The 43240-nt window shown below is 67.2% G+C and carries 37 protein-coding genes, 1 tRNA gene and 2 pseudogenes (1 of these 40 only partly in view); 14 read left to right on the forward strand and 26 right to left on the reverse strand.

Annotated elements, in window-relative coordinates:
• A pseudogene (locus ACZ7IB_RS10355) lies at positions 1–13 on the reverse strand (hypothetical protein) (its annotated part extends 390 nt beyond the left edge of the window); the annotation flags it as partial.
• A 704-nt stretch (positions 14–717) separates the two neighbouring features.
• On the opposite strand from ACZ7IB_RS10355, the gene ACZ7IB_RS10360 reads away from it, so the two are divergent.
• On the forward strand, positions 718–3033 hold the full coding sequence (locus tag ACZ7IB_RS10360; RefSeq protein WP_470911071.1) for a type I restriction-modification system subunit M/S: 2316 nt from the start codon (positions 718–720) through the stop codon (positions 3031–3033).
• Between the two features lie 73 nt (positions 3034–3106).
• Positions 3107–3328, forward strand: a complete 222-nt coding sequence (locus tag ACZ7IB_RS10365; RefSeq protein WP_470911073.1) for a hypothetical protein — start codon at positions 3107–3109, stop codon at positions 3326–3328.
• A gap of 531 nt (positions 3329–3859) precedes the next feature.
• Here the strand turns inward: ACZ7IB_RS10365 and ACZ7IB_RS10370 are convergent.
• Together ACZ7IB_RS10370 and ACZ7IB_RS10375 are read right to left on the reverse strand one after the other, a co-directional pair.
• On the reverse strand, positions 3860–4075 hold the full coding sequence (locus ACZ7IB_RS10370) for a DUF6243 family protein (protein WP_266360141.1): 216 nt from the start codon (positions 4073–4075) through the stop codon (positions 3860–3862).
• A gap of 99 nt (positions 4076–4174) precedes the next feature.
• Positions 4175–4348, reverse strand: a complete 174-nt coding sequence (locus ACZ7IB_RS10375; RefSeq protein ID WP_470911077.1) for a hypothetical protein — start codon at positions 4346–4348, stop codon at positions 4175–4177.
• A 225-nt stretch (positions 4349–4573) separates the two neighbouring features.
• Between ACZ7IB_RS10375 and ACZ7IB_RS10380 the strand changes: the two genes are divergently transcribed.
• Both ACZ7IB_RS10380 and ACZ7IB_RS10385 read left to right on the forward strand, forming a co-directional pair.
• Positions 4574–5023 (forward strand): helix-turn-helix domain-containing protein, encoded by a 450-nt coding sequence (locus ACZ7IB_RS10380; RefSeq protein ID WP_470911079.1) that lies wholly within the window; start codon positions 4574–4576, stop codon positions 5021–5023.
• Between the two features lie 39 nt (positions 5024–5062).
• Positions 5063–6055, forward strand: coding sequence for a VapC50 family PIN domain-containing toxin (locus tag ACZ7IB_RS10385; RefSeq protein WP_470911081.1), 993 nt, complete (start codon positions 5063–5065; stop codon positions 6053–6055).
• Between the two features lie 980 nt (positions 6056–7035).
• Here the strand turns inward: ACZ7IB_RS10385 and ACZ7IB_RS10390 are convergent.
• From ACZ7IB_RS10390 to ACZ7IB_RS10415, 6 genes and pseudogenes are all read right to left on the reverse strand, one after another.
• Positions 7036–7281, reverse strand: a complete 246-nt coding sequence (locus ACZ7IB_RS10390; RefSeq protein ID WP_402005206.1) for a DUF6193 family natural product biosynthesis protein — start codon at positions 7279–7281, stop codon at positions 7036–7038.
• A gap of 157 nt (positions 7282–7438) precedes the next feature.
• On the reverse strand, positions 7439–7822 hold the full coding sequence (locus tag ACZ7IB_RS10395) for a DUF6193 family natural product biosynthesis protein (RefSeq protein ID WP_399432417.1): 384 nt from the start codon (positions 7820–7822) through the stop codon (positions 7439–7441).
• Positions 7812–12622: pseudogene (locus ACZ7IB_RS10400) on the reverse strand (RHS repeat-associated core domain-containing protein). The gene ACZ7IB_RS10395 and the pseudogene ACZ7IB_RS10400 overlap by 11 nt, the downstream one beginning before the upstream one ends.
• Before the next feature lie 712 nt (positions 12623–13334).
• On the reverse strand, positions 13335–14192 hold the full coding sequence (locus ACZ7IB_RS10405; RefSeq protein ID WP_470911085.1) for a hypothetical protein: 858 nt from the start codon (positions 14190–14192) through the stop codon (positions 13335–13337).
• A gap of 172 nt (positions 14193–14364) precedes the next feature.
• On the reverse strand, positions 14365–17181 hold the full coding sequence (locus tag ACZ7IB_RS10410) for a hypothetical protein (RefSeq protein WP_470911087.1): 2817 nt from the start codon (positions 17179–17181) through the stop codon (positions 14365–14367).
• Positions 17182–17583: 402 nt separating this feature from the next.
• Positions 17584–17910, reverse strand: coding sequence for a trypco2 family protein (locus ACZ7IB_RS10415; RefSeq protein ID WP_470911091.1), 327 nt, complete (start codon positions 17908–17910; stop codon positions 17584–17586).
• A gap of 186 nt (positions 17911–18096) precedes the next feature.
• Between ACZ7IB_RS10415 and ACZ7IB_RS10420 the strand changes: the two genes are divergently transcribed.
• The 3 genes from ACZ7IB_RS10420 (at position 18097) to ACZ7IB_RS10430 (ending at position 19489) form a co-directional block, all read left to right on the forward strand.
• Complete coding sequence (locus ACZ7IB_RS10420) at positions 18097–18303, forward strand: transposase (RefSeq protein WP_470911093.1); 207 nt, start codon at positions 18097–18099, stop codon at positions 18301–18303.
• A gap of 26 nt (positions 18304–18329) precedes the next feature.
• The gene (locus ACZ7IB_RS10425) at positions 18330–18581 is read left to right on the forward strand and encodes a hypothetical protein (protein ID WP_470911094.1); all 252 of its coding nucleotides are present in this window, start codon (positions 18330–18332) and stop codon (positions 18579–18581) included.
• 71 nt (positions 18582–18652) lie between these two features.
• Positions 18653–19489: a phosphotransferase family protein gene (locus tag ACZ7IB_RS10430; RefSeq protein ID WP_470911096.1), complete on the forward strand. Its 837-nt coding sequence runs from the start codon at positions 18653–18655 to the stop codon at positions 19487–19489.
• 47 nt (positions 19490–19536) lie between these two features.
• Here ACZ7IB_RS10430 and ACZ7IB_RS10435 read toward each other — a convergent pair whose 3' ends face one another.
• The 10 genes from ACZ7IB_RS10435 to ACZ7IB_RS10480 form a co-directional block, all read right to left on the reverse strand.
• Entirely contained in the window at positions 19537–19791 is a 255-nt protein-coding gene (locus tag ACZ7IB_RS10435; RefSeq protein ID WP_046497749.1) for a PTS glucose/sucrose transporter subunit IIB, read from the reverse strand.
• A gap of 26 nt (positions 19792–19817) precedes the next feature.
• Positions 19818–20216, reverse strand: a complete 399-nt coding sequence (locus tag ACZ7IB_RS10440; RefSeq protein WP_470911098.1) for a hypothetical protein — start codon at positions 20214–20216, stop codon at positions 19818–19820.
• Entirely contained in the window at positions 20213–20851 is a 639-nt protein-coding gene (locus ACZ7IB_RS10445) for a nucleoside/nucleotide kinase family protein (protein WP_470911100.1), read from the reverse strand. Before ACZ7IB_RS10445 ends, ACZ7IB_RS10440 begins: the two co-directional genes overlap by 4 nt.
• On the reverse strand, positions 20848–22977 hold the full coding sequence (locus ACZ7IB_RS10450; protein WP_470911103.1) for a phosphotransferase: 2130 nt from the start codon (positions 22975–22977) through the stop codon (positions 20848–20850). Before ACZ7IB_RS10450 ends, ACZ7IB_RS10445 begins: the two co-directional genes overlap by 4 nt.
• Positions 22970–24595, reverse strand: coding sequence for a carbamoyltransferase family protein (locus ACZ7IB_RS10455; RefSeq protein WP_470911105.1), 1626 nt, complete (start codon positions 24593–24595; stop codon positions 22970–22972). Before ACZ7IB_RS10455 ends, ACZ7IB_RS10450 begins: the two co-directional genes overlap by 8 nt.
• Positions 24588–25514, reverse strand: coding sequence for a glycosyltransferase family 2 protein (locus tag ACZ7IB_RS10460; RefSeq protein ID WP_470911108.1), 927 nt, complete (start codon positions 25512–25514; stop codon positions 24588–24590). The genes ACZ7IB_RS10455 and ACZ7IB_RS10460 overlap by 8 nt, the downstream gene beginning before the upstream one ends.
• Positions 25511–26020 (reverse strand): hypothetical protein, encoded by a 510-nt coding sequence (locus ACZ7IB_RS10465; RefSeq protein WP_470911111.1) that lies wholly within the window; start codon positions 26018–26020, stop codon positions 25511–25513. Before ACZ7IB_RS10465 ends, ACZ7IB_RS10460 begins: the two co-directional genes overlap by 4 nt.
• The gene (locus tag ACZ7IB_RS10470) at positions 26017–26469 is read right to left on the reverse strand and encodes an ATP-binding protein (RefSeq protein ID WP_470911113.1); all 453 of its coding nucleotides are present in this window, start codon (positions 26467–26469) and stop codon (positions 26017–26019) included. Before ACZ7IB_RS10470 ends, ACZ7IB_RS10465 begins: the two co-directional genes overlap by 4 nt.
• A gap of 205 nt (positions 26470–26674) precedes the next feature.
• Positions 26675–27214, reverse strand: a complete 540-nt coding sequence (locus ACZ7IB_RS10475) for a flavoprotein (protein ID WP_470911116.1) — start codon at positions 27212–27214, stop codon at positions 26675–26677.
• 29 nt (positions 27215–27243) lie between these two features.
• Complete coding sequence (locus ACZ7IB_RS10480; RefSeq protein WP_470911119.1) at positions 27244–28479, reverse strand: helix-turn-helix domain-containing protein; 1236 nt, start codon at positions 28477–28479, stop codon at positions 27244–27246.
• Positions 28480–28743: 264 nt separating this feature from the next.
• Between ACZ7IB_RS10480 and ACZ7IB_RS10485 the strand changes: the two genes are divergently transcribed.
• Both ACZ7IB_RS10485 and ACZ7IB_RS10490 read left to right on the forward strand, forming a co-directional pair.
• The gene (locus tag ACZ7IB_RS10485; protein ID WP_470911122.1) at positions 28744–28983 is read left to right on the forward strand and encodes a hypothetical protein; all 240 of its coding nucleotides are present in this window, start codon (positions 28744–28746) and stop codon (positions 28981–28983) included.
• A complete protein-coding gene (locus ACZ7IB_RS10490; protein WP_470911124.1) occupies positions 28980–29228 on the forward strand; it encodes a hypothetical protein in 249 nt (82 codons plus the stop codon). Before ACZ7IB_RS10485 ends, ACZ7IB_RS10490 begins: the two co-directional genes overlap by 4 nt.
• 216 nt (positions 29229–29444) lie before the next feature.
• Here ACZ7IB_RS10490 and ACZ7IB_RS10495 read toward each other — a convergent pair whose 3' ends face one another.
• The 3 genes from ACZ7IB_RS10495 to ACZ7IB_RS10505 all read right to left on the reverse strand — a co-directional run bounded on the left by ACZ7IB_RS10495 (position 29445) and on the right by ACZ7IB_RS10505 (position 33180).
• Positions 29445–31154: a mobilization protein gene (locus ACZ7IB_RS10495; RefSeq protein ID WP_470911127.1), complete on the reverse strand. Its 1710-nt coding sequence runs from the start codon at positions 31152–31154 to the stop codon at positions 29445–29447.
• Positions 31155–31670 (reverse strand): plasmid mobilization relaxosome protein MobC, encoded by a 516-nt coding sequence (gene mobC / locus ACZ7IB_RS10500; RefSeq protein WP_470911129.1) that lies wholly within the window; start codon positions 31668–31670, stop codon positions 31155–31157.
• Positions 31671–32355: 685 nt separating this feature from the next.
• Positions 32356–33180, reverse strand: coding sequence for a helix-turn-helix domain-containing protein (locus ACZ7IB_RS10505; RefSeq protein ID WP_470911131.1), 825 nt, complete (start codon positions 33178–33180; stop codon positions 32356–32358).
• Positions 33181–33792: 612 nt separating this feature from the next.
• Here ACZ7IB_RS10505 and ACZ7IB_RS10510 point away from each other — a divergent pair.
• Both ACZ7IB_RS10510 and ACZ7IB_RS10515 read left to right on the forward strand, forming a co-directional pair.
• Positions 33793–34005, forward strand: coding sequence for an excisionase family DNA-binding protein (locus ACZ7IB_RS10510; RefSeq protein ID WP_094212726.1), 213 nt, complete (start codon positions 33793–33795; stop codon positions 34003–34005).
• Positions 34005–35213, forward strand: coding sequence for a tyrosine-type recombinase/integrase (locus tag ACZ7IB_RS10515; RefSeq protein WP_470911135.1), 1209 nt, complete (start codon positions 34005–34007; stop codon positions 35211–35213). The genes ACZ7IB_RS10510 and ACZ7IB_RS10515 overlap by 1 nt, the downstream gene beginning before the upstream one ends.
• 217 nt (positions 35214–35430) lie before the next feature.
• Here ACZ7IB_RS10515 and ACZ7IB_RS10520 read toward each other — a convergent pair.
• Positions 35431–35504: transfer RNA gene (locus ACZ7IB_RS10520), tRNA-Gly, on the reverse strand.
• A gap of 468 nt (positions 35505–35972) precedes the next feature.
• On the opposite strand from ACZ7IB_RS10520, the gene dcd reads away from it, so the two are divergent.
• Together dcd and ACZ7IB_RS10530 are read left to right on the forward strand one after the other, a co-directional pair.
• Complete coding sequence (gene dcd / locus ACZ7IB_RS10525; RefSeq protein WP_072487843.1) at positions 35973–36548, forward strand: dCTP deaminase; 576 nt, start codon at positions 35973–35975, stop codon at positions 36546–36548.
• 7 nt (positions 36549–36555) lie between these two features.
• Entirely contained in the window at positions 36556–37056 is a 501-nt protein-coding gene (locus tag ACZ7IB_RS10530) for a phosphoribosyltransferase (protein ID WP_327274342.1), read from the forward strand.
• 450 nt (positions 37057–37506) lie between these two features.
• Here the strand turns inward: ACZ7IB_RS10530 and ACZ7IB_RS10535 are convergent, their stop codons facing one another.
• From ACZ7IB_RS10535 to ACZ7IB_RS10545, 3 genes are all read right to left on the reverse strand, one after another.
• Positions 37507–38463: a Yip1 family protein gene (locus ACZ7IB_RS10535; RefSeq protein WP_470911141.1), complete on the reverse strand. Its 957-nt coding sequence runs from the start codon at positions 38461–38463 to the stop codon at positions 37507–37509.
• A 321-nt stretch (positions 38464–38784) separates the two neighbouring features.
• The gene (locus ACZ7IB_RS10540) at positions 38785–41067 is read right to left on the reverse strand and encodes a (Fe-S)-binding protein (protein ID WP_470911143.1); all 2283 of its coding nucleotides are present in this window, start codon (positions 41065–41067) and stop codon (positions 38785–38787) included.
• Positions 41068–41169: 102 nt separating this feature from the next.
• Positions 41170–41835, reverse strand: coding sequence for a sugar transferase (locus ACZ7IB_RS10545; RefSeq protein WP_470911146.1), 666 nt, complete (start codon positions 41833–41835; stop codon positions 41170–41172).
• A gap of 313 nt (positions 41836–42148) precedes the next feature.
• On the opposite strand from ACZ7IB_RS10545, the gene ACZ7IB_RS10550 reads away from it, so the two are divergent.
• On the forward strand, positions 42149–43240 hold a 1092-nt coding region (locus tag ACZ7IB_RS10550; protein WP_470911148.1), incomplete at its 3' end, for an Hsp70 family protein.

A 43240-nucleotide genomic window follows, 5' to 3' on the forward strand; every position in this document is an offset into this window, starting at 1 on the left:
CTTCGCGCTCGGGGACCGGCGGTAGAACTCGGCCCCCAGCACCAGCGCGATGCCCACCAGACCGCCGACGCAGATCGAGAGCGTCTGGCCACCGGTCTGGCTGATGGAGTGCGCGACGATACCGGCCACCGCACCGACCAGACCTGCGAGCGTCGCCCGCGCTGAGATCCGGGCGCCTGGCCCCCCTGCGCGATTGCGGCGTGTTGTCACAAGAATCTCCCCTGACTCCCTGTCGGCCCCCGGCAGTGCTGAGTTACCGCCGATGCCTTCAACACCCTGCGCCCCGAGGGGTATACGGAACAAGAAGGAACCAGCCACGCAGCCGTCTCCACCTCTCGCTACCGCGATGCGCGGTACGGAGGAATCACCTGTACCCGGCCATCGAAAGTGGCCTCGAAGGTGTCCTGCTCGATACCGAAGTAGCTGTAGCCCTCCTCGGTAACCCTGCACGCAACTGACGTGTGAGGAGGCCGACCCGAGAATTCTGTTAACCCATGTAATCGATGAGCCTGGATGGAGGCTCCGGTCGCAGGAACGTTGTTGGGCCCGTATTCACGTGCTTTTTCGTCTCTGCCGTGGTCGTGGCGGGGTGGGTTGCCTGCCACTCAGTCAGGGCAGACAGAGTGAGCACTGTGAATGCGCGCTTGGCTCGTGTGTCTTCTTCCTCGTACGGTCCTCACATCGGAAACCCAACCGGCCCAACCGTCGGGAGACACCATGCAGTTGGCACACGATGAACAAACCGGTCTTGTCACCCGAACCCAGATCGCGGAGCGCGCGGGCGTGAGGCGCCCGGCGGTGTCGAACTGGGCCCGGCGGCACAAAGACTTTCCCACCCCTGTGCGCTCCGGCGATACGGAGCTCTTCCACGAGGCCGAAATCACGCGGTGGCTGATGAACCGCACCATTCCTCAATCACAGTTGCTCGACGGGGAGCAGGCGGGAACCACCTACGCCGACCGATTCCGCCGGACCAGCGGTGACCGACCGTCCGCGGAACCGAAAGCCGTGGGGAGCGGAGCTCAGCGCATCGGGACCGAGGACAAGAAGGCCGTCGATCAGCTGATGGGCCGACTCGCGGACCGGGTCCGAGGCCCGGCGACGATGGCGGACTTCGTGAATCTCTGTCTCATCGTGATGTACGTACGACATGCGGAACCGGAGCAGTGGCGCCGGATCGAGGACGCCATGTCGGCAGGTCAAGGGGCCAGGGACGTGCAATCGCTGCTCCGTTGCCTCGGCGACATGGCCCAGGACACGCTGCGCCGGAACGGCGACCGCACCGACATGCGCAGCAGCTTGCTGCAACTGGAACCGCGGAGCTGGGACGACCTCACCACGGCAGTACGGACGGCGGCAGGCACAGGCGTTGGCGCGTTCCAGCTCGTGTGGGAGTCGTTCAGCGCCCGGGAAGGGCTGCAGAGCTCGGAGTTCTGCAGCCCGGTGGGCCTGGCCTCGCTGTCCGCGGCACTCGTACTGACTCCAGGACAGAAGGCCACAGTGCTGGACCCTTACACGAGGGGCGGAGAGATGCTGGCGGCTGCGTACCGGCACATCGGAGGCGCGCGGGGGACCGTGTACGGCGAGACCCTCGACAGCCGGCTGCAAGCGGTCGCGAGTCTGTACCTTCTCCACCTCGGCGTACGACCGAAACTGACCAGCACCCGGTCCGACCGATGGCCACCGAACGGCGAACACGGCGCCGACGTGGTGCTGACGAACCCTCCGTTCAACATGAGCGACGCACCCGGCCCCGGGCGCCGGACGGGGAACTGGCCGTACGGACCACCACCACAGGGCAATGACAATTTCGCCTGGGTGCAGTACGTCCTCGGTGCGTTGGTACTCGGCGGCCGAGCCGTGGTGGTCATGCCGGTGAAGGCAGGCAACTCGGTGAACGTTGCCGAGCGCGAGATTCGCCGCGCCCTTGTCCGCAGTGGGGCTGTGGAGTGCGTCATCACGCTGCCGTCCCATCTGTTCTCCGCGACGCCCGTGCCGGTTTCCCTGTGGTTGCTGCGACGTGTGGAGCATCCGGTGAGAGAAGACGTCTTGTTCGTCGATGCCCAGGAGCTGGGGACAAAGGTCCGGCGCCGACGAGTGCTGCGCGACGCAGATCGCGATGTGATCACGGCCGTGGTCCGCCCATGGCTCGACGGAGAGCAGTGCCCGGACGGTGAGGAGTACGCGGCGCACGCTGCCGACCGGGGCTTGTCGGCTGTCGTCGTGGCCCGCGCGGTCATCGCCGACGAGGAGTGTTCGCTGCGCCCCGCCGATTACTTGGGGGGCGGAAATTACGGCGCTGCTCCCGTTGCGGCCCAGCTGCGCGAAGCCGGTGAGGAGGCGGCAGGGCATACGGACGTGCTCCGCCTGCTGGAGCAGCGATGGGTGGAAACGGGCAACGGCTACCGCACGGGCTCGGGACCCGGCGGCTGGAACGAGGCAGTTCTCAAGGACCTGTGCGAGATCCGGCCCGGTCCGTCATACACCCGCCTTCCAGCGGAGGCACGCACGGCGGACGCCGGTATTCCTCTTGTCTTCCCGCAGGATCTCGTCGGAGGGAAGATCGCGGAGGAACCACAGAACCGCGTGCCGTGGCAGACGGCCGAGCGCTTCAAGAAGTTCGAGTTGCTCCCGAACGACATCGTCTGCGTGCGTACGGGGGCGCAGCAACAACCCGCGCTGGTCTCCGGCCCGCAGGCCGGATGGCTGCTCAGCTCGAACGTGATGCGTCTGCGCGTATGCCCGAATGCCGAGATCGACCCCCTGTACCTCCACGCCTACCTGGGCCTCCGGTACGCGCGCGAGTGGATGTCCCACCGCGCCGCGGCCACGGCAGCCCCCTCGCTGAGCTCTGTGGCTCTGGGCCACCTTCCCGTGCGCTTTCCGCCGATCGGGCAGCAGCGGCGGAGCGTGGATCTTCTCGGTGAGCTCGGCCGACGCGCCGATGCGTACGCCTCGTACGTCTCGGCACTTGGTCGGCTGCGGGCCGAACTCGCCGAACACCTGCTGCATGGTTCGGCCGAGCCGCTGTGACGTCCTGCCACCGCTGATCTCCCCTACCCGTCCTTCCTCCTTCTCGCCCGTGATCCTCGAAAGGATTGAGTCCATGCCCGAATCGACAGCCCGTTCCGGACGTACGTGGCAGCTGTGGCTGGCGCTGTACGTTGCCTGCTCCATGGTGGTCGGCCTCGTCGTGAGCCTGTTGGTACTCCGGTCAGGCGTTGGCAGCACCGATGTCGTTCTGGCAGGGGGAGGCGGCTTCGCGACCTCCTTCGCCCTGTGTCTCGCGCTGCCCGCGGCCGTGCGCGAACTCAAACGACAGAGCTGACCCGGACCGGCCGTCCGCGCAGCTGAGCCCGGTCGACGGGGATCCTCAGGCCACGGATGCGGCGAAGTCGGCGATGGCCTTCCGTAACGGCTCCGCCGCCGCCCCCGTACCGCCTCAGGTGCTCCTGCAGGTTCTGGGCAACAGGAAAGCCCCAGGTTGCTGACCTGGGGCTTTCGCATGAAATGCATGGAGCGGGTGACGAGAATCGAACTCGCGCTCTGATGCTTGGGAAGCACCCGGTACTGCGTAGGCTTACCTACCTCTGAGCTGGGGAAACGCGCCCCTGGGGGCGTGCCGCAGCGGCTTCGTTCGGGCCTCTGCTGACCGCTGTTCACCGCCCTGACTGGCACGTAGTGGCACGCCCACCCCCGGGTGGTCGGCTGAGACGCGGGTGGTGGGCCGAGAGCTGAGCGGGACTGGCCGCGCCCGGTACGGCCGCAGAGCCCCGGTACGGCAGGCAGCAGGGGCCCGGACCGTGCGTCGCGGTCCGGGCCCCTGCCCCGTGCGGTGCCGCCCTGCGGCGGCGGTGCGTCAGCTCTGTGAGGTGTCGTCGCCCGTCTGTCCTGCGCCCTCGGCTGCGCCTGCCTTCTCGCGCATCTTGCGCACCAGCTCCGCCTTCCGGTCGGCGGCACCCTTGCGGTCGAGGTTGCGGTGCGGACCATTATTCTGCCGTTCGGCGCGGGACAGCCTCTTGCGCTGGCCGCCGCCCATGCCCACGGGGTTGTTGATGTTCTTGCTCACGGTCATGGGTTCTCCCGGAATGATGTGAAGTGATCTACGGATTTATCGGTGGGGGGGGGCGGGCACGGCGACGTCGAAAGACGTCAGCAGGGGCCCATCACACTCTCACTCGTAAATCGGCGTCTGGAAGAACATGACAAAGACGTTACCCGGTTCTGTCGGCCCCGCACGCCAAGCCTTTCGCCGCCCCGGCGCCGGCCGGGGCCAGCTGTTTCCTTCCGAGAATCTCAGCACCGCCAGCACCGCCAGCACCGCCAGCACCGCCAGCACCGCCAGCACCCGCCGGTGGTCGCCGAGCGCCCGGGGCAGTCAGCTTTGCCTGTGCTGCTCATGTATCCGTTCGGAGGGCCTCCACGGGTCGATGGCCCGCAGATCGGTGAGCAGGGCAAGTCGCTCCGGCGGGACGCGGCAGACCCGTCTCCATTGGGGTTGCCCGCGCCGAACCCTCCCGGTTACAGTTATTTCAGATGAATCGTTCGGTGGGGTCAGTGATTGGAGGCGACCATGGCTCGTTCCAGCGTTCTTGCCCGTGCCGAGAGGGTGGAGCCGGATCCCTCGCACCAGGGCGCGCTCGCGGCGACTGCTCGGATGGCGCCGGAGGCGGTCGAGGTGTTGGTGCGCACCCGGGATGGCAGCGAACTCGTGCTGCCTGGGGAGCTGGTCCGCCTGCTTCTGGCCTCGGCCGGTGAGCTTGCCCGTGGGCATGCGGTGACGGTCTTGGCGTCCGAGGTGCAGCTGTCGCCCGCTGAGACCGCTGAGCTTCTGGGTCTGTCTCGGCCGTTCGTCGCACGCTTGCTTGATGCCGGCGACATCCCCTCGACGAACCTGCCGGGCAGCAGCCACCGGGTGGTCCGCCTTGCGGACGTGCTGGCGTTCCAGCGGCAGCGTGAGCGCCGCAGAGAGGGGCGGCGCCAGATCGCAGATGTCTTGGAGGGTGTCGATCTGCCCTATTGATCCGGGCGTTACGGGTAGCCGTCGAAGTGAAGGAAGAGGGTGAGCGTGGCAGCGCGGGTCTTTGTGGACACCAACGTCCTGTTTCCGTTCTCGGTCATGGACGTGATGCTGGCCCTCACCGAGGACGCTATCCACGAGATCGTGTGGTCCGAACGGCTGCTCGCGGAGTGGGAGCGGGTCATCGTCCGGGAGGGAACGCGTTCGGCGAAGTCGGCTGCCGCAGTTGCCCAAGCCGTCCGGCGTTTCTTCCCCGACTGCGAGATCGAGGCGGCGGTATACGGGCACCTCGTGGATGAAATGCCGGGTGATGACCCCGACGACCGGCATCACTCGGCGGCAGCGGTGGCGGCCGGTGCCGACGCGCTGATCACGTGGAACCTTGCCGACTTCCCTGCCGGTGATTTGGCCGAGCGTGGAGTGCGAGTGATCGACCCGGATTCGTACCTGTGCGGGCTGTACAGGGAGTTGCCGCACGAGGTGGTGGAGACGGTGGTCAGACTTGTCGGAGAGAAGCGGAACCCGCCAGTCACCCTCGCTGATGCAGTCGCCGGACTCGCAAAGGCCGGCTTACCCGGCTTCGCTGGTCGCGAGCGTGTTGGCGCGGGAGCGGAGCATCAGCTTCTGCAGATTCCTGACCTTGGCCAAGTCTCCTGCCTGCGATGCCGTGAAGATGCGCTGCCGCAGACGCCGTACGTCGTCCTCGACCCGGCGCCAGTCGATCGATGCCCAGTCGGTGGTCCCGTCCTCCGGTCCGTTCACCGAGTCGGCCCGGACACGTCGGGGTCGGACGGCGCCGTCCCCGTCGCGCGTGTCGTCATGGTGTCCAACTTGTCCTTCGGTTCCGGTGTCATCGGCAGTCGAGCTTCACAGGCTCACCAGATCCACGTCAGCACCCTTTCAGGTCGGGGCACAGGCCCCTATCCGGCCAGTTATACGGAAACCACCGACGGAGTTGTCGGCGATACGGTATCCGTTTTCCTGCTTCCTTTCGGCCACCGGAATTGGCTTGTTGGATCCTCCTGCGCCCGCTGAGGTATTGGGCCTTCCTTGCGGTCGGCTTACCAAGCAATCACTGCCTGGACCTCATCGGGGTTGTCGCGTTCCGCATGAGTGAGATACGACCGGGTTGGGTGTCCTCTGAACCCCGGGGACGGTGGTGTGCTCCCGACCGGCGAGCACTGTCCGGTCGGCGCCTGCCGCTTTCCAGCGGCCAGTCCCTATCACCCGCTGGCGCTACCCATCTGCGGGAGTTTGCATGACGAGGCATCATCGAGGATTCATTTGCATTCACCCTTCCGCTCTTCCCCAGCCTGTAATTCCCGGATGGAACGGGAATCCTTGGGCCTCGACCTCAGGATTCGCACCCCGCAGTTGCCCGCGACGCACGCTGAGGCGGGGACAGGCCGTGCACACTGGCCTGGGTCCTACACCTTCGACATCAGTCGAACCTCCTCGGTGACTTCCGCTCAACTCAAGCGACCTCGCGTCGCAAGTGCTCGATGGCAACAGTGCGTGGCCCCTCTGCGGCCCCGGCACCAGACTGACCTACGGGCTCAACGTCCCAACGAGCTACCGGCATCGGCGGGCAGGCGCCGCAGCCATGTTTTCACGCCGGCAAGGCGCACCCGAAGGGAACAGGGGGACTGACCTGGTAATACGCCGCTCTGAGGGCTCGCCTGGTGTGGTCTCGCAGTGCCGTTGTTCACCGCTGTTGTCTGTTCGGCTGGGCACGGATGGGGCACGAGCGGCGAGGATGAAGCGGATGTCCCCCGCGGTGCGCACCGATGGCCGTCGCTGTTGTGGCCTTGGCGACCCAGCGAGTTGAAGCGATACCGCCGTCAGCTGGTGGTGACCGAGGTCCAGTGGGACCGGTTGATGCGCGGAATGCTGGCGCGAGTATCGGCGGTGACCGTCCGTCAGCCCTGCACCAAAAGTGATCCAGAACCAGGATTCAAGCGACGCCGAGAGCGAGAGTGGCTGACCTCCACGAGGGTTGTGGTGAGGCGCTGCGATCACACGTCGTCCGGGGAGCCGTCGACCGCCGGGCCGCAGCCGTCGGGAAGATTGGCGGCGATCAACTCATAGGTCTCTTCGACGGTGTCGACCTCGCCGAGGAGAGTGTCATCAGACTCTCGACGGACTCGGTAACCACCTTTGACCAGGGGATAGGCCGTACCGACGTCCCGGGTCCACGGCCATTGGGTGCACCGGCCCAGGTACAGAACGCCGTGGCCGACCATGGGGTAGAGCTGCCGCAACGGCGGGTGGCGTAAGCAGTTTAGGGAACGGCCAGATCGATGCGATCAGGGCCGTAAGCCAGCACAGCAGACCACTCCGCAGCCACAATCTCAGCGCCGTTCCGGGTTTCCTCATTGCTCGTCATGAACTGCCCATATTGACGTACGGAGGCTGGGCTCACAGGTCGTCAGCCGTGCCTTCGGTTGCAGGCCCCCAGTCTTCGGGCAGGGTCGCGGCAAGTAGCGCGACTGCCTCCGATGCTGTGTCCGCCACGCCTACTTCGCGAAGGCCGGACTCACCCGTCTCCCACATGCGAATGACGGAGTAGCGCCCGTCGCGCCGCCTGAAGAGGGAAGGGACGTCCCGGGACCACGGGTACCGCGTGCAGCGGCTGAACTGAAGAGATCCGTGACTGATGAGCGGGAAGAGTGAACGCAATTTTTGATTCGCATAAGCCGCTTGCGAAAGGGTCGGATCGATCACACCTGATGGTTCCGACAGTACGCTTCGCCACTCCCTGACAACTGATTCGGGGACGCTGGCATCAGTCTCAGCCGCCATTTGCTTGCTCTCTCTTGAGTCGGAGGTACTCGGGATTCAATTCCATGATGTCTGGTTTATCGATGTGGATTCGCTCATTTTCCGAGTACCAGGATATTTCTTCCCATGGGCGCCCGTCCGGGGTGGCGTAACCATCGGCCACATCGGTTTCGTAGGCTCGAACCGCACGGGCCACCACACTCATCTCCCATGCCGTGCCGTTACCTGCGTCGGGCCATCGGTCTCTGTTCCCCAGGCCGAAATTATCACCACGCTCTACGGCTACTCTGAATGCTTCGATAATGGTTTCCGGTGTATTCCAATTTCCGGAATCTCCGGCCCGATTAGGCATTCCGTCCAGGGTTATAGAAAGTGTCGTCTCGCGGTCATTCACGGCGGAGGCGACGTTGGTCATCCATACGGGACCGCCGGGCTCTTCGTCACCGTAGTTGCTGTCATTGTATGTGTGGGCCCCGGGATCTCCATTATCGCGCAGGTACGCGGCGAGGTTGTTGGAATGCCCACCAGGACGGTTGACCCCCAGCACCACACTGTGGCGGTCCTCCCCGCCACGATGCGGGCACTGCGCCAGTCCTAGCGGGTCGATCCACCGTGTGGGGTTGTCGACGTAGGTGACCGCGTTCGGGGCCGGGATCAGGCCGAGCGGGTCAGGGGAGAGGTAGCGGCCTGATTCGGGGTCGTAGTGGCGGTGGCGGTTGTAGTGGAGGCCCGATTCCGGGTCGAAGTACTGTCCCGGGAAGCGCAGCGGGGTGTAGGCGTCGGCGCGGCGGTTCCACGAGGTGGCTCCCCACAGGGTGGCGCGGGTGTGCCATGCCACCTCGCCCTGTTCGTCGACGAGTTCGCGGGGTGTACCGACGAGATCGGTGGTGATCGCGAAGAAGCGGCGGTCGACCTCCGCCCGGTGAAGGAGCCGGCGTTCCACCTGGGTGACCGGCTTCACCCCGTCGTGGTCCCAGGTGAGGGCGACGGAGTCCGGGGATCCCGCGAGGGAGGTGGTCTGTTCGCAGAGGGTGTCGCCGTCCCAGGTGAAGGTCACCTCTTCGGCGACCGACGCCCCGTCCGGCGACAGGCGCTGTTTCGTCGTGCGGCGGCCGAGGGCGTCGTAGTGGTAGCGCCAGCGGGTCCCGTCCGGTGTGGTGACGGAGACCAGGCGGTCCTCGGCGTCCCAGTCGTAGTGCCAGGTGTCGGGCTTGCGGGAGAGGCGGGCCTTCTGGCGCAGGACCACGCGCCCCTGCGCGTCGTGTTCGTAACGGACGTGCCCCGCACGGGTGATGCGGGTGCCGGTGTACTCGCGCGGTCCGGTGGCGTCGTCCGTGCCGGGCCAGGTCGCGGTGGTCTGGTTTCCGGACTCGTCGTACGCGTAGCGTTCCGACCAGTTGTCCGCGGTGACGCCCGTGACCCGGCCCGCCCGGTCACCTCCAGCTGTTTGTGTCCGCTGGTCAGTTCGTCGACCGAGGTGAGGTGGCCGTCGGCGCGGTAAGTGTACGAGCGGCGCTGGAGGGTCCGGTCGCCGGGTGCGCGGACGTGCTGGTCGGTCAGGCGGCCTACCGGGTTGTAGGTGTGCTCGACGGTCAGTGCGTTGCCGATCCGGCGGGTTGTCTCGCGGCCGGTTTCGTCGAAGGCGAAGACGACCTGATGGCCTGAGGCGTTCAGCTCGGCCTGCAGGCCGGCTGGGAATGACCATGTGCTGACCGCCCCGGACGGGGTGACACGGCGGACGCGCCGTCCGGTCTCGTCGTATGTGTTGGTCAGTTCGCGACCGTCGCAGATCTCGCTCAGGACCCTGCCCGAGTTGTCACGTACGTACGACAGTTCGGTGTCGGGTCCCGTCGCTGAGGCGAGCCGGCCGTGGATGTCGTAGGTGAAATGGGTGACCGCGCCGTCGGCGTCCTTGGCGGTGACGCGGCCTGTCAGGTCGCGCTCGTAGCGGACGGTCTGTCCGAGGCCGTTGGTGCGGGAGACGAGTTGGCCGCAGGAGTCGTGAACATAGCTGAGTGTGCGGCCGTCGTAGTCGGTCTCCGCGCTGGTGTGGCCGGCTGGGTCGTAGGTGTAGTCCCAAGTGAGGCCCTGCGGGTTGGTGACACGGGTCAGACGCAGCTCGGTGTCGTGGGTGAACTCCTGGCGCGCGCCGTCCGGTGTGGTGCGGGCGGAGACCAGGTCGAAGTGCGTGTACTCGAAGCGGGTTTCGCCGCCCGCCGCGTCGGTGTGGACGAGGCAGTTGCCCTCGCCGTCGTACGTCCACGACTGCTGCGAGCCGTCGGGATCCGTCCGCCGGGCGAGCTTGCCCTCGACGGTCCATTCCAGTGCGGTCGTGCGGCCCTGTGGGTCGGTGATCCGTACCGCACGCCCGAACGCGTCACGGGTGTAGCGGGTGACCGTGCCGAGCCGACCGCGGACCGCCAGCGGCAGGCCGGCCATGTCGCAGTGCAGCCGGTCCAGTGCGCCGAGGGAGTCGTCGACTCCGGTGAGCTGACCGTTTGGGCCATGAGTGAGGCGGGTCGTCGTGCCGTTCGGCCGGGTGAAGAGCGTCGGGTTGCCCTGGTCGTCGTACTCCTGCCGCGACGTTGCACCGTCGGGTCCGGTGACTGCGGCGAGCTGGTTCAGCTCGTTGTACTCGATCTCGGCGGAGCTGCCGTCAGGGTGTTCGACCCGTGCCGGGTTTCCGCGTTCGTCGTAGGTGTAGGTGGTAGTGCGGCCGAGCGGATCGGTCCGGGAGAGTAGCCGGTCGTAGCGGTCGAAACTGTGGCGGGTGACGCCGCCCAGCGCATCGGTCTCAGCGACCGCCTGGAGACGGGAGTTGAAGTAGTGCACCTTGGTCGCACCGAGGGAGTTCGTGTACCGGGTGACGCGGTCGTCAGTCTCCGGGTGAGTGTCGTACGCGAACGTGGAGGAGAGATAGCCGTCTGGGCCGATCGTGCTGACCACCCGGCCCGCGTCGTCGTACACATAGCGGAACGTGGAGTCGTTGCGGTCGGTCCAGGACGTGATCCGAGCATCCACGTCGTACGTGAAACGAAGTGGAATTCCTGAGGAGTTGACGACTCCGTCAAGGTTGCCCAGAGGGTCGTAGTCGTAGCGCATGATGGTGATCGGTCCGTCAGGCGTACGCAGGGACATCTCCCGAACCCGTGCGTCCTGGACGGCCAGATCGATCCGGTAGCCGCCGGAGTGAGTGACCGTTGTCGGGCTGCCGTCACCAGCGCGTGAGAAGGAGATCCGGTTGAGGTTGCGGTCCTCGACCTCCCCAAGCCAGTAGGCCGGCGACGCGTTGTACGGACTGCCTCGGAACGAGCGCGCCAGACCTGTGTACGGATCGGTGATGAGATAGGTGGTCTCTCCGTTGTCGTGTCCGCCGTGCACCAGAGGAAGCCGGGCACCTTCAAGGGGCAGGACACCGTCGTCGTCCCCGGGTAGCGGCAGTCGCGGATAGACGAGGAGCGAACCGTCGTCCCGTGACCACACCGCACCCGCGCCGAGCGGGTCGAGCTCGATCCGTTCGTCCAGCGTGGAGGCCCAGCTGCGGCCGAACCACTGGCCGTAGCGGTAGTCGGAGAGATGTGTCCGGCGCAGGACGAGCGGAAGGACTCCGGGCAGGGCCACATCCGTCTGCGGCAGGGTCATCTCGCCGGTGGCGACGTCCACCGGGTCGTTCTCACAGGTCTTCTTGTCCAGTGAGATGCTGTTGCGGCGCGGCTCGTCCCCGGCACTCTTCAGCGCGTCCGCCTTGGTGTGAGCGGACTCCCGGCGTGCCTTGGCAGGGGGCGGGACGGTCTCTCCGTCATCCCGGCGCACCTTGTTGAGCCTGTCCTTGATATCCAGATCGATCTTCTTCTGGGCCTCGGATATCTCCCTGACCGCTTTCGGTAGCCCCTCGCCGAGGTGGTCGCCCACCGCCTTGTTGGCCTTGCCGAGAGCTTTCATCGCCTTGTCGATCACGGGGTCAAGGGCGTTGGCGATGTCGTCCTTGCCCCGGGTCCGTCCATGATGCGTCCCGGCCTTGGCCAGCCTGCCCGCGGTTTTGCCGTGAACGTCGACGCTGACCAGACTCAGGTTGGTGCCGGCTCGCTCGTGCTCCGAGTGCTCGATGTGCACACCCTTGCCGGGCGCGGCCCCGGGACCACCGGCTGAAGCGAGGTGGAACGAGTCCTTGGCCCCCGCGACACCTTCGTTGAAGCCCTCCTTGCCCGACTGGCCCACCTGGCTCATGTCGACGCCGTCCTGCAGACCGAGCATGGTGGCGCCGACCTGTACCGCCAGATCCGCGGCCATGCCCTCCAGCGCGGCGACGGCCGGTTCGGTCAGAGCGGAGACGATATAGCTGACGACCTCTTCCAGGCACTCCTTGATGATCCGGCGGATGGCCTGCTGGGCCACCGCGATCGCGCCCCCGCCGATGAGCATGGACAGGCCGCCGGTCACCGGTATCAGAGCCATGGAGATGCCCGCCTTACCGGCCAGCACCCCCAGATGGACAAGAGCCGCATACTTCATGGCTTCGATCGCCGTTGCCGCATTGTCCAGGGCACCCGCGATCGTGCGAGCGCCGTCGGCCAGATCCTTCACATGCTTGTTCTTGACCTTGCCCCAGTGGCCGCCGAGCGCGTCGAGAGCTTCGCCGTAGCCAGACGACAGCAAACGTTGTACATGCTGATTGGCGAGGTAGCCGTCATCCTCCACATCCTCTGCGAACTCCCGGAGGGCGTCAGCCATGTCCCGATACGCGTCTTCATCGACGTTCGGCCAATTGACACCAATGACGTCAAGTAAGGTGTCGGCCCAGTCGGGCACAGTTACAGCCACGGCACGAAATCCCCCCGGACAAACTCGCGTTCACTGAACGCATGCGAACACGATCTCACTCTTCGGCCGCCTTACCAAGACCTTTCGGGACTGATGGGCCTGCCGACGGGTGCTGCGGCGGGAAGGAGCTGACGTCTTGTCGCCAGGTTTACGCCCGCGAGGCAGGGGTGACGAGGTGTGACCGCCGCGACTCCGGCGAGCGACCAGGAGGTCGCCTGCTGATCGAGGCCGCTGCCGAGTCTGCTGTTGCTCCCCGCCTGAGCGAAGACTAGCGAGGAGCCCTCCGGTGCAGAGCTGGTGCGGGACGCTTGAACTGGTCCAGACAACAAAGAAGCCCCCGGCCGCTGGCCTGGGGCTTTTTCATGGAGCGGGTGACGAGAATCGAACTCGCGCTCTGAGCTTGGGAATCAACAAGCATTTGATGCCTGAAACGGTCAGTGGCCTGCGAAAACATGCCTGAAGGACAGTATCGACGGGCGTTCGCGAGGCGCCGTTGTTGACCGGTGTTCACCGTCCTGACTGGCACGCTGTGGCACGCGCGCAGGATCGGCAACCCAGTCGGCACCGTGTGGGACGCGCTACCGGTCATCAGGCGAACTGCGCAGCATCCCCTTCAGCATCGTCCTGCCGTGGAAGACGCTGCCGCCAGCCCTGTGATCCTGTTCTTGAGCTGTTCGTTTTGTTTCGGCAGCGACGGGATTCGCGGTCACGATCAGTCGGTCGTGTCCTCAAAGGCGTGTGGGGGACGGTCGTCAATCACGATGCGGGTTCGGATGGCATTACTTTGGGAGGGAAGGGCCTCCGCGATGACATTGGCGATCCGACCGTAGTAAGTCGCGGCGAGTGCACGGTCCTCGCGGGAGGTCGTGTGCGCCTGCTGGGTCGTGTGCAGGGCGCTGAGGATGGCGATCAGGGTGCGTCCGGAAAGCGTCACGTTCGTCTGCTGCTCGTCGTCGCCATTAGTAGCGAGACCAGGGACACGGAAGTGGGCGTTGCGGGCAGCCTGTTCGACGATGAATGCCCATGCATCGCGGTGACAGATCAGGTCGGCGGCGCTGATGCCAGCGGCCTGCTCAAGTACGGCGTCAAGTGGCCGCTGGCCGGTAGCTGAGGGGGTCTGTTCCGCAGTCTCGGATTCGGATGAGTCAGGTGCTTCCTCTTCGCCTGAGGCAGCCGGGGGTGTGGCGCCTGCGGGCGTGGGCTCGGAGTCGGATGCGACTGCGGGCTTGCCGGGACTACTTCCCGTTCTGCTGAGAGCTTCTGTTCGTGCTTCGGCGGCTTGGCGGCGTGCTGTTTCGAGTTCCAAGCGTAGGGATTCCGATTCGCGGCGGGCCTCAGTGATCGTCTTGTGAGCATCGTTGAGTTCGCGGCGGAGTTCGCGCAATTCGTCACGGAGGTCTTGCAGGCCGGCGTCCAGGCTGGAAGCGAGCTGTTGGCGAGCATCGGTGTTGAGGCCCCTGAGCTCGGCCAGGCCGGTGCGCAGCTCCTGTCCGAATTCGGTGCGCAGCAATGCGAGCTCGTCGGCTGTCTCGTTGTGCTGTTCATTGATGGGGCGGCGGAAGATGGCCATGCCGGTCCCTCCTTCTTGATGCATTGTTCGGCAGCCGTCCAAGGATCGTGGCGGCGGTAAAGGTTCTGCGCGGTTCCTTGGGGGTGGTGGCCTGATAGTCCGGTTGACAGTCCTAAATGGGTGCCCCTTCCCCGGCTGGGAGTCCGTATCTCCGGGCTTGGCACGGGTCGGGTCAAAGGTTGGTCACCAAGGGGTCGACAGTGATGGTCCATCGGGCGGCCAGACCGTGGCCGGGTGATGGGGCGCGAGTGACGACGCCCAGGCACGATTGAGGACGGGCGTCGAGGATCCTTCCGAGCTCCTTGGCGGTATCGGTGGCCATCTGTTGGTCGGTGAGGACGATTCTGGGTTTCCACAGATCGTTTGAAGGGTCACGTACGCGAGCGTCGCGGGGGTGATCGACGTTCAGGGCGTGGAGTGCGGAGCGCGCCTGGGCGGTGTGTGTGCTGGCGGCATCCAGCGCGTCCTCAAAGGCGTTGTGCTGTGTGGCATAGCGGACGCCCCGTGCCGGCTTACCGATTCCTGCGATATGAACGTGCGGCCGGCTGGCTCGGGACCTGGTGGAGAACTCGAAGGCCAACTCGCCAAGGATTTGCTGGACGTGTTCGATGGGCCCATCGAGGTGGACGAGTCCGACATGCTCGAGATCGACATATGTGATCGATCCTTCGGGTGTCCAGCCCAGTTGTGCCAGGGCTGGGTAGGCGTGCTGCGGGGGTTTCGTCTCGGTGCTGGGAGGCAGCACGTGGTCGCCCCGGCAGCGCCACACCGTGTCAGGTCCTTGTGACTGGAACGGTGGAATGGCAAGTGCGACAGTGGAAAGGTTCAGCTCGATGGAGCTGTCTGGGCCGAGGACGATCGTGTTCACCGCGGGGAGAGGACGGTTGGATCGGCGGGCCTCATCGCCGAGGCAACGCAGTGCGTGATCCATTCTCTGCTGCCTCTCGGGGTCGGTGAAAGCGCCGCTCAACAGGCGGAATAGAGAGAGAACCGGCCCTCCGACGCCGGGGTGGGCCTGTGGGGGGAGGTGGAGAGTGATGTCGCCCCCATGGCGACGCGCCTTGCGAATCGGGAGGAAGAAGGTCGGTGGAGAAGAGCGTTGCTCGTGGCCTCCGGTGATCCGGTCAGTGGCGGCGGGAACGTCGTCTTCGGCTTCGGGCGCGGCATGGGATTGCTCCGGTGTCTCGGTGAGCGGACCTGTCTCGGGCTCTGTGCTGGTGGGCTCGGTGTCGGCCTGCCGACCAGATGTGTTGGGGCATGGCGTGAGCTGGTCCAGCAGGCTATTGATGCGGTGGAGCTGGTCGTTCGGGAGGTGGTTGTCAGTATTCATTTGAGCGGCGGCAGCGGGCTTGAGAGCGTTCAGCCAGGTGATCGCATCGCTTGGAGGGAGTTCTGTGGCGATGTCGACCGCAGGGGCGAGGAGGACGTCTGGTGCGGCAGTTACGGCGCGGGCGACGCTGTTGGTGAGCGTGGATTGATGTGTGGCTGCGCGCGCCAGGACGGTCATCGCGCGGTGCTGCTGGACGGCGGAGAGACCGGCGTCGGGGAGGATGTGGACGACGAGCTCGCTGTCGCTGTCGTGGTCTGCCCGAGCGATGAGTTCAGCGGCGAGAACGTCTGGTCTCATCGCTCCCCAGCGTGCCCCGTCCGTTGCCGGGTAGAGGTCGGCAAGCATCTGCTCAATGCGGCGCACGATCTCGCGGTCCGGGAGCTGCGGAGTGTCGAAATCACGGTCGTGGAAGCGAAAGGCTGCCAAGACCGCGTTCAGCGCGTCTCGGCGTTCATCGGCCCCGACGATGCGCTGCACAGCTACGAGTTGACGTAGCAGGTCCCGCTGATGGAAGAAGACATCGTCGAGCCCGTGTGAGCGGACGCTGTGCCGCCAGTACCGGCTCTCATGGGCCATCAGAACATCGACTGGACGGACGGCGCCGACGGCGGTCGGAACAATGGCCTCTTCCAGCACCTGTGCGAGGGCAGCCATGTGGATGGAGACGATAAGTTCCTCGGGCGGCCCTGCCGCTTGATCACCGCGCGGAGGTTCCTGGGGTGGGCTGGGATCGTCGCCAGCTTCCGACGGCCCTTCGAGTGCAGCAAGGTGAGCGATACGTTCACGGAAGGCCCGGGTCGCGACCTCGAAGTTCCGTGAGCTGCCGACGCGTGGGTGAAACTCGGCAGGTGCCAACGGCACCACGGTGCCCCGCTCCATTACCGCTGTGCCCTGCCATTCGATTTGGAGATCCGTCCACCACCGGTGCGCCGTTCTGGCCAGCAGCAGTACCCGGACCGGGTCATGGGCGTGACGCGATCCTCTGAAAAGGCGCAACACCTGTTCGACCTGGTCCACCCGTGTCTCGGCGTAATCGAGGACCAGCAGGAGCGGCCGGATATTCGTCGTCAGTGATTCCAGTGACCTGCCGACCCGCTGCACGTCCGAAAGAAACCCTGCTGTCCAGGGTGAGCGCCGCTGTGTCATACGCCGTATCAATTCGGCCGCCAGGCGGGTCTTTCCCACGCCGCCGGGGCCGAAGGCCAGTGCCACGTCCACCACACGCCGACTGGTGCACCAGGACGTCAGGTCAGCGATCTCCCCCTCCATGCCCGTGAATGGCACGACTTCGGCCTGTGGTGAGAGTAGATACGACGGCGATAGGTGGGGAACGGGAGGGGCGTGGAAAAGCGCGCTCTGGTCTGCCGACTCCAACTGCGGTGCGATGCCCGTGTGCGCGGTCACCATGGCCGTGAAGTCGGCAAGCGCGAGCAGACGCCGCGCTGGCAGGGCCCACAGCGTTCGGCCTTTCCAGGATTTCGGCACCGCCTCCACCAGGCCGATCAGGATCTCGTTGCAGAACAACCCGGCACCCGACAGGCCGCTCCACCCGCCCATATTGTCCGGGAGGGCATTGGAGACGTCGACGTCGTACTTCGCCGCGTTCAGGCCCGTCACTGCACTGACGTGACCGATCACCTGCCGGTCGTCGTGCACCACGGTGTGGCCGCCGTCCGGACGAACGGTGCTATGGCGCGAGGCCCGCGGGAAGCCGACAGCTGAACATTCCGGACGGGCCTTCGGACTCGAACATGTCAGCTCGCCCCATCTCGCGGGTGTCACGTCCCGACCCAACCGACTGGGGTCGCCGCCTAAGAGCACCGCATCCAGTTCACGGTCGCCGACCCAGATGACCTCCGCCGGATGCTCTTGCCGGTTACGCAGAACCCGCACTCGGATTCGCTCACCGAGCGGAGGCGGTCCCCCGCCCGCCTCCGTTACGACGTGCAACGCTGTCAGCACCAGCCCAGGAGCGATCAAGGTACCTGACCCGCACCCGCCACCTGCGCCGAGAACCTCCACGGTCCGTGACCAGCTCGCAGCCTCCACCGTGCGTCTCGGCTACTCGAACAAGCTCCCGCCGACCGTATCCCCGAAGTCAGACGCATCCCCGCTGATCAGCTGGTGATCCGCCCCGTCGACCACGAGATTCACCGTCAACCGGTGAGTCCGGGACCTCGACCACTCCCCCTTTGCGTCCGTGGAGACGACAAACGCCTTCACCCCACCTGACGCGGCACCGCTGGCTCGAAGCTCGATCCCCAGATCCAACGTCACCTCGTTGACCTTGAACCGGATAGCGGCCCCGTCCCCTTCCCGCTGGGCAGCCGCAAGACCTGCCCGCACAGCCATGAGTGCCTCGGCCAACTCAGTTCCGTCCTGCTTCACGAACCCTCCCCGTTGACGCTTCGTGATCTAGTGTGTGGCAGTAGGCTGATCCGCCGCAGACTTTTGCTTTCATTCCCCACCGCCAAAGACGAGCATCCCTCCGGCGAGGGGGACTGAGCTGCTCTGAGTTTGGTGGAGTCCCTGATGCCGGGGTTGCCTACCTGGCGAAGGAGATTCACCAGCAGCGTGCCAGCACCACGTAAATACCCCGACGAGCTCCGCGAGCGCGCGATCCGCGAGGTCCGCACCACCAGCCGCCCGATCGCGCACGTCGCGAAGGACCTGGGCATCCACAAGGAAGCCCTGCGCGTCTGGGGCCGGCAAGCCGAGGCCGACCAGCCGACCACGGTGAGCGGGACGACCGGCTCACCACCGCCGAACGCGACGAGCTGAAGCAACTTCGCAAGGAAAAAACGGAGTTGAAGTGGACGAACGAGATCCTCAAAGCCGCGAGTGTCTTTTTTGCCCATGAGCTCGACCGTCCCCGAAGGAGTCACCTGATGAATGCGACGACTGATCATCTGATCGAGGCTGCTGACCACGCGTCGCTTGCTGGGGTCGGCGAATGCGCCCAGGGTGCCGCCGTGAAGTCGATGTCGGTGTCGGAGAACGGTTTGTCCAACGAGCCGTTGGAGGAGTGCGGATGCGTGTTGAGTCAGAGCCTCGGGTGATGTGGCACGACCTCCCTCCCGCCGTACGCGGTGAGATCGCGGGCAGGGGCGGGGCCTCGATCGTGCGGGCCGTGTCGCAGGAGGGCGGGTTCACTTCGGGTTTGGCTGCCCGGCTTTTGCTGGCGGATGGTCGGCGGGTATTCGTGAAGGGGATACCGGTGGGGCATCCGCTGGCGGGGATGTATGAGCAGGAGGCGGCTGTTGCGGCAACTGTTCCGACCGGTTTCTCTTCGCCGGCCCTACTGTGGTCGGGCGAGGTCGAAGACTGGGTTCTGCTGCTTTTCGATGACATCGACGGGCGTCATCCCAGTCTGGCCCCGGGCTCTGCTGATCTTCCGGCGGTCCTGGACACCGTGGCTTCGATGGAGAAGGTGCTGACGCCGTGTGCGTATGCCGGCGCGCGGCCGGTGGCTGAGGCGATGTCCCGGGTTTCGAGCTGCTGGCGAACGTTGGCCGCCGACCAGCCGGGCGACCTCGCCCCGTGGTGCGTGCGGCATCTCGCTGACCTGGTCGAGTGGGAGACGCGGTGGATGCCCGCGGCGGAGGGGGACACTCTTCTGCACGCTGATCTGCGGCCGGACAACATGGTGCGCCAGCATGCCAACGGGACTGTGTTCGTCGTCGACTGGGCGTTCGGGTATCGCGGGGCCGCGTGGTTCGACGCTGCCTGGCTTGTCCCGTACCTGATCATGGATGGCCACACGCCGGCATCGGCGGAAGCGGCCCTGGCCGGGGTTCCCGCATGGGAGTCTGCGGATGCCAATGCGGTCACGGCGCTGGCCGTGTCGGTGGCCGGGCACTGGGAGTTGGCCCGCCGACGACCGTCGCGGCCCGCGCTGCGGGCGTATCAGGATCTGGAGGCTACGGCGGCGCTGGCATGGACGGCGTACCGAACCGGCTGGCGGTGACGAGCCGGTTGTGCCGGTCCGGCTGTGACGCATGAAAGGGGCTGTGGTTACGGGGCGGCCAAGAGCTGGGCGAGGGCAGCGGCCAGCGGGGTGACGGCGGCCGGGCCGACCACGATCTGGAAGGTGTCCCGTTCCAGCACTCCCAGGACGGCGGGATGGTCACGCAGGGCGGTGTCGTCGACGCGGGCGCGGTCGGTGAGGGTGAGCCGAAGCCGGGTGACGCAGTGGGCCAGCGAGACGATGTTGTCAGTCCCGCCCAGAAGGTCGCGCAAGACGGCGGCGGTGCGCACGTACTTGTCCATGGGCTTTTCCTGAGCGGACGTTGAGGTCATCGGGCGCCCCACAGGTACCGCTCGATGTCGATCTCCGCGTAGCGGATCTCGGGCCGGTCGTCCCAGTACGCTTTGCCGACCTCGTGGGCGATCAGCGACCGCAAGCGCAGGTGGGAGTCGAGCCAGGTGCCAGGCAGCCGCCAACGCGACCATTCGGCCGGGGCGGTCTGTTCCAGTGCACGGTGGGATCGGGCCAGGGCGTTCCGCCACTCGTGCAGGACCTCGGCGGGCACAGCCTCGGTGTCGTGGTTGTCGGCTTCGGCGAGGAAGGCTCGTATCTCGTCAGCCGTGGCGCGCAGTCCGTCCACCGCTTGGGAAGTAGCCGTGTCATCGGGAGGGGCTGCCAAAGCGATGAGGAGGCGGCGTGTGGTCGCCGCCGCTGGCTCGTGCGTCATACCGCCTCCGATGATCGGCTGCCGGTCAGTGCTTCTTGCCGCGGTAGCTGGCCGACGAGGTGAGGCGGCAGTGCGTCAAGCAGGGTCGGCCAGCCGGAGGTGTCGGTGACGTCGAGCGTGGTGAAGGTGTCGGCGGGGAGCCAGACCGGCAGGTTGCTGAGGAAGTGGCGGTAAGTGGTGAGGAAGCCGAGGTCGAACCACAGGGCGTAGCGCTCGTCGTGCGCGTACGCGGACCGCCGGGATATCGAGGTGCCAGAGTCGGTCAGCAGGACCAGGGTGGTGAGGTCCGGGTGAGGGCCTATGAGGTCGAGGTCGTGGCACAGGGCCAGCGCCTGCTCGAAGTCGCGGTGCGGGGCCCGGCCGGTGGCGGCCAGCGCGTAGCGGTAGGCGAGGACCCCGATGTGGCACCGGTCGGAGGCGACGATCATCCCCGGGCGGGTCCGCGACAGGTGCCGGGCGGTGCCGATGCGGTCTCGGGCCTCATGCAAGAGGAACCGAGCGGTCGCGGTGTCCGAGGAACTGTTCTCCGGGGGCTGGGCCTCGGGGAAGACCAGCAGATGGTGCGATAACGCGGTCTGGAGCTGGTGGAGCAGGGTGGTCTTGCCGGCGCCCGGCATACCGTCCAGGACGATCACAGTCGGGGTGTCCCTTCGGATTCAAGGGCGTCCAGAACGCCGGGTGCAAGGGCGATGATCTGGTCGGCGAGCGCGGTGTCGATCTCCATGGCCCATTGCAGGACCCAGCGGAAGTAGCGGGCGGTGTGCCACAGCAGGTGCCGGGCGTCCACGTCTGAGAGGCGACCGAGGCGGGCGCTCTCGTCTTCGTAAGCGGACAGGGCGAGGGCCGGGGCGCGGCCGTCGATCAGGCAGTTCTGGACGTACAGATTGGTGAGGTCCTCGTACACACACCCAACCCCGCAGCCTTCGAAGTCGATCACGCCGGGCGGCAGGCCGGGGGTGAGCAGGAGGTTGCGGGCGGAGTAGTCGCCGTGGACGAACCCCGTTACGCACGCCGCCTGCTGGTCGGGTTCGGTCTTGTCGAGAACTGCGGAGAGGCGGGCCCGTACGGGGTGGGCGTCCTCGTCCAAGGGCCGGATGTTGCGGCCGAACGGCGGCAGTTCGGTGAGGGCGTCGGCGGACAGGGAGTGGAGGCGCGCGGCGACTTCGCCGAGCGTCCGCGTTTCGTCCTTGTCGTGCCTGTTGTCGGGGGCGGTGCCGTTCAGGCGGGTGGCGGCCACCCACGACAGGGCGCCTTCGACATCGTCGTGGCCAAGGACTTCGGGTACGCGCAGACCGGGTACCTGCCCGGTGAGGCGGAGGCCGATGATTTCGCGGCGTGCCCGTTCGGCGGGCCGGTGCGTGTAGATCTTCAGGACTGCGGTCTTGGAGAGGAAGACCATGGACCGGCCGCCGTAGCCGACGATCGCTGTCTGGTCGAAGACAGTGTCGAGTGCGGATTCGGCGGCGTGGCGCGCACAGTCGATCTCACTTGCCAGCCGTGCCAGCACCGGGTGCTCGCGACCGTTCGCCGATGTAGGCGTTTCGCCCATGCTGGGTTCCTTCCGTGTTCGCCATTCGTGCAGCCAGTATGGCGTCTGGCCTGCGAGTTCCTGGATTTCGCCCGACCCGGCCGCCGGTGTTGTCGCCGGTCCTGAGACACCGCGTACGGATCGATAGGCGAGATGCGCCAGTCCGGCTGCCGCCGCCCAGGAGAACTCGGTCTCGACCAGTTGGCGTCCCGCTGTGCCGAGTTGTCGGCGCAGGGTGGCGTCGTCCTGGAGGCGGGTCACCAGACCGGGTATGTCGTCCATGGACGGGGCGGTGGAGACCAGCGCGAAAGTGTCCGGGTCGGGCAGTCCGGCGAATGCCTCGGCTGTGCCGACGACCGGCAGTCCGGCGGCCATGTACTGGAGCACTTTCAGTTTCATCCCGCCGCCGGAGTCCAGCGGTGCCAAGCCCACTTCGGCTGTCGACAGTGCTGACGGCAGATCCGGTACCGGGCCGTGCAGCCGTACGGTGCTGTCGGCGCCGAGGGCCCGCAGGGCTCGCGGGTACCGGCCGTACACGTCGACGGATCCGCCCCGCGATGCCAGCGCCGGGGCGAGCCGGGTACGGAGGAAGGTGGCGGCACGGGCGTTCGGCTCGTAGAAGAGGTTGCCGACGAACGCCGCCGAGCCCGGAGTCTCACGTTCGCGACGTGGGGTCGGACCGGGCTCCACACCGCACGGCACGACGTGCACCGCCGTCGCACGCAGGTCGGTCGCGAGGTCCGCATCACGGCGGGTGAAGGCGACGACGGCATCTGCCGCGGCCACGGCTGCCGCCTGAAGGACGGCAGCCTGGCGGCACTCCCACTCGGCGTTGCCGATCGTCCGGGCGACGGCGGCCTCGTTGTCGTGCATCTCGTACACCAGGGCGGCCCCGGCGGCGTCGGCGAGGGCGCGCCCGTAGCGGACGGTCAACTGTGTGTTGGACATCACCAGCACGTCGGGGGCGAGGTCCTTCATGTGCGCGGTCAGCGGTCCTGTGTCCTCGTACACGGCGTCGTATGGCAGATAGCGAACCGGGAACGGCCAGCGGCGGGTGGGCCTGGAACGGGGGTTGAGGTCGCACAGCAGCAACGTCACTTCCACCCCGGCCTCGGCCAGATGTCGGTTCAGGTGCAGTGTGCGGGCGGCGGCTCCGGTCAGCGGGAGGGAGCGTTGGAAGCCGGCGGTGTCGAAGAGCACCGCGACCCGAAGCCTCTGGCGGGGTTCAGACATCGCTCTTCACCGCTACGAAGCCGTTGCTGAAGACAAGGGCGTCCAGGTCGGTGTGGCAGAACGTGGCCACCGCGTGCGCGGGAGTCTCCACGATCGGCTCGGTGTCGTTGAAGGAGGTGTTCAGGATGACGGGCACGCCCGTGAGGTCCCCGAACTTGGTGATCAGCCGGTGGAAGGCCGGGTGGACGGTCTGATCGACGGTCTGGACGCGGGCACTGCCATCGACATGAGTGACTGCGGCGAGTCGGTCTCGGTGCTGTGCTCTCACCTGTGGCGCGAAGAGCATGTAGGGGCTGGCCCGGTCGATCTCGAACCACGTGCCAGCGTGCTCAGCCAGTACAGCAGGGGCGAAAGGACGGAAGAACTCGCGATGCTTGACCCTGGTGTTGAGCACGTCCCGCGTCGCAGCCTGGCGGGGGTCGGCGAGGATGCTGCGTGACCCGAGGGCGCGGGCGCCGAGTTCGCTGCCGCCGTCGAACCAGCCGATCAGTTTGCCCTGCGCGATCAGTTCGGATGCCGCGGTGGCCGGGTCGGACTCGCGCCGGTAGACGAACGGGCGGTGAGGGTGGCGCTCGGTCAGGCCGGAGGAGGGGTGTCTGCGCAGCGCGAGGTGGATTTCGCCGTCGGTGTAGGGGCGGCCGAAGGAGTCCCGTCCGGCCAGCGGCATCCTGGGCATCCGGCCGGTGAGCCGGTGGATGCCGTGGAGGGCATTGCCGAGGGCCTGGCCACGGTCCGAGGCCGGCGGGGGTACGAACAGGTCGGCACCGGTGGCTCGGCGGATCGCCTCGTTGGCGACGCAGTTCATCGCGACTCCGCCGGCGAAGCAGACGTTGGTCTGGCGGTGCTCTGCCATCAGGTGGGTGACGACCCCGACGAGGGCATCCTCGGTCTGAGCCTGGACCCAGGCGGCCAGGTCGCGTGCCCGTGGCTCGGTCCAGGCGTACGGTCTGCCGAGATCGAGGCTGGACGCGGCGGCGAACTCCGCCAGCCCTCGGTCGTGGGTCCGTTCCAGGCGGCCTTCGACCTGGGCGTCGATGACGTCGAAGAGCGGAAGATCGATGGCCTTGGGGTCGCCGTATGAGGCGAGGGCCATGGTCTTGCCTGACTCCTGCCCGTCGAAGCCGAGCCAGTTCGTCACCGCCTCGAACGTCGCGCCGATTCCGCCTGCCCGAGTCCTGCCCTCACGGTTCCCGCCCACCCTGGTCAGCCCCGTACGGTCGGCGAGGAAGTAGCTTTCAGTCTGGTGGTCGTTGCCTGATCCGTCCGCGACCACGACCAATGCCTCGTCCGCGTCGGACAAGCAGAACGCACCGTAAGCGTGGGACATGTGGTGGTCGACGGACACGATTCGGCGAGCATCCATGCCGTAGCGATCAAGACCGCCCGTGAAGCCGTCCTCCAGACGGGGACCGACGCATGAGAACACCACGATGCCGACGTCCGTGAGGCTGAGGTCAGCCGCGTCCAGGCAGTAGGCGAGGGCGGCCTGCCAGCCGCCGCTGTATCGGGTGCGGTTCAACCGTTCCTCGGCGATCGCGACGACCCGGTCGCCGACGACGATCGCGCATCCGCCGTCGTGTCCGAGGTTCAACCCCACCGCTATTGGCACGTCACTCATGGAAGACCTCTTTCTTCGTCGCGGACTTCTCCGCGCTCGCGGTGTGTGTGCTTGTCCTGGCCACGGCCAGCCGGAGCCGTTCCGCCCGCAGCCCCGCCACCCGCGCGACATCGGCCACCGCCCTGCGGCGACCTGTACGGCTACGCAGCCGTGTGGGCGCGAGTGCGTCGCGCAGTCGGTAGCTGTCGTAGATGTCCGCGCCGGGGTGGATCGCCAGCAGCCGGGCCACCGACACGCCGTGCCACAGAGCACGTCCCCGCACGGCGGCGGGCGTCAGGTCGGCCGGATGGATCGCGCGGTGGACCACGGCATCCGGCACGACGACCACCAGATGACCGCTGAGCTGGGCACGGACGGTGAACTCCAGTTCCTCGCAGCTCAGATGGCGGCGACCAGTAACGCCGAGCCGAGTGTCGAACCGCGGCAGCGGACTCCGGCGGATCGCCAGGTTGCAGCCGACGGCCCAGTACGGGGCGACGAGTTCCGCAGTGGCTTGTGGCCACGTAGGCGGTACGAACAACTGGAGCACGTCGGCGGGTACGTCAGCGGTGGTCCCGCCGGTGAAGTACGGGACGACCTTGCCACCCGCGCAGTACGCCCCCGTCGCCTCCAGCGCGGTGGCCATCCGCCCGGCCCAGTCCGGCTCGGGACGGGCGTCCGGATCGGTGATCAGCACGATCTCGCCCTGCGCCTGCCGGATCCCGGTATTGCGCGCCCGCGACAGCCCCGCCTGCCTCTCGTGGACGACCCGGCATGGCATGGGCCCCAGCCGGTACGGTCCCGGTGGCAGGACCGGCGCCGGATGGTTGTCCACCACGACCAGCTCAATGTCCTCGGCCGGGTAGTTCTGTGCCCGGACCGCCCTGGCCAGGTCGCCCAAGGCGTCGATATTGCCTCGCACCGCGACCACGATGCTCATCCGCATGTTCGTCCTCCGCTGTCGATGTGACGTCGGGTGATGCTGGCCGTCTGTCCTCGGGGGAGGGGCGGAGCGTGGGGCCGGGCACGGGGACGTTCGCGTACGGGGCAGACCACGGCCTGGTAGTGGACCCCATCGCGGTCGACGACCTCGAACGACAACCGCTTGCCGGTGCGCAAGGCCAGCAGCGCCCGCCAGCGTGCTTCTTCGTCGCCAGTCCACCGGGCGGCCCGACTGATGTCGGGCCCGTCCAGGAACTGGGCGAACCGTTCCAGCCGGTCGACGCCCCATGCGACAGCCGCTTCCGGGCCGGAGACGGTAACTCTGCTGAGCCAGAACAGCGGCCGGATGATCGCGCTCTGGGGGTCTGGGCGGTCCAGAGTCGCGAAGGCTTCGCAGCGGAAGAGCTGGGACGGCGGCGGGCGGCGCCAGACCCGGTCGATGGTGGCGGCGGCCTGCCTCCGGTCGTCGAACACTCCATGGTGTGGTGGGCGGGAGGCGATCACGACGCGTCCTCCGGCCTGGCTCCCGGCAGCGGGAGCGACGCCCACACCGTCTTCCGGCCGCACGTGCCGGGCCGGTATCCCCACCGGCAGGCCAGTGCCTGGACGAGGATCAGGCCCCGCCCGCCTTCGTCGTCCTCGGCGGTCTGCAGTACGGCCGGGCGCCCGCCGTTGTCGTCTTCGACCTCCAGCACCGCGACGCCGTCCCGGACTGTCAGGATCACGGTCACGCCACCCGGGTCGCCATGGCGGATGGCGTTGACGACCAGCTCGGTCACGATCAGCCCCATGTCGTCCGCGACCTCGGGGACACCCCACAGCCGGAGGCTCGCGACGACCCCGTGTCGTACGTGGGCCACGAGGTGAAGCTGCGGGGCGATGTCCACGCAGATCGCCCGCCGAAGCCCGGTGCCGGCAGGCGCCGTTTCCTCGGTGGGGAGGGTCGCCGTCACCGTTGCCACCGCCTCTGCCGAGCAACGGCATCGAGGGGCCTGAACGGGGCGTACCGCTGGGTGCGGTGGTCCGTCTGTGCGGTTCCCGCGCTGTGTCGCTCGACCATTTCCGGCATGGCAACAAGCTTCAACGCGCGCAGAACAGAGGACCCGGACAGTTTGTCAGGGCCCTCTGTTCCCGCAGATCAAGGCAGTTGACGAGCCGTCATTCCGTGGCTTCCATGGCTCGGTCGATTGCGTCCAGCACCGCCCCCCACGGCAGGTCCCGCCCGGCGGGGGCCGCGCGTGGCTCGTGCAGCGGCCAGATGTCCGGGCCGTAGACGAGGCGAACGTCGGCCTCTCGCAGCGTGGCGATATGGCGCCGCCAGACGGGGTGGCGCGCGTGAGCGGCGTTCACCCTTGGAAAGACGACGACCGGTAGCCCCAGGGTGCCGATGGCTTCGCCCACCTGCGTCAGCGCCTGGTTGTCGGCGATACCCGTCGCGAGTTTGGCCACCGTATTCGCGCTGGCGGGGGCGACCACGTAGCAGTCCACGCTCGGGTGCGGCCTTGCCTCGCCGGGCAGCCGTGGTTCGTCTCGTACCGGCAGGCCGGTCAGCTTCTCCAGCCGGTTGACCTCACCGCTCATCCGCAGCCACCGACCGGCCGTCGGAGTGAGCGTCACGGCGACCTGCCACCCACGCGCCAGAGCCGGTTCCACCAGCCCGGTGCGCAACGCTTCGACTCCGCCGGCACTCGTGCCCACGACCCCGAGGACTCCCCGCTTCTTTGTGTTCACTCCACCGCCCTGCATCGTTGAGCCATCATGAACAACTCTGACGAACGAGCGCCGCCGGTGACCGGGGATCGCTTGATCAGGTCGCGCAGCGTGTCCCGTACACGGGGATTGTTCCGTACGAGCTGAGGCGACGCGTGCTCGGCCGTACGCAGCTCCACGAACGCGCTGTCGCCCTGGCCCGCCATTGAGAGGGCACGGGCGTAGTCGATGCGGTGGGAGACGCCGCGCTCCGGGGGCATGTGGTCCACATCGATCTGACCGTGCTCCACGACATACGAGATGTTGTCGAGGTCCAGCTCCGCCGACAGCCGGTGCAGCACGACATTCGTCGGTCCGAAGCTCGTCTGCCAGTGGTTCTCGTCGGAGCCGAGCTGGTTGGCGAGCGCCTCTGCTCGGTCCAGGAGACTCGTCGCCGTGGCCCGGTCCTGATGCCGGGCCGCTGCGATGGCAGCCCGTAGGTAGATCATGCCCAGCAGGCTCAGGGCGGCCGGATCGGTCTCATCGACCCGGGCCGACAACCACGCCGACGCGGTGTTGCCCAGTTCCATGGCGTCGTCGTACCGGCCATTGGCCAGCAAGGCATGTGTGCCGGATCGCGCGGCGGACGCCAGGACCAGCGGGTCGCCGGATTCGTCGGCGGCCCGCATGGCTCGTTCGGCGGCGAGCCACGAGATGTCGGACTCCCCGATCTTGGCGAGCGTGGTGGCGGCGAGGTGGTGTACGCGGGCGGAAACGGCCCAGCAGTCCCGGCGTTCCGCGGCGGAGCGCGCCGCGCGGTCCTCAAGCTCCTGGGCGGTCTGAAGGAGGCCGGGGAGCCCGGCGATCACCTTGCCGAGGCGACCAGACTGGTAGCCGTCCCAGGTCTGTTCTACGAGCTCGGCAGTCGGGCCGGGGCTCGGGAGCTGTGCCTCGGCCTCCGGTCCGAACAGCAACCGGGAGAGACGACGCGGACTCATCAACGCGTCCCGCACGGCAGGGACATCGTCCTGCTGCCTCTCGTCCTCCATGAGCACCGGTTGGCCGACCAGCTCACCGAGCGGCACGCGGAGCACACGGGCCAGCTCCGCGAGCATGTCGATACGCGGCGGCTTGCGCCGACCGGACTCCGCTTTCGCCAGCCAGTCCGTGCTACGGCCAACGAGCCCGGCCAGCACCTGTTGCGTGTAACCACGGCGTCTGCGGTGGAAGGCGATCCGCTCGCCGATGCTCAGGTGATCTCCGAGACCACGCATATGTGCTGTCTCCCGTGATGTAGGGGCGTTCCCCACGATAGCGACGCGGCAACGGCATGGACGGGGCCGGAGCTTCGGACAATCCCTGCGCTGCACGAGCTCAGCGTGAGGGCAGCGGTGTGCGGAGGCACGGACGATCTGTCCGGGACTGAGCGATCAGTGGAAGCTACTGGCCTTGCTGTTGTCGGGGAGCTCAGGGGCCGGACGGGCGGGCTTGGCGGCACTTCGTTAGCTCGGGGTGCAGTCCCGCGCAAGAATGGGCGCGTGACGGAGAGCGAAGTGGATCTGCTGACGCTGCTGCGTGAGCTCGATGACCCGGAGTGGCTGGAGCAGTACGACCGCGGTGAGACCACCGTCCTGTTCGGAAGCTTGGTGGCCCGGCTCGAAGACGACTTCACAGCTCGCTGCAGGGCTGAGCAGGAGCCCAGGACTCCAGCGAGTACGGACGTGTCGTCGTACCCGCGGAAGCAACGGTGTACGGGACTCGAATCGTCGTCTGCGTGAGTAAGTTCGGCTCCTTGGCTCTCGTCTGTGCCGATAACCCAGGAGCCTTCTTCGGTACGGACGATGCGCAGGACGAGGGGGAGTTGGACGCCGCCGATCTTGCCAAGGTCAATCGAGCGTTGGTCGACCTCGGGTATGCGGTAGTTCCCGAAGAACTACTGGAGTGCGACTACGACGGGCCGAGCCGGCTGCCCAGGCACGTTCAGCGGCCCAGCTGGTGGCATCGCTTCTTCGGCACCTTCTGACTGATCACGCCCCCTGGGCCAAACTGGTGCCGACAAGGCATCCGTCGCTGGCATGCGGCTGGTGCTGGAGGGCCGCCGAGCTGGGAGCGGGACCGGTTAACCATGTTGCGGAAGTCGCGTCGACCGAAGCCTTTTCGGGAGCCCGGTGCGAGGTAATGCGGTGGATCGGCGGTGGGCCTCGCTGCACTCTGCGAGCGAGGCCCTGAGCGCTGCCTTTCAGCGACTCCGGCCAGACCCCTTCGTCGGGTCAGCGGGTGGCGGGGCAACTGGTTCGGCGTGAACCGTTCCTGGTGTCCGCGTCGCTGCTGTGGTTGTGCGGGCTTGTGCGGCGCGTGCTCGGGCGCTCGGGGCGGGTCGCTGGGCGAGACGGTGGATCCGCCAGGTGAGGACCTGCGCGGGGAAGCGTGCGTCGTTCAGGGCTCGTTCGTCGACTGCTTGTTGGAGCAGGCGTTCCGGGGTGTGGCCTGCGTTTTCGGCGTTGGTGAGCGCGGCGGCTAGGGATGCCCAGCCGGGGTCGGCGAGGATTTCTTCGGCGTGCTCGGGCACGTACGCGCGTATGTGTTGGGCGTGGCGTGTGATCGCGTGCGCCGGGGGCTTGTGCTGGGCGAGTACGGCCAAGGGCGTTGCTGCGGCGTGCTGGTAGGCGGCCTGTAGGTGGTTGAGGGTCTGGCGGGCGGCGATGGCTTGCTGGTCGTGATGTCGCAGATCGTGCCAGCGGATGGCGGCTATGACGACGAGGACGGCTGCGTCGAGGAACATCGCGAGACCGGTGGCGTCCTCGGTGGTGGGTTCGCGGAGTATGGCGCGGACGGCGCCGCGTAGGGCGCGGGCGTGGTTGTGCTCGGCGTGGATGCGGGAGCGGGTGGCGCGTTCGAATGCGCCTGCGGCCTGGCGTAGTTGGGGGCGGATGGCCGCTGGGGCGATGAGGGGGAGGGCGTCGATGGCTTCGCCGAAGGCGGCGAGGTGGGCCTGCGAGGCGGTGTCGTCATCGCGGTTGAGGTGGTGGGGGATGCGTTCCGCGGCAGCGGTGGCTTGGTGCCAGGGGTTCGACCTGCGCCGGTCGTCCGGCCGCTGGCTGGTGGGTTCGGTGGCGGTCAGGCGTTCGCGGATCTTGGGGTACGACAGGTCTGGTGCGAGCTTGGAGCCGGAGAACCAGACGGGCTCGCCGGTGGCGTTGGTGTTGTCGGGTAGCGCGACCTTGTAACCGCGGATGTCGCCGGAGGGAAAGCGCTGGATCTCGACCAGCACGCTGTCGCTGGCGGAGAGCAGGGCGAGGAACTCCTCGGGGCTGGCCGCGATCGATACGGCGGTCCGGATCGCGGTGCGTAGTTGCTCGCGCGCGGTAAGCGTCTGCCCTGTGCGCTGGGCTTTCTCCTTCTCGGCGCGGGTGGGGCGTTGGGCGGCGGTGCGGTCGCCGCGTACGACTTCGCGCATCCCGAATTCCTTCTCGATGGTGACGAGTTCGCGGTCGGCGGTGAGGTAGTCGTTCCAGTGGCGGGCGGTGCGGAGGTCGCCTCGTACTTTGGTGGCGGCGATGTGGATGTGGTCGGGGGCGTGGCGTACGGCGACCCAGCGGCAGCCGTCCGGATCGCCGTCGGGTGCGATGCCGGTGGCGGCCACGACGCGGCGGGCGATGTCCGCCCATGCGGCGTCGGTCAGGATGCGGTCCTCGGGTGCGGCGCGGACCGAGCAGTGCCACACGTGCTGGTCCGGGGCGCGGTCGCCGGCCTGCTTCACCCGCAGGTCCAGGGCGTTGGCGAGGCATTTCTTCGTCGCCCTGAAGTCGTCGGCGCGGCCGGGGTCGGGTGCGAAGCCGTCCCAGGATGCGACCAGGTGCGGGTCGGTGTGTTCGTTGGCCCGCCCTGGGCCGTAGAGGTAGCTGATCAGTTTGGCGGTGTTCTTGCCGCTGGTGATTTTGGCGATCATTCAGCCGGCCGCTTTCGTGGACGCCGCGTGGTCCGAGGTGACATCGATGGCGGTGACGGCGGCGCCGACGGTTTCCAGGGTTCGTTCCGCCTGGGCGAGGACGGCGGTGTCCTCAGGGTGTGGATGGCCGCCGGAGTTGAGGACGCGGGCGATCTGGTTGACGTTGCTGCCGATCTTCGCGACCTGGGTGCGCAGGGCGTTGAGTTCGTCGATGAGGTCGTCGACGGGTGTGCGCTGGCCGGGCAGGGCGAGGTCTCCGTTGACGTGGGCCATGACGACGGCGCCGACGTAGTGGGCGGCGGCGATGTTCAGCGACCGGGCCATGGCAAGGATGCCGGTCTTCTCGTCGGTGCTGTAGCGCACGTCGACGCGCTCTTTGCGCTGGGTTTCTTTACGGTCGCGGCGGAGGGCGACGCGGTGCAGCGCGGCTTCGTCGGCGGCACGCGGAAGACACGGCTCCGCGACGACGAGCTGCTCCTCCTCGGGCACCCCCTGGTGCCCGAGCCCCTCCGCCACCCCCGGGTCGGAGGCATCCCCGTTGGACCGGCCTTTGGACGGTCCAACGGGATACCTTGCTCCGCCTGGTGCCTGGGGGCGTGTTATCTGCCGTCGTGGTCTGCTGGGGGGTTCGTGCTGCGCGCCGTGCATGGGTCCCTTTCCGAGGTGGGAGTTGGGCGTCGTACGTTGACCGGTCTTCGGCCCTAGACGGTTGCGCTGGCCGGGACTCGGTCAGGGCCTTCGTGGGTGAGGGGCGACCGGGGAGGATTGCTGCATGGACCACGTCATTGATCTCGATTTGGCCGCCGCCGAGATCACCGCCCGTCTTGGACGCCTTCGGCATGAAGGGCGATGCCGGTCCGAGGGACCTGGCCACGGTCGTTGCACACGCGGCGGGGACCGACTGAGTCGGCTGCCGGTCCCCGCTGGCTGGTCCCGCAGCTCGGAGCTCTGAGGCGTGAGCTCGGGGGCCGACCGTATGGCGTAGACGGGCCGCACTGACCTGCGATTTCCCTGCCTCTTCGGGGACCGGTCCCCGAAGAGGCAGGGGACAAGAAGGAGCTTGGTGGGGACCGGTCCCCACCTGAGTCGGGGACCGGTCCCCGACTGCCCGTCAGGGGGACCGTCCCCAGAAGACCGAGCTGTGCGGGGACCGGTCCCCGTTGTCCCCGCACTTCGCGGACCGGCCGAACAGGCGAGGGCGCTACACCGTCGGGACCGGTTCATCGAGGGCTGCCAGCAGAGCTGCCAGGTGTGCCTCCGGCCGGGTCATCCTGGCGCTCGCTGAACCGCCACTGGGGCTGGTGGCCGAGCGCGGCGCTACTGGGGCGGGGCTCCGCTCGCGAGTGATCCACGCTCGCCAGTCGGCGCCCCAAGCTGCACCCGAGCGTGGAGACCCGCCGGCCCGGAAGGCTCGCCACTTGTCGTCCGCCACTCGTACGCCCTCCTCGCCAAGGCGGGTGAGGTGCCCCTCGCTCCGCAGCCAGGATTCGCTGCCCGCGTCGACCTGCCATTGCGAGGCGGGGATGGGTGCACTGCTGCTGTACCTACTGGTTCCTATTGGTTCAATTCTGTTCTGGGGGTCGGATTCCGTTCCCCCGAGGTGCCGGAATCCGGCACCCCCCGGGGTTGGATTCTGTACCCCGGGGTCGGATTCCGGCCCGTCCGCATTGCTGGTGGAGGTATCGGATTCCGGTACCTCGGGGGTTGGAATCTGGCCCTCCTGGTGGGTCGGATTTGGAATTTCCTCGGTCATGAAACGGGCGGCTTCGGGGAGGCGGTAATAAGTTTCCCCGCGAGGCCCTTTGCGTCCGTCGAGGCGGACTATCTCGCCGCTGGCGACCAGTTTGTCCAGCGCGTCCCGAACGGCGCTGCGCGACGCGTTCGCGCGCCGCATCAGGGCTGGGACGGAGGCGTAGGCCGTGCAGGTGTGGTCGATGCAGCGATCGGCGATCAGGGTGAGGACCATGCGGGCAGTGCCTTTGCTGAGGCTGTGGTCCCATACCCAGACGCGGGCATCGTGGCTCATGGTTCGGCGGCTCCTCGAAGCAGGGGGTGGTGGCGGTGGCTGCGAATCGCGCGACTGCGGTGCTGCCGTCGGACGGAGCTGGCGCACCGAAGGCCGATCCGGGCGGCCTTCATTTCAGCGACTGGACCAAGAAGGAAGCCACATCGCCTCGCGCAAGTCCAGGGTTGCTTCGCACAAAGCGAGCAGCCGACGGCGAACGCCGGTGGAACACGGTCCAAAAACGATAGACCCGAATCGGCCGTTCACCAAGAAGTTCGTGCCGGTGGTGCCCGTGACCGATCCGCCTTTGGCTTCAGGTCAGCAAAATGTGGGCCGGATCCCCAACTCCTGTACTCTCGAAATCTGCTAGGAGTCGAGGCAACATAGACGCACATCGCCGGTTAACCAAACCGGCGATGCAGAGGTATCACTACGGGACGCCGAAATAGTCCCAGCGGGGGCAGCGCGATAGCTCGACGCGGTCGCGATGCCCGTACGTCTGCCTCCATGGGCGTGCCCCTGCTTGGGCGCATCGGTTTTTGACCCGCCGCCTCGTAGAAGGAACACCCTTGCCCCGACCCGCAGTGATCACCACCCCATGGCCCGCCGACACGTGGGAGGAGGCGGTCTCGAATGGCTGACCGCCTTCTCGGCGTGGCCGAGGCAGCCGAACGTCTCGGTGTCGGTGAGCGATTCATCCGCCGCCTCGTATCCGAGCGCCGTATCCGATACGTCAAGGTCGGCAAGCACGTCCGCATCTCCGACACCGCGCTGGACGCTTACGTAGAGGCGCGTACGGTCGAGCCGGTCCGTACTCGCCGCTCCGAGTTCAGGGCTGCGGCCTAATGGCCCGTCCGCGCCAGAAGGCTCCGCGCCGCACATTCGGCGCGATACGACAACTGCCCTCGGGGCGCTATCAGGCCCGCTACCCGAACACGGCCGATGACATCCTTCGGCCCGCGCCGGAAACCTTCGAGACCAGGCGCGATGCAGAGGCGTTCCTCGTCCAGGTCCAAGCGGACCAGATGCGGGGCGACTGGCTCGACCCGACCGCCGGGGAAGTCTTGTTCGCCGACTACGCCACGCGCTGGATCGCGGAACGCGGCCTGGCCCCGACCACGGCTGAGTTGTACCGCCGGCTGTTCCGGCTTCACCTGGAGCCGACGTTCGGCGAGATGAACGTCAACATGATCAGCCCCGCTCGGGTCAGAGCCTGGCGGGCGGAGCGGTTGTCCGCCACCGGTGCCACCACGGTGGCCAAGTCGTACCGGCTTCTCAAGGCCGTGTTGGAGACCGCCGTCGAGGACGACATGCTGCGCAAGAACCCCTGCCGTATCCGCGGGGCAGGTCGCGAGGATGCTGACGAGCGACCCGTGGCGACGGTCGACCAGGTCTTCGCCGCGGCAGAGGTGATCGGCCTGCGCTGGCGCCTCATGGTTCTGCTCGGAGCCTTCGCCTCGATGCGACCCGAGGAACTTGCCGAGCTTCGGCGGCGGGACGTGGACCTCGACTCCAGTGCGCTTTGGGTTCGCCGTGCCGCACCGGAGCTCAACACAGGTCGCCGCGTGGTCGGCGCTCCCAAGTCCCGGGCGGGCCGACGGGAGATCGTGCTGCCGTCATTCCTCCACGAGGACGTTCGCCGGCACCTGGAATGGTTCGCCCAGCCGGGGCCGGACGGGCTTGTCTTCGTCGGCGAGAGGGGGGCGGTACTGCGCGGCACTACGTTCGGCCGCAAGTGGCGCAGGGCCCGGGACAAGGCCGGGCTGCCCGAAGGCTTCCGCTTCTACGACCTACGGCACACAGGCAACACGCTCGCGGCCGACACCGGTGCCAAGCTCAAGGACCTCATGGTCCGAGCCGGCCAGTCCTCCGAGCGCGCGCAACTGATCTACCAGCACTCCACCAAGGAACACCAGCGCAGGCTTGCCGCCAACATCGATCTCGACGTACGCCGCCAGCAGTCGGCCGCCGCCACGGGGAGTGGTGGCGCGACCGTTCACCCGCTGGTGCCGCGCCCGCTCGGACCATCCGCCCCACGGGCCGCGCGGCGTTGATCGGGCAGGAGCAGACCGTCCGCACCGTGTATGTGACGCAGGCGACTTGGAAGTGATCTCACGATGCGGGACCCGGTAGCGGAGCGCTCGGCCTGGGGAGTGACGGATCCACTATTGATGCAGGTCGGGAGGGTCGTTATGGCACGCGAATGGCACGGGCCCTAAAAGTGGTCTAGACAACAAACAAGGCCCTGGTCTCCGACCAGGGCCTTCATCATGGAGCGGGTGACGAGAATCGAACTCGCGCTCTGAGCTTGGGAAGCTCATGTTCTACCATTAAACTACACCCGCGAAGCGAGCCGTTTGATCGGCTCCACATCGTTCCACACTGTACCCCATGCCAGGTCCCCGGCGTTTGAGCCGTGGGGCCTTTTCGTTGTGGAGGGAGGGTGGATGCGGTTGCCGTGGGCGGGAGTTGGGGGCGTAGCGTGGGTGGTCGGAGTGCCGCCTGGAGTGGCGTCCTATTCATCCCCTAATGTGGCTTTCTCGTCCAAGGCTTGTTGGGGAAGGGACTTGATGGACTCCATGGAGCGCACCGTCGTCCGCTGTGCCGAAGGGCACGTTTTCGCTACCGCTTCGTTCCCGATGCAGCAGCTCGGGTCCGGGCGGCTCGGTCCCGGGCGGCTCATTCGCTGTCCTCGTTGTGCGCGGCTTCGGCACGCCGTGCCTGTGGTGTTCGAGGAGCGCTAGGAGCGGTCACAGGCGCGCGGGGCGGTCCCGGATTGGGGCGGGCCCGCGCGTTCTGCGTATCCTCGGGGCGTGCTTCTCTCAGATAAGGACATCCGGGCCGAGATCGACGCCGGACGTGTACGCATTGATCCGTTCGACGCGTCGATGGTGCAGCCCTCGAGCATCGATGTGCGGCTCGACCGCTACTTCCGGGTGTTCGAGAACCACCGCTATCCGCATATTGATCCAGCCGTCGAGCAGGCCGATCTGACGCGCATGGTCGAGCCGGACGGGGACGAGGCGTTCATCCTGCACCCCGGTGAGTTCGTGCTCGCTTCGACGTACGAGGTCATCTCGCTGCCCGACGATCTTGCGTCGCGGCTGGAGGGCAAGAGTTCGCTGGGGCGGCTCGGTCTTGTGACGCATTCGACCGCCGGATTCATCGACCCCGGTTTCTCCGGGCACGTGACCCTGGAACTGTCGAATCTCGCCACGTTGCCGATCAAGCTGTGGCCGGGGATGAAGATCGGGCAGCTCTGCATGTTCCGGCTGAGTTCGCCTTCGGAATTCCCGTACGGCTCCGAGCGGTACGGATCGCGGTATCAGGGCCAGCGCGGGCCGACCGCGTCGCGGTCGTTCATGAATTTCCACCGGACCCAGGTGTGATGCCGGGATGAACGGTGATGTGCGGGAGAACCTGACGTACGAGGGGTTCGGTCATGCCGTGCGTGAGCTGGCGCAGACCGTGGCCGACGACGGATTCGAGCCCGATGTCGTGCTGAGCATCGCGCGGGGCGGGGTATTCGTCGCGGGTGGGCTCGCTTATGCCCTGGACTGCAAGAACATTCATCTGGTGAACGTGGAGTTCTATACCGGGGTGGGTACCACCTTGGAAATGCCGGTCATGCTGGCGCCCGTTCCGAATGTGATCGACTTCTCGGACAAGAAGGTTCTGATCGCCGACGACGTCGCCGATACCGGGAAGACGCTGAAGCTGGTGCGCGATTTCTGTATCGATCACGTTGCCGAGGTGCGCAGCGCGGTCATCTACGAGAAGCCGCATTCGCTCGTGAAGTGCGAGTATGTGTGGAAGAAGACCGATCGCTGGATCAACTTCCCGTGGAGCGTGGACAAGCCCGTCGTGCCGCGTAGCGGGCAGGTTCTCGACGCGTAGAGCCGGCGGTCCGCGGCCGGTGGTGTGTGGTCAGGGGCAGACGACGCGGTACTGGAAGCCCGATACCGTCGGGTTGTAGAAGCTCTGGGCCGCACCGTTCCTCTCGGCCACGGAGACGCACACCTCGTACGACGCACCGTGCACCAGGTCCCGGCGGACCTCCCACTCCTCCCACTGCGGATTGTCGTGCGGCGTCGGCCCCTGGCCCCTCGCAGTCCAGCCTGCCGTCCAACCCGGCAGCGGCGGACTGCGGTCGCTGGAACACGACGAGAGTCCCCCGCATGGAGGCCCGCGCCTGCGGCCGTGCCGAGGGCGACCGCCGGTACGTGATCGCCGAGTGGACACGTGGCCGAGATGCGCGGCACGGTCGTTTGCGAGCAGTCGCACCCGTATGAGGAAGAGCCCCCGACGCGGTGTGCCGGGGGCTCTTCCTCATACGGTCGGATGCCGTCAGATCGTGCCCAGCTTGATGATCGACAGCAGCGCGATCAGCTGGATCGCGGATGCGCCCAGCGCCTTCGGCCACGGCAGGTCGTGCGACTTGCTCACCATCGAGGTGAAGAGCGCGGCCGAGGCCAGCCAGGTGATCCAGCCGAGGACCTGGACCAGGGAGTTCTCGCCGCCGAGAAAGAGCGCGAATATCAGGCGGGGAGCGTCCGTGATCGACATGATCAGCATGGAGAGGCCCACGGTCGGCTGCCAGGAGCCGTCGCCGCCGAGCTGGCGGGCGAGCGTGTGCGTGACCGCGCCCAGGACCAGGCCGCCGATGACGAAGCCGATGCCCGTGATGACGACGTAGGGGACCGCTGCGGAGATCGTCGCGTGGATCGCGTCGTCCCGGGCCTGGTCGAAGCCGAAGAGGGCGAGCAGGCCGTACAGGAACGTGACGATGAGCGCGGGGCCCCAGACCGGGTAGTCGCGCATCTGCCAGAACGTCGGGCCCGGGCGCAGCACGATGCCGGTGAGCAGGTCCTTCCACGGCAGCCGTGGGCCCGCGGGCTGGGCGGGGGCCTGGCCGGCGCGGTAGGTGTTGCCGTCGCCGTAGGGGTCCTCGCCGATGCTGAACGCCTGGGTGTGGCCGGGGGAGTTGGCGTACGGGTCGCCGTGCTGGGGGGACCCGTGGGGTTGGTGGGGCTGCTGGTGCGGGTCGCCGAAATACTCCGGCTCGCCGTGGCCGCCACTGTTGTAGCCGTTGCCGTAGCCGCCGTTGTGCTCGCCGGGCCCGTTGTTTCCACCGTGCCCGCCGTTGTTGTACGGGGGCGGGGCGCCGTTGCCTCCCGTCGGCGGCCATGGCTGCCGGGCGTACGGCGGTGGTGCCTGTGTGCCGTACGGCTGCTGCCGCGGTTGCTGTTGCGCTTGCTGCGGGGTGCGGTTGTCCCGGCCGCGTCCGATCCTGAATCCAGCCACGTCATCGAACGTACCTGGTCTGCGCGGGTGCGGTGAGAGGGCCTGGGGAACCTGTCCGCCATTGCGGCCGAGCTGTGACATCCCCTAGGGGAACCCTGGGGGGTCGACCCCATGTGCAGCGTGCGGGAATACAGAAGCGGGGGGGGGGGGGGGGGGGGGGGGGGGGGGGGGGGGGGGGGGGGGGGGGGGGGGGGGGGGGGGGGGGGGGGGCTGTCGGATCCTTGGTCTCTACCCCCCCCCTCCCCCCCCCCCCCCCCCCCCCCCCCCCCCCCCCCCCCCCCCCCCCCCCCCCCCCCCGCTTCTGTCGCACGACAGCCCTGGCTACTTCACCGGCTCGGGCTCCGGTGCGTCCGCCGGTTCCGCCTCGCCGGCCGGGTCGGCCGGGGTCTTCACGGAGTCCAGCAGCAGCTGCGATACGTCGACCACCTGGACCGACTCCTTCGCCTTGCCGTCGTTCTTCTTGCCGTTGACAGAGTCGGTCAGCATGACGAGGCAGAACGGGCAGGCGGTGGAGACGATGTCCGGGTTGAGGGAGAGGGCTTCGTCGACGCGCTCGTTGTTGATGCGCTTGCCGATCCGCTCCTCCATCCACATCCGGGCACCACCGGCACCGCAGCAGAAGCCGCGCTCCTTGTGGCGGTGCATCTCCTCGTTCCTGAGGCCCGGGACCTTCGCGATGATCTCGCGCGGCGGGGTGTAGATCTTGTTGTGACGGCCCAGATAGCACGGGTCGTGGTACGTGATCAGGCCCTCGACCGGGGTCACCGGGATCAGCTTGCCCTCGTCGATGAGGTGCTGGAGCAGCTGGGTGTGGTGGATGACCTCGTACTCGCCGCCGAGCTGCGGGTACTCGTTCGCGATGGTGTTGAAGCAGTGCGGGCAGGTCGCGACGATCTTCTTCGACGACTTCGGCTTCTTCGTCTCCGGGTCGACCCCGCCGTCCTCGTCGAGGGACTCGCCGAACGCCATGTTCAGCATCGCGACGTTCTCCTGGCCGAGCTGCTGGAACAGCGGCTCGTTGCCCAGGCGGCGGGCCGAGTCACCGGTGCACTTCTCGTCGCCGCCCATGATCGCGAACTTGACGCCCGCGATGTGGAGGAGCTCCGCGAAGGCCTTGGTGGTCTTCTTGGCCCGGTCTTCGAGAGCGCCCGCGCAGCCGACCCAGTACAGGTAGTCGACCTCGGACAGGTCCTCGACGTCCTTGCCGACGATCGGGACCTCGAAGTCGACCTCCTTGGTCCACTCGACGCGCTGCTTCTTGGCGAGCCCCCAGGGGTTGCCCTTCTTCTCCAGGTTCTTGAGCATCGTGCCCGCCTCGGACGGGAACGCGGACTCGATCATCACCTGGTAGCGGCGCATGTCGACGATGTGGTCGATGTGCTCGATGTCGACCGGGCACTGCTCCACGCACGCACCGCAGGTGGTGCAGGACCAGAGCACGTCCGGGTCGATGACGCCGTTCTCCTCGACCGTGCCGATCAGCGGGCGCTCGGCCTCCGCGAGAGCCGCGGCCGGAACGTCCTTCAGCTGCTCCTCGGACGCCTTCTCGTTGCCCTCCATGTCCTTGCCGCCACCGGCCAGCAGATACGGGGCCTTGGCGTGCGCGTGGTCGCGCAGGGACATGATCAGGAGCTTCGGGGAGAGCGGCTTGCCGGTGTTCCAGGCCGGGCACTGCGACTGGCAGCGACCGCACTCCGTACACGTGGAGAAGTCGAGGATGCCCTTCCAGGAGAACTGCTCGACCTGGGAGACACCGAAGACGTCGTCCTCGCCCGGGTCCTCGAAGTCGATCTCCTTGCCGCCGGACGTCATCGGCTGCAGTGCTCCGAGCGCCGACGACCCGTCTGCGTTCCGCTTGAACCAGATGTTCGGGAAGGCGAGGAAGCGGTGCCAGGCGACACCCATGTTCGTGTTGAGCGAGACCGTGATCATCCAGATCAGCGAAACGCCGATCTTGACCATCGCGGTGAAGTAGATGAGGTTCTGCAACGTGCCGAGCGCGAGGCCCTTGAACGCGAGGACCAGGGGGTACGAGATGAAGTACGCGGCCTCGTAACCCTCGACGTGGTGGATCGCGCCCTCGAGGCCGCGCAGGGTCAGGATCGCCAGGCCGATGATGAGGATGACGTACTCGACGAAGTACGCCTGCCAGGCCTTGGAGCCCGCGAAACGGGACTTGCGGCCGGCCCGGGACGGCAGGTTCAGCAGCCGGATGGCGATCAGCACGAGGATGCCGACCGTCGTCATCAGACCGATGAACTCGGTGTACATCTCGAACGGCGGCCAGTTGCCGATGATCGGCAGGACCCAGTCGGCCTTGAAGAGCTGCCCGTACGCCTGGAGCAGCGTCGGCGGCAGCGTCAGGAAGCCGATGGCGACGAACCAGTGCGCGAAGCCGACGATCCCCCACCGGTTCATCCGGGTGTGGCCGAGGAACTCCTTGACCAGGGTGATCGTGCGCTGTTTCGGGTTGTCGGTGCGGCTGCTTGCCGGGACCGGCTGTCCGAGCTTGACGAACCGGTAGATCTGCGCGACGGCTCGGGCGATGAGCGCAACGCCGACCACAGTCAGCACCAGCGACACGATGATCGCGGCGAGTTGCATTTGGGGGCTCCTCGGGCCTGCGAGGGTGGGATCCAGCGTCTACAAGCGAATACTGGCGATTACTAAGCAGTAACTTAATCAGTCTGTGCTGACACTATCCACTTATTCCGCCGCGCTGTAGCCGCACCGGCGGTGATCTGTGTCGCTCAGGTGTGCCTTGCCGCGCAGGGCGAGTCCGCGGATCGCCCTGCGCAGCGGAGCGTGTACGGCTCTCGCCAGGATGGCCAGGTCGAGTCCCACCCAGTGGTGCTCGGCGTAGTGCTGGTCGAGCAGGGCCGGCTCGTCCCACGGCATTCCGGAGCGGGAGCGTACCTGCGCCAGGCCGGTGAGGCCCGGTTTCAGTTCCTGCCGCCAGTGTCTCGCGGCAGTGGTGGCGGCGGTTTCGGGGGTACCGGCATCGGCTCCGGGGGTCCGGGCCCGCTCGTCGTCCGGTGCCAGGGGCTCCGGGCCGACCAGGGAGAGGTCTCCCCGTACGACGTGTGGCAGCCGGGAGAGCAGATCCAGCCGCAGTCGCCGGGTGCGCAGCGAGTGCAGTACGAAGAGGTGGCCGCCCAGGCCGATCCGGGGTGAGTGGGTCAGTACGCCGCCGGGGGGCCGCCGCGCCGCGAGGGCGAGGGCGCCCGCGGCGAGCAGGGGGGCGGCCAGGGCCAGCAGGGCCGAGCCGAGGGTCAGGTCCAGTACGCGCTTGGCCGACGGCCACGCCTGCCGCCATTCCCGTAGCCACTCCCATGTCCACTCCCGCGGCTGTGCCTGCATGCGGATCGGCATGCGGCCCGGCATACGGCCCGGCCTCTGCCCCTGTCTCTGCCTCTGCATCGTTCGCACCTGCCTGGGGGTCGGGCGGATCTGCTGCCGGTTTTGCGCGACTCACGGCGTTTTGTGACAGAACGATCCCACGGCGCGATGATGGGGACGGCCTGCGTGGCCCGTGGGGCGGGTAGGTGTCGCCCTTGATCTCCCTGTGCGCGCGAGGTGCGTGCACGATAGTTGAGTCAGTGCGACTCAACTCTGTTGACACTGGGGCGCCGCTCGTGCATCCTTGAGTCAGTTCCACTCAAGTAGTCAAGCTGGAGGAATTGAAATGGCACGTGCGGTCGGCATCGACCTGGGCACGACTAACTCCGTCGTCAGCGTTCTCGAAGGCGGCGAGCCCACCGTCATCACCAACGCAGAGGGCGCCAGGACCACGCCGTCCGTCGTCGCCTTCGCGAAGAACGGCGAGGTGCTGGTCGGCGAGGTCGCCAAGCGTCAGGCAGTGACCAACGTCGACAGGACCATCCGCTCCGTCAAGCGCCACATGGGCACTGACTGGAAGATCGACCTGGACGGCAAGAGCTTCAACCCGCAGCAGATGAGCGCCTTCATCCTGCAGAAGCTGAAGCGGGATGCCGAGTCGTACCTGGGTGAGAAGGTGACCGACGCGGTCATCACGGTCCCCGCGTACTTCAACGACTCCGAGCGTCAGGCGACGAAGGAGGCCGGCGAGATCGCGGGTCTGAACGTCCTGCGTATCGTCAACGAGCCGACGGCCGCCGCGCTGGCGTACGGGCTCGACAAGGACGACCAGACGATCCTCGTCTTCGACCTCGGTGGCGGCACCTTCGACGTATCGCTGCTGGAGATCGGCGACGGCGTCGTCGAGGTGAAGGCCACCAACGGTGACAACCACCTCGGTGGTGACGACTGGGACCAGCGTGTCGTCGACTACCTGGTGAAGCAGTTCGCCAACGGTCACGGCGTGGACCTGTCCAAGGACAAGATGGCTCTCCAGCGTCTGCGCGAGGCTGCGGAGAAGGCGAAGATCGAGCTCTCGTCCTCGACCGAGACCACGATCAACCTGCCCTACATCACGGCGTCCGCCGAGGGCCCGCTGCACCTGGACGAGAAGCTCACGCGCTCGCAGTTCCAGCAGCTCACCGCCGACCTCCTGGACCGCTGCAAGAGCCCGTTCCACAACGTCATCAAGGACGCGGGCATCCAGCTCTCCGAGATCGACCACGTCGTTCTCGTCGGTGGCTCCACCCGTATGCCGGCCGTCGCCGAGCTCGTCAAGGAGCTGACCGGTGGCCAGGAGGCCAACAAGGGTGTGAACCCGGACGAGGTCGTCGCCATCGGCGCCTCGCTCCAGGCCGGTGTCCTCAAGGGTGAGGTCAAGGACGTCCTGCTCCTCGAC

Source organism: Streptomyces sp. NPDC037301 (assembly GCF_055602785.1).

Excerpts from the sequence above, each read along its gene's own strand:
- ACZ7IB_RS10405 (WP_470911085.1), bottom strand. The coding sequence starts at position 14,192 with ATGGCCATCTTCCGCCGCCCCATCAATGAACAGCACAACGAGACAGCC.
- ACZ7IB_RS10380 (WP_470911079.1), top strand. The coding sequence starts at position 4,574 with ATGGCTCGTTCCAGCGTTCTTGCCCGTGCCGAGAGGGTGGAGCCGGAT.
- ACZ7IB_RS10480 (WP_470911119.1), bottom strand. The coding sequence starts at position 28,479 with ATGCGTGGTCTCGGAGATCACCTGAGCATCGGCGAGCGGATCGCCTTC.
- ACZ7IB_RS10370 (WP_266360141.1), bottom strand. The coding sequence starts at position 4,075 with ATGACCGTGAGCAAGAACATCAACAACCCCGTGGGCATGGGCGGCGGC.
- ACZ7IB_RS10505 (WP_470911131.1), bottom strand. The coding sequence starts at position 33,180 with ATGAGCCACGATGCCCGCGTCTGGGTATGGGACCACAGCCTCAGCAAA.
- ACZ7IB_RS10495 (WP_470911127.1), bottom strand. The coding sequence starts at position 31,154 with ATGATCGCCAAAATCACCAGCGGCAAGAACACCGCCAAACTGATCAGC.
- ACZ7IB_RS10450 (WP_470911103.1), bottom strand. The coding sequence starts at position 22,977 with ATGTCTGAACCCCGCCAGAGGCTTCGGGTCGCGGTGCTCTTCGACACC.
- ACZ7IB_RS10540 (WP_470911143.1), bottom strand. The coding sequence starts at position 41,067 with ATGCAACTCGCCGCGATCATCGTGTCGCTGGTGCTGACTGTGGTCGGC.
- ACZ7IB_RS10530 (WP_327274342.1), top strand. The coding sequence starts at position 36,556 with ATGAACGGTGATGTGCGGGAGAACCTGACGTACGAGGGGTTCGGTCAT.
- ACZ7IB_RS10440 (WP_470911098.1), bottom strand. The coding sequence starts at position 20,216 with ATGACGCACGAGCCAGCGGCGGCGACCACACGCCGCCTCCTCATCGCT.
- ACZ7IB_RS10455 (WP_470911105.1), bottom strand. The coding sequence starts at position 24,595 with ATGAGTGACGTGCCAATAGCGGTGGGGTTGAACCTCGGACACGACGGC.
- ACZ7IB_RS10360 (WP_470911071.1), top strand. The coding sequence starts at position 718 with ATGCAGTTGGCACACGATGAACAAACCGGTCTTGTCACCCGAACCCAG.
- ACZ7IB_RS10365 (WP_470911073.1), top strand. The coding sequence starts at position 3,107 with ATGCCCGAATCGACAGCCCGTTCCGGACGTACGTGGCAGCTGTGGCTG.
- ACZ7IB_RS10515 (WP_470911135.1), top strand. The coding sequence starts at position 34,005 with ATGGCCCGTCCGCGCCAGAAGGCTCCGCGCCGCACATTCGGCGCGATA.
- ACZ7IB_RS10435 (WP_046497749.1), bottom strand. The coding sequence starts at position 19,791 with ATGGACAAGTACGTGCGCACCGCCGCCGTCTTGCGCGACCTTCTGGGC.
- ACZ7IB_RS10510 (WP_094212726.1), top strand. The coding sequence starts at position 33,793 with ATGGCTGACCGCCTTCTCGGCGTGGCCGAGGCAGCCGAACGTCTCGGT.
- ACZ7IB_RS10460 (WP_470911108.1), bottom strand. The coding sequence starts at position 25,514 with ATGAGCATCGTGGTCGCGGTGCGAGGCAATATCGACGCCTTGGGCGAC.
- ACZ7IB_RS10395 (WP_399432417.1), bottom strand. The coding sequence starts at position 7,822 with ATGGCGGCTGAGACTGATGCCAGCGTCCCCGAATCAGTTGTCAGGGAG.
- ACZ7IB_RS10545 (WP_470911146.1), bottom strand. The coding sequence starts at position 41,835 with ATGCCGATCCGCATGCAGGCACAGCCGCGGGAGTGGACATGGGAGTGG.